The 47,352-nt window shown below is 67.8% G+C and carries 50 protein-coding genes; 25 read left to right on the top strand and 25 right to left on the bottom strand.

From position 1 onward, the window contains the following. On the bottom strand, positions 1–785 hold a 785-nt coding region (locus AC3WJI_RS14895; protein WP_492758062.1), incomplete at its 3' end, for an ATP-binding cassette domain-containing protein. 54 nt (positions 786–839) lie between these two features. Here AC3WJI_RS14895 and AC3WJI_RS14890 point away from each other — a divergent pair. After that, a complete protein-coding gene (locus AC3WJI_RS14890; RefSeq protein ID WP_492758061.1) occupies positions 840–1,631 on the top strand; it encodes an SDR family oxidoreductase in 792 nt (263 codons plus the stop codon). Between the two features lie 183 nt (positions 1,632–1,814). Here AC3WJI_RS14890 and AC3WJI_RS14885 read toward each other — a convergent pair whose 3' ends face one another. Then, positions 1,815–2,120 (bottom strand): 4a-hydroxytetrahydrobiopterin dehydratase, encoded by a 306-nt coding sequence (locus tag AC3WJI_RS14885; protein WP_492758066.1) that lies wholly within the window; start codon positions 2,118–2,120, stop codon positions 1,815–1,817. Between the two features lie 29 nt (positions 2,121–2,149). Between AC3WJI_RS14885 and AC3WJI_RS14880 the strand changes: the two genes are divergently transcribed. The 3 genes from AC3WJI_RS14880 to AC3WJI_RS14870 all read left to right on the top strand — a co-directional run bounded on the left by AC3WJI_RS14880 (position 2,150) and on the right by AC3WJI_RS14870 (position 3,973). Next, positions 2,150–2,554, top strand: a complete 405-nt coding sequence (locus AC3WJI_RS14880; RefSeq protein ID WP_492758060.1) for a metallopeptidase family protein — start codon at positions 2,150–2,152, stop codon at positions 2,552–2,554. Next, a complete protein-coding gene (ccmA, locus tag AC3WJI_RS14875; protein WP_492758059.1) occupies positions 2,551–3,120 on the top strand; it encodes a heme ABC exporter ATP-binding protein CcmA in 570 nt (189 codons plus the stop codon). The genes AC3WJI_RS14880 and ccmA overlap by 4 nt, the downstream gene beginning before the upstream one ends. 208 nt (positions 3,121–3,328) lie before the next feature. Beyond that, positions 3,329–3,973: a heme exporter protein CcmB gene (locus AC3WJI_RS14870; protein WP_492758058.1), complete on the top strand. Its 645-nt coding sequence runs from the start codon at positions 3,329–3,331 to the stop codon at positions 3,971–3,973. 9 nt (positions 3,974–3,982) lie between these two features. Here AC3WJI_RS14870 and AC3WJI_RS14865 read toward each other — a convergent pair whose 3' ends face one another. The 8 genes from AC3WJI_RS14865 to AC3WJI_RS14830 all read right to left on the bottom strand — a co-directional run bounded on the left by AC3WJI_RS14865 (position 3,983) and on the right by AC3WJI_RS14830 (position 10,118). Next, entirely contained in the window at positions 3,983–4,279 is a 297-nt protein-coding gene (locus AC3WJI_RS14865; RefSeq protein ID WP_492758057.1) for a hypothetical protein, read from the bottom strand. Next, entirely contained in the window at positions 4,279–5,148 is an 870-nt protein-coding gene (locus tag AC3WJI_RS14860) for a class I SAM-dependent rRNA methyltransferase (RefSeq protein WP_492758056.1), read from the bottom strand. Before AC3WJI_RS14860 ends, AC3WJI_RS14865 begins: the two co-directional genes overlap by 1 nt. A gap of 151 nt (positions 5,149–5,299) precedes the next feature. Continuing rightward, positions 5,300–6,691: a threonine synthase gene (gene thrC, locus AC3WJI_RS14855; protein ID WP_492758055.1), complete on the bottom strand. Its 1,392-nt coding sequence runs from the start codon at positions 6,689–6,691 to the stop codon at positions 5,300–5,302. A 251-nt stretch (positions 6,692–6,942) separates the two neighbouring features. Then, the gene (locus AC3WJI_RS14850; RefSeq protein ID WP_492758065.1) at positions 6,943–7,503 is read right to left on the bottom strand and encodes an SURF1 family protein; all 561 of its coding nucleotides are present in this window, start codon (positions 7,501–7,503) and stop codon (positions 6,943–6,945) included. Positions 7,504–7,624: 121 nt separating this feature from the next. After that, positions 7,625–8,509 (bottom strand): cytochrome c oxidase subunit 3, encoded by an 885-nt coding sequence (locus tag AC3WJI_RS14845; protein ID WP_492758054.1) that lies wholly within the window; start codon positions 8,507–8,509, stop codon positions 7,625–7,627. Between the two features lie 33 nt (positions 8,510–8,542). Next, positions 8,543–9,076 carry a cytochrome c oxidase assembly protein gene (locus AC3WJI_RS14840; protein ID WP_492758053.1) on the bottom strand — a complete coding sequence of 178 codons (534 nt, stop codon included), beginning with the start codon at positions 9,074–9,076 and terminating at the stop codon, positions 8,543–8,545. Then, positions 9,073–9,213, bottom strand: a complete 141-nt coding sequence (locus tag AC3WJI_RS14835) for a cytochrome c oxidase system small membrane protein (protein ID WP_492758052.1) — start codon at positions 9,211–9,213, stop codon at positions 9,073–9,075. Before AC3WJI_RS14835 ends, AC3WJI_RS14840 begins: the two co-directional genes overlap by 4 nt. Then, entirely contained in the window at positions 9,210–10,118 is a 909-nt protein-coding gene (locus tag AC3WJI_RS14830; RefSeq protein WP_492758051.1) for a heme o synthase, read from the bottom strand. The genes AC3WJI_RS14835 and AC3WJI_RS14830 overlap by 4 nt, the downstream gene beginning before the upstream one ends. Positions 10,119–10,255: 137 nt before the next feature. On the opposite strand from AC3WJI_RS14830, the gene AC3WJI_RS14825 reads away from it, so the two are divergent. After that, positions 10,256–11,089, top strand: a complete 834-nt coding sequence (locus AC3WJI_RS14825; RefSeq protein ID WP_492758050.1) for a CatB-related O-acetyltransferase — start codon at positions 10,256–10,258, stop codon at positions 11,087–11,089. A 16-nt stretch (positions 11,090–11,105) separates the two neighbouring features. Here the strand turns inward: AC3WJI_RS14825 and AC3WJI_RS14820 are convergent, their stop codons facing one another. From AC3WJI_RS14820 to coxB, 3 genes are all read right to left on the bottom strand, one after another. Beyond that, a complete protein-coding gene (locus AC3WJI_RS14820; RefSeq protein WP_492758049.1) occupies positions 11,106–11,393 on the bottom strand; it encodes a hypothetical protein in 288 nt (95 codons plus the stop codon). A gap of 136 nt (positions 11,394–11,529) precedes the next feature. Beyond that, positions 11,530–13,209, bottom strand: a complete 1,680-nt coding sequence (gene ctaD / locus AC3WJI_RS14815) for a cytochrome c oxidase subunit I (protein ID WP_492758048.1) — start codon at positions 13,207–13,209, stop codon at positions 11,530–11,532. 4 nt (positions 13,210–13,213) lie between these two features. Continuing rightward, on the bottom strand, positions 13,214–14,374 hold the full coding sequence (gene coxB / locus AC3WJI_RS14810; protein ID WP_492758047.1) for a cytochrome c oxidase subunit II: 1,161 nt from the start codon (positions 14,372–14,374) through the stop codon (positions 13,214–13,216). 167 nt (positions 14,375–14,541) lie between these two features. Between coxB and pyrE the strand changes: the two genes are divergently transcribed. From pyrE to AC3WJI_RS14770, 8 genes are all read left to right on the top strand, one after another. Continuing rightward, on the top strand, positions 14,542–15,126 hold the full coding sequence (gene pyrE, locus AC3WJI_RS14805; protein WP_492758046.1) for an orotate phosphoribosyltransferase: 585 nt from the start codon (positions 14,542–14,544) through the stop codon (positions 15,124–15,126). Beyond that, the gene (locus AC3WJI_RS14800) at positions 15,123–15,851 is read left to right on the top strand and encodes a pyridoxine 5'-phosphate synthase (protein WP_492758045.1); all 729 of its coding nucleotides are present in this window, start codon (positions 15,123–15,125) and stop codon (positions 15,849–15,851) included. Before pyrE ends, AC3WJI_RS14800 begins: the two co-directional genes overlap by 4 nt. Then, on the top strand, positions 15,848–16,144 hold the full coding sequence (locus AC3WJI_RS14795; protein ID WP_492758044.1) for a hypothetical protein: 297 nt from the start codon (positions 15,848–15,850) through the stop codon (positions 16,142–16,144). Before AC3WJI_RS14800 ends, AC3WJI_RS14795 begins: the two co-directional genes overlap by 4 nt. Continuing rightward, complete coding sequence (gene acpS, locus AC3WJI_RS14790; RefSeq protein WP_492758043.1) at positions 16,141–16,554, top strand: holo-ACP synthase; 414 nt, start codon at positions 16,141–16,143, stop codon at positions 16,552–16,554. Before AC3WJI_RS14795 ends, acpS begins: the two co-directional genes overlap by 4 nt. Positions 16,555–16,559: 5 nt before the next feature. Continuing rightward, on the top strand, positions 16,560–17,435 hold the full coding sequence (gene lepB / locus AC3WJI_RS14785; RefSeq protein WP_492758064.1) for a signal peptidase I: 876 nt from the start codon (positions 16,560–16,562) through the stop codon (positions 17,433–17,435). Beyond that, a complete protein-coding gene (locus tag AC3WJI_RS14780) occupies positions 17,432–18,601 on the top strand; it encodes an AI-2E family transporter (protein ID WP_492758042.1) in 1,170 nt (389 codons plus the stop codon). Before lepB ends, AC3WJI_RS14780 begins: the two co-directional genes overlap by 4 nt. Positions 18,602–18,618: 17 nt before the next feature. Then, positions 18,619–19,239 (top strand): maleylacetoacetate isomerase, encoded by a 621-nt coding sequence (gene maiA / locus AC3WJI_RS14775; RefSeq protein ID WP_492758041.1) that lies wholly within the window; start codon positions 18,619–18,621, stop codon positions 19,237–19,239. 146 nt (positions 19,240–19,385) lie between these two features. Further along, entirely contained in the window at positions 19,386–21,407 is a 2,022-nt protein-coding gene (locus tag AC3WJI_RS14770) for a TonB-dependent receptor (protein WP_492758040.1), read from the top strand. A gap of 174 nt (positions 21,408–21,581) precedes the next feature. Here the strand turns inward: AC3WJI_RS14770 and AC3WJI_RS14765 are convergent, their stop codons facing one another. Further along, a complete protein-coding gene (locus tag AC3WJI_RS14765) occupies positions 21,582–22,667 on the bottom strand; it encodes a glycosyltransferase (protein ID WP_492758039.1) in 1,086 nt (361 codons plus the stop codon). A 190-nt stretch (positions 22,668–22,857) separates the two neighbouring features. On the opposite strand from AC3WJI_RS14765, the gene AC3WJI_RS14760 reads away from it, so the two are divergent. From AC3WJI_RS14760 to AC3WJI_RS14750, 3 genes are read left to right on the top strand one after another with little or no spacing between them, the layout of a single operon-like run. Further along, the gene (locus tag AC3WJI_RS14760) at positions 22,858–23,784 is read left to right on the top strand and encodes a hypothetical protein (RefSeq protein WP_492758038.1); all 927 of its coding nucleotides are present in this window, start codon (positions 22,858–22,860) and stop codon (positions 23,782–23,784) included. Continuing rightward, positions 23,781–24,293: a DUF2141 domain-containing protein gene (locus tag AC3WJI_RS14755; RefSeq protein WP_492758037.1), complete on the top strand. Its 513-nt coding sequence runs from the start codon at positions 23,781–23,783 to the stop codon at positions 24,291–24,293. The genes AC3WJI_RS14760 and AC3WJI_RS14755 overlap by 4 nt, the downstream gene beginning before the upstream one ends. Positions 24,294–24,304: 11 nt before the next feature. Beyond that, entirely contained in the window at positions 24,305–25,507 is a 1,203-nt protein-coding gene (locus tag AC3WJI_RS14750) for a glycosyltransferase (RefSeq protein WP_492758036.1), read from the top strand. Here the strand turns inward: AC3WJI_RS14750 and AC3WJI_RS14745 are convergent. Both AC3WJI_RS14745 and pepN read right to left on the bottom strand, forming a co-directional pair. Next, complete coding sequence (locus AC3WJI_RS14745; RefSeq protein WP_492758035.1) at positions 25,441–26,994, bottom strand: glycosyltransferase family protein; 1,554 nt, start codon at positions 26,992–26,994, stop codon at positions 25,441–25,443. The genes AC3WJI_RS14750 and AC3WJI_RS14745 overlap by 67 nt on opposite strands. A gap of 315 nt (positions 26,995–27,309) precedes the next feature. Next, positions 27,310–29,898: an aminopeptidase N gene (pepN, locus tag AC3WJI_RS14740; protein WP_492758063.1), complete on the bottom strand. Its 2,589-nt coding sequence runs from the start codon at positions 29,896–29,898 to the stop codon at positions 27,310–27,312. 110 nt (positions 29,899–30,008) lie between these two features. Between pepN and AC3WJI_RS14735 the strand changes: the two genes are divergently transcribed. The 3 genes from AC3WJI_RS14735 to AC3WJI_RS14725 all read left to right on the top strand — a co-directional run bounded on the left by AC3WJI_RS14735 (position 30,009) and on the right by AC3WJI_RS14725 (position 34,034). Continuing rightward, positions 30,009–31,676 carry a M28 family metallopeptidase gene (locus tag AC3WJI_RS14735; protein ID WP_492758034.1) on the top strand — a complete coding sequence of 556 codons (1,668 nt, stop codon included), beginning with the start codon at positions 30,009–30,011 and terminating at the stop codon, positions 31,674–31,676. Continuing rightward, positions 31,673–33,250: a M20/M25/M40 family metallo-hydrolase gene (locus AC3WJI_RS14730; protein WP_492758033.1), complete on the top strand. Its 1,578-nt coding sequence runs from the start codon at positions 31,673–31,675 to the stop codon at positions 33,248–33,250. Before AC3WJI_RS14735 ends, AC3WJI_RS14730 begins: the two co-directional genes overlap by 4 nt. A gap of 187 nt (positions 33,251–33,437) precedes the next feature. After that, the gene (locus tag AC3WJI_RS14725) at positions 33,438–34,034 is read left to right on the top strand and encodes a GNAT family N-acetyltransferase (RefSeq protein ID WP_492758032.1); all 597 of its coding nucleotides are present in this window, start codon (positions 33,438–33,440) and stop codon (positions 34,032–34,034) included. Here the strand turns inward: AC3WJI_RS14725 and AC3WJI_RS14720 are convergent. Beyond that, positions 34,001–34,735: a hypothetical protein gene (locus AC3WJI_RS14720; RefSeq protein ID WP_492758031.1), complete on the bottom strand. Its 735-nt coding sequence runs from the start codon at positions 34,733–34,735 to the stop codon at positions 34,001–34,003. The two genes, AC3WJI_RS14725 and AC3WJI_RS14720, sit on opposite strands and share 34 nt — an antisense overlap. After that, entirely contained in the window at positions 34,732–35,568 is an 837-nt protein-coding gene (locus AC3WJI_RS14715) for a DUF7847 domain-containing protein (RefSeq protein ID WP_492758030.1), read from the bottom strand. Before AC3WJI_RS14715 ends, AC3WJI_RS14720 begins: the two co-directional genes overlap by 4 nt. Before the next feature lie 99 nt (positions 35,569–35,667). Here AC3WJI_RS14715 and lipB point away from each other — a divergent pair, with 99 nt between their 5' ends. From lipB to AC3WJI_RS14700, 3 genes are all read left to right on the top strand, one after another. Further along, positions 35,668–36,312 carry a lipoyl(octanoyl) transferase LipB gene (gene lipB / locus AC3WJI_RS14710; RefSeq protein WP_492758029.1) on the top strand — a complete coding sequence of 215 codons (645 nt, stop codon included), beginning with the start codon at positions 35,668–35,670 and terminating at the stop codon, positions 36,310–36,312. Positions 36,313–36,420: 108 nt separating this feature from the next. Next, on the top strand, positions 36,421–36,690 hold the full coding sequence (locus AC3WJI_RS14705; RefSeq protein WP_492758028.1) for a hypothetical protein: 270 nt from the start codon (positions 36,421–36,423) through the stop codon (positions 36,688–36,690). A gap of 158 nt (positions 36,691–36,848) precedes the next feature. Next, complete coding sequence (locus tag AC3WJI_RS14700) at positions 36,849–37,532, top strand: hypothetical protein (RefSeq protein WP_492758027.1); 684 nt, start codon at positions 36,849–36,851, stop codon at positions 37,530–37,532. 149 nt (positions 37,533–37,681) lie between these two features. Here the strand turns inward: AC3WJI_RS14700 and queE are convergent, their stop codons facing one another. The 6 genes from queE to AC3WJI_RS14670 all read right to left on the bottom strand — a co-directional run bounded on the left by queE (position 37,682) and on the right by AC3WJI_RS14670 (position 42,844). After that, positions 37,682–38,314, bottom strand: coding sequence for a 7-carboxy-7-deazaguanine synthase (queE, locus tag AC3WJI_RS14695; protein ID WP_492758026.1), 633 nt, complete (start codon positions 38,312–38,314; stop codon positions 37,682–37,684). Next, positions 38,311–38,994, bottom strand: coding sequence for a 7-cyano-7-deazaguanine synthase QueC (queC, locus tag AC3WJI_RS14690; protein ID WP_492758025.1), 684 nt, complete (start codon positions 38,992–38,994; stop codon positions 38,311–38,313). The genes queE and queC overlap by 4 nt, the downstream gene beginning before the upstream one ends. Before the next feature lie 144 nt (positions 38,995–39,138). Then, positions 39,139–39,543: a DUF3617 domain-containing protein gene (locus AC3WJI_RS14685; RefSeq protein WP_492758024.1), complete on the bottom strand. Its 405-nt coding sequence runs from the start codon at positions 39,541–39,543 to the stop codon at positions 39,139–39,141. Positions 39,544–39,627: 84 nt separating this feature from the next. After that, positions 39,628–40,554, bottom strand: a complete 927-nt coding sequence (locus AC3WJI_RS14680; protein ID WP_492758023.1) for an Hsp33 family molecular chaperone HslO — start codon at positions 40,552–40,554, stop codon at positions 39,628–39,630. A gap of 145 nt (positions 40,555–40,699) precedes the next feature. Next, positions 40,700–41,617, bottom strand: a complete 918-nt coding sequence (gene argF / locus AC3WJI_RS14675; protein ID WP_492758022.1) for an ornithine carbamoyltransferase — start codon at positions 41,615–41,617, stop codon at positions 40,700–40,702. Between the two features lie 30 nt (positions 41,618–41,647). Then, on the bottom strand, positions 41,648–42,844 hold the full coding sequence (locus tag AC3WJI_RS14670; protein WP_492758021.1) for an aspartate aminotransferase family protein: 1,197 nt from the start codon (positions 42,842–42,844) through the stop codon (positions 41,648–41,650). 291 nt (positions 42,845–43,135) lie between these two features. Here AC3WJI_RS14670 and AC3WJI_RS14665 point away from each other — a divergent pair, with 291 nt between their 5' ends. Next, positions 43,136–45,094 carry a PAS domain-containing sensor histidine kinase gene (locus AC3WJI_RS14665; protein WP_492758020.1) on the top strand — a complete coding sequence of 653 codons (1,959 nt, stop codon included), beginning with the start codon at positions 43,136–43,138 and terminating at the stop codon, positions 45,092–45,094. On the opposite strand, the gene AC3WJI_RS14660 is transcribed toward AC3WJI_RS14665, so the two are convergent. Beyond that, positions 45,084–45,923: an ABC transporter permease gene (locus tag AC3WJI_RS14660; protein ID WP_492758019.1), complete on the bottom strand. Its 840-nt coding sequence runs from the start codon at positions 45,921–45,923 to the stop codon at positions 45,084–45,086. The two genes, AC3WJI_RS14665 and AC3WJI_RS14660, sit on opposite strands and share 11 nt — an antisense overlap. Positions 45,924–45,975: 52 nt before the next feature. Between AC3WJI_RS14660 and AC3WJI_RS14655 the strand changes: the two genes are divergently transcribed. Together AC3WJI_RS14655 and AC3WJI_RS14650 are read left to right on the top strand one after the other, a co-directional pair. Further along, positions 45,976–46,647 (top strand): GcrA family cell cycle regulator, encoded by a 672-nt coding sequence (locus AC3WJI_RS14655; RefSeq protein ID WP_492758018.1) that lies wholly within the window; start codon positions 45,976–45,978, stop codon positions 46,645–46,647. 54 nt (positions 46,648–46,701) lie between these two features. Next, positions 46,702–46,923 (top strand): hypothetical protein, encoded by a 222-nt coding sequence (locus tag AC3WJI_RS14650; RefSeq protein WP_492758017.1) that lies wholly within the window; start codon positions 46,702–46,704, stop codon positions 46,921–46,923. The last annotated feature ends 429 nt before the right edge of the window (positions 46,924–47,352 follow it).

The raw sequence follows: 47,352 nt of genomic DNA, 5'->3' as shown, positions 1-47,352 counted from the left end.
GTGCCGGGGAGGATCGAAGGGTCCTCCAACTCCGCCAGCCGCCGCGCCTGTTCGCGCGGAACCGCGATCAGCGCATCCGCCTCCGCCCCCGCCTCCCCCGCCAGCAATGCGCGCGGCGTGGCGTCGGCGACGATCCGCCCTGCCGCCATCACCAGCACCCGGTCGGCGAGCAGCAGCGCCTCGGCCATGTCGTGGGTGACGAGGATCGTGGTGAGCTCCATCCGATCGTGCAGCGCGCGGATCGCCTTGCCGAGCCCGTCGCGGGTCACCGGATCGAGCGCGCCGAACGGCTCGTCCATCAGCAGCACGCCCGGCGCGCAGGCGAATGCGCGCGCCACCCCGACGCGCTGGCGCTGCCCGCCCGACAGCGCATCGGGCATCCGCACCGCCAGCGCCGGATCGAGCTCGACCAAAGCGAGCAATTCGGCCACCCGGTCGCGCGTCTCGCGCTCTCCGGCGAGCCGCAGCCCGATCGCGACATTCTCGCCGACGTTCAGGTGCGGGAACAGCCCGATATTCTGGAAGACATAGCCGATCCGCCGGCGCAGCAGATGCGGCGGCTCGGCGGCCACCGGCGCGCCGCCGATCAGGACCTCGCCGCTGCTCGGCTCGACCAGCCGATTGACCATCTTGAGCAAGGTCGACTTGCCCGACCCGGAGGCGCCGACCAGCGCGACGAAGCTGCCTGCCGTGACCTCCAGTGACACCGCGTCGACGGCCGCCGGGCTGCCCGCATAGACCTTACTGACATTTTTGAAGGTAACGCTGCAGCTTTGCTCTGGCATCGCCGGCTTTTGTGCGGGATGACGGGGCAAAGGTCAAAACAACAGAGGGGCAGGATGGCAGGCGAACCAGCGATCTTCATCACCGGGGGCGCGTCGGGGATCGGCCAGGCGGTCGCCAAGCTGTTCGCCGCGCGCGGCTGGCGGGTCGGCCTCGCCGACGTCAATGCTGCCGGGCTCGCGGCGACGCAGGCGATGCTGCCGCCAGGGATGGCGACGACGCATGTCATGGACGTGCGCGACCGCGACCAGTGGCGCGCCGCGCTCGCTGCCTTCGCCGAAAGCAGCGGCGGGCGGCTCGACGTGCTGTTCAACAATGCCGGGATCGCGGTCGGCGGGCAGCTGGCGGGAGCGAGCGACGACGAGATCGACCGGATCGTCGGCGTCAATCTCGTCGGCGTGATCAACGGCGCGCGCGCGGGCTATCCCTTCCTCAAGGCGACCCCGGGTTCGGCTTTGGTCAATACCGCGTCCGCCGCGGCGATCTACGGGTCGAGCGGGCTGGCGCTTTATGCCGCGGTCAAGTTCGGCGTGCGCGGGCTATCCGAGGCGCTCGACGCCGAATGGTCGCCCGATGGGATCAAGGTGCGGGTGGTGATGCCGAGCTTCATCGACACGCCTTTGCTCGATTCGAACATCTCGGGCACCAATTACACCGCGCGCGATTCGGTGCGCGCCGCGGGGCTCGAATTCACGCCGCTCGACCAGGCCGCAGAGGCGATCTGGGACGGCATTCAGCGCGACAAGGTCCATGTCATCATCGGCAAGACCGCGCGGCGCCTCGCCTTCGCGGCGCGGTGGATGCCGGGCGCGCTGCGCAAGCAGATGCGCCGCGGGGCTCGGCGGTAGCATGGTCAACCTTGCGCCCCTCCCTTCAAGGGAGGGGTTGGGGGTGGGTGCGCGCGTCTGCGCGCCCAAAGAGAATCCTCGCCAAGTATCTGAGCGTCGAGCAGGGCATCGAGCCCTGCCCGCCGCTACCCACCCCTGGCCCCTCCCTTGAAACGGAGGGGTAAAGCGGAATGTTGATCGGCGCTAAAGCAGCGCGTCGATCGCCTGCGCCATCGCGATGTCGCGCTGCGACAGGCCGCCGGCATCATGCGTCGTGAGCAGGATGTCGACGCGGTTCCACACGTTCGACCATTCGGGGTGGTGATCGGCCTTTTCGGCGAGCAGCGCGACCCGCGCCATGAAGCCGAACGCCTGGTTGAAGTCGGTGAAGGTCAGCCGCCGCATGATCGCGTCGCGGGCCTCGTCATACCCCCAATCGGGAATCGCGGCGAGCGACTCGCGCCGGTGTCCCTCGGTCAATCGCGCCACCATGATCGCCTCCTTGCCCAGCCTTCGCGCTACCGCCTATGGGTTCGGCGATGCGCGGACAAGCACCTTCCCACGCGCCGGACGCGGCAACGATCGAGGCGCTCGCCCGCGCGGCGCTGGCGCGCATCCCCGAGCCGTTCGCTACGCACCTCGCCGACGTCGTGCTGATCGTCGAGGAATTCGCTGACGACGAGACGCTGGACGCACTCGGGATCGAGGATCCGTTCGACCTCACCGGCCTCTATCACGGCCGCCCGATCGGCGAGAAATCGTCGTTCGATTCGGGCGCGCTGCCCGATCGCATCCACCTATACCGCCGCGCGATCCTCGACGAATGGTGTGCCACCGGCGTGACGCTGCCGGATTTGGTCAGTCACATCGTCGTGCACGAGGTAGGGCATCATTTCGGCTTGTCCGACGACGACATGCACGCGCTGGAAGACGCCGCCGGGTGAGCGCGGGCCTGGCTTTCGCCGACGTGGCAGGCGTGCGGGGCGGGCGGGCGCTGTTCGAAGGGCTGAGTTTCGCGCTCGGCCCCGGCGACGCGGCATTGGTGACCGGGCCCAACGGCACCGGCAAATCGAGCCTGATCCGCATCGCGGCGGGGCTGCTTCCGGCTGCGGCGGGGCGGGTCAGCGGCGAGGGCGCACGCGCGCTGCTCGCCGAGAGCGCTGCGCTCGATCCCGAACTGTGCGTCGCCGCGGCGCTTCGTTTCTGGGCGAAGCTAGACGGACGCGCCGCGGCGGTCGACGCGGCGCTGGCCGCGGTGAACCTCGACGCCCTCGCACAGGTCCCCGTCCGACTGCTGTCGACCGGCCAGAGGCGCCGCGCCGGGCTGGCGCGCGTGGTGGCGAGCGGCGCGCCGGTTTGGCTGCTCGACGAGCCGGCCAATGGGCTCGACGGAGATTCGGTGCGCATGCTGGAGACGCTGGTCGCCGATCACCGGCGCAGCGGCGGGATTGCGCTGGTGGCGACGCATCTTCCGATCGCGCTGCCCGGTGCGCTGGAGATAAAGTTGTGAAGGTGCGGCTCGTCCCGATCCTCCCCCGGAGGGGGAGGGGGACCGCGAAGCGGTGGAGGGGTAGTCTCCCCAAGCAATCCGCTAGCCTGCGGCGCCTACCCCTCCACCAAGCTGCGCTTGGTCCCCAGTGGGAGGCCGAACATGCCCCGCATGTTCGAGGATCGTCCGGGGGACGATCCGACCTCGCACTCCCTCCGGGGGAGGATTTGTGAGCCCCTTCCTCGCCATCGTGTGGCGCGAGCTGCGGCGCGCGTGGAGCACCGGCGGGCTGCTGATGCCGATCGCCTTCTTCCTGCTCGTCGCAATCCTGTTTCCCTTCGCTATCGGCCCCGACGGCAAGTTGCTCGCACGCGTCGGCGGCGGCGTGATCTGGGCGGCCGCCTTGCTCGCGGCGTTGCTTCCGGTCGAGCGGCTGGTGACGCCCGATGCCGAGAGCGGCGTGCTCGACCAGTTCGCTGCGCGCGGGCTCTCCGACAGCGCCGTGGCGGCGGCAAAGATGGTCGGCCACTGGCTGGGCTTCGCGCCGGCATTGCTCACCGCGACGGTGGTCGCTGCAGCATTGCTGCACTTGCCCGGCGCCGCGTTGCTGCCGTTGCTCGCCGGACTCGCGATCGGCACCCCCGGACTCGCCGCGCTCGGCGTGGCTACCGCCGCGCTCGTCGCCGGGTTGCGCGGTGCCGGTGCGCTGGCGGGTCTGGTGATGCTGCCTTTTGCGGTGCCGCTGCTGATCTTCGGCGCGGGCGCGACCGGGGATCAGCCGGGCGCGTTCAAGCTGCTCGGCGCAGTCAGTCTGTTGCTGGTCGCGGGCTGCCCGTTCGTAGCCGGGGCGGCGATCCGGATGGGGCGGAGCTGAAGCGGCCGCTCACGCCTCGGGCGGCAGCTCGTCGCCGAACACCACCACTGCCGAGCCCTCCGCCAGCGCCGTCTCGGTCGCCGCGCGCAGCACGGGATCGTCATTCGCCGCGGGGTCGGCGACCTCCATCCCCTTTTCCAGTCGCACCATCATCCAGCCGGTGCCGAGCGCGACGCCCGCGGCCCTGCGCTGGGCGGTTTCGAAATCCTCGGCCGCGACATAGATCAGCATCGCGTGCCGCGCGCCCGGCCGGCGCCCTTCGACGTCGTCCGCGACCGCCGTCGCCAGGAACACCGAGAGCGCCATCAGCGGCTCCAGCGCGCGAAGATCGCGGTCGGCAACTCGAGCCCGCGCGCCTCCTCGCGCACGGTCAGCTCGCCCGCCTCGACCTTGCCGCCGAGATCGCCGAACGACTGGCGGACCAGCTCGCCGATCGCCAGCGCCGACATGCGCACCGCGTAGACGGTGAGGAACAGGAAGCGCGAATCCGCGTCGAGCAGTTTCCGGGTATCGGCGATCAGCCCGGGCAGCCCCTCTTCGAGCTTCCACACTTCGCCGTTGGGCCCGCGCCCCCATTTGGGCGGATCTAGGATGATCCCGTCATAGCGCCGCCCCCGCCGGACCTCGCGCGCGACGAACTTGCCGGCATCGTCGATCATCCAGCGGATCGGCAGGTCGGCCATCCCCGACAGCACGGCATTGGCCTTGCCCTCGGCGACCGACTTCTTCGACGCGTCGACATGCGTCATCCGCGCGCCCTTGGCCGCCAGCGCGAGCGTGCCGACGCCGGTATAGCCGAACAGGTTCATCACCTCGGGGGCGGGCAGGTCAGCGGTCTGCGCGCGCATCCAGCTCCATACCGGCGCCATGTCGGGGAAGAAACCGAGATGGCGGAACGGCGTCGTCTGCGCGGTGAAGGTGACTTCGTTCCATTGGAGCGGCCAGCCCTCGCGCGGAGTCGGCGTGGTGAAATGCCAGCGGCCGCCACCCTCGTCGTCGGGCGCGGGGAGGAATTCGCCATGCGCTTCCCAATTGTCGGACGCGGGCGCCCACATCGCCTGCGGTTCGGGGCGGATGAAGCGGTAGCGGCCATAGCGCTCGAGCTTGCGGCCATAGCCGGAGTCGATCAGCCCGTAATCGGCCCAAGGCTCGCCGGTGAGAGTGATGAGGTCCATGCGACGTCCATAGAAGCACATGCGCGTTTCTCAATCCTCCCCCGGAGGGAGACCGCGAAGCGGTGGAGGGGTAGTCTCCACGGGCGACATCGCTTGAGGAGACTACCCCTCCGTCAGCCTGCGGCTGCCACCTCCCCCTCCGGGGGAGGCGCTAGGCCTTGGGCGTCGCGCGCTCGGCGATATAGGCGGTGACCGCCTCGAAGGTCGCCGGCAGCACGTCGTAGCGCTCCTGCCGCTCGTGGAGGTCGCCGACGCGCGCGGGCACCGATGGCCGCAACCCGGTCGCCCGCTCAACTGCCTCGGCGAACTTGGCCGGATGCGCCGTCGCGAGCGTCACCACCGGCACCTCGGCCGGAAGCCCGGCACGGCGCGCCGCGGCCAAGCCGATCGCGCTGTGCGGGTCGAGCACCTGCCCGGCTTCGGCAAAGCCCCAGCGCATCGCCTCGTTCATCGCATCGGCGTCGATCCGGTCGCTGGCGAAGAGCGCTGCCGCGCCGTCGCGCTGGGCGTTGGTGAGCTGCATCGCGCGTGCCGCCTCGAACCCGCGCATCTGCTCGCCTATGGGTGCGCCGGCGAGGTCGGCGAGCAGGCGCTCGAAATTGGAGCTGACCTGGATGTCCATCGACGGCGCCGCGGTCGGCGTGACCGTGCCGGTCGAATAGTCGCCCGACGAGAGCGCGCGGTGGAGGATGTCGTTGACGTTGGTCGCGACGACCAGCTTGGCCACCGGCAACCCCATCTTGGCGGCGACATAGCCGGCGAACACGTCGCCGAAATTGCCGGTCGGCACCGAGAAGGCGACCGGCCGGTCGGGCGCGCCGAGCCGGACTGCGGCGTAGAAATAATAGACCACCTGCGCCATCAGCCGCGCCCAGTTGATCGAATTGACCGCGGTCACCTGGAAGCGGCCGGCAAAGTCGGCATGGTTGAACATCGCCTTCACCAGCGCCTGGGCGTCGTCAAAGCTGCCCTCGATCGCGATGTTATGCACGTTGGGGGCGAGCACCGTCGTCATCTGGCGGCGCTGGACCTCGGACACGCGGCCCTTGGGGTGGAGCATGAAGATGTCGACGCCGACCCGTCCGGCGACCGCATCGATCGCGGCGCTGCCGGTGTCGCCCGAGGTCGCGCCGACGATGGTGAGGTGGGTCGATCCGCCGGTCAGGAACTTCTCGAACAGCAGTCCCAACAGCTGAAGCGCGACATCCTTGAACGCAAGCGTCGGGCCGTGGAACAGCTCGAGCAGCCAATGCTGGTGGTCGAGCTGCACGAGCGGCGTCACCGCGGCATGGCTGAAGCGGCCGTATGCGCGGGTGCACAGGTCGCGCAGCTCGTCTTCGGACAGGTCCGGCCCGACGAACGGCAGCATTACCCGCACCGCGGTCTCGACATAGGACAGGCCGGCGAGCGCCGCGATCTCGTCGCGGGTGAAGCTCGGCCACGCCTCGGGAACGTAGAGCCCGCCGTCGCTCGCCAGTCCGGCAAGCGTGACGTCGCGAAAGCCGAGCAGGGGCGCGGCGCCTCGGGTGCTTTGGTAGCGCATGGGCGGGGGTTAGCGGCGTGTCGACGGGGTCACAAGATAGGTGATGTTTAGCGTGCTTCGGTGAACCACGGCGGGCGTCTCCTCTTCCTCTCCCATTGGGAGAGGTAGCGAAGCTTGGCAGCTTGCTGCCTAGCGGAGCTAGGTGAGGGTGTTTGCACTATCGATAGGGCGATCCCCTCACCCAGCTCCGACTAGGGCCCGCTGAAGAAGCGGACCCAAGTCTGCGCAACCCTCTCCCGACGGGAGAGGGGTCAGGCGGCCGCCTTCCGCCCTCGCCAGCGCAGCGCCAGCAAGTAGATCACGCTCGCCACCGCCGCGAACAGGAACCATTGCACGCCGTACGCCAGATGGTTGTTCGGCACCGAGGACAGGTCGGGCGCGGCATTCGGCGCGAGCCCCGGCGCGGGGGTATCGGCGATCAGCATCAGCCGCTTGGGGCTACGATCGAACAGCGAGGCCAGCATCGAGCGGCCGTCGGGCGCGTGGCCGATCCGGCCGCGTACCTCACCGCCCTTCCACACCGGCTTGGCCATCGGGTCGCGCGTGGTGCCGAGCTGGACCAGCATCCCCGGCCCCTCGGCGCCGCCGGTGCGGCATTCGACGATGAAGCGGAAGCCGGCGCTGCCCGCGCCGGCGAGCCTGCTCGACACCGGCTGAACGCAATAGCCGTGCGCCTTGCGGAACAGCAGCCGGTCGTCGGGCAGGCGCGGAAAGGCGATCTCCGGCAGCGACGGATTGGCGGCGAGCTGCGCGAGCATCGCTTCCTTCTGCGGCCGGCGGATCATCAGCTGCCACAGCCCGAGCCCGATCATCGCCGCCACCGCGAGGCCGACGATCGCGGTCGGGATCAGCGGGAAGCGGCGCCTCGAAACGACGAAGGGAGGCAGCGCGGTGCTGCCTCCCTCGATTTGCGTGTCGCGCGTGTCGGCCAAATCAGCCGGCGTGGACGGGTGCGCCCCAGCCGCCCCAGACATAGATCGACGCGAACAGGAACAGCCACACCACGTCGACGAAGTGCCAGTACCAGGCCGCCGCCTCAAAGCCGAAATGCTGGCGCGGGGTGAAGTGGCCCTTATAGACGCGCACCAGGTTGACGATCAGGAAGATCGTGCCGACCAGCACGTGGAAGCCGTGGAAGCCGGTCGCCATGAAGAAGGCGCCGCCATAGCTGCTGCCGCCTTCGCTCGCGCCCTTGAACGGGAACGGCGCGTGCATGTACTCATAGGCCTGCACGCAGCTGAAGATCAGGCCGAGGATGATCGTCAGCCACAGCCCCTTCTTGACGCCGTCATCCTCGCCGACGCCGAGCAGGCCCCACAGCCCCTTGAGCGCGCCGCCGCGCTGGTTGTGGAGCAAGGCGTGGTGCGCCCAGGTCACGGTGCAGCCCGAGCAGAGCAGGATCAAAGTGTTGAGCAGCGGGAATTCCCAAGCGTTCAGCACTTCCATGCCCTTGGGCGGCCATTGCCCGCCGACCGCGTCGACGGTCGAGGGGAAGAGCGCGAAGTCGAACCACGCCCAGAACCAGCCGACGAAGAACATCACTTCGGAAGCGATGAACAGGATCATGCCGTAGCGCAGGTGGAGCTGGACGATCGGCGTGTGATCGCCGGCATGCGCCTCGCGGATCACGTCCGACCACCAGCCGAAGAAGGTGATCAGAATGCCCGCAACGCCCGCGAAGAAGACGAGGTTCGCCGAGGGCATGCTGTGCATCCACATGATGCCGCCCGAGGCGAGCACCAAAGCCGCCATCGAGCCGAAGAGCGGCCAGATGCTCGGGGGAAGGATGTGATATTGGTGGTTCTTGGCACCCGCCATCGGCTCGTCCCTGTTTATCGCTTTGGGGCGTCTCTAGCTTGCAGTCTTGCCGGAATCTACCGGGTAAAATGTGTAGGACAAGGTGATCTCGCGGATGTCGCGCGCGTCGGGGTCCTGCTGGATCGCCGGATCGACGTAGAAGATCACCGGCATGCGGACCTCCTCGCCCGGCTGCAGCGTCTGCTGGGTGAAGCAGAAGCACTGGATCTTGGTGAAATATTTGCCGGCGGCGGCAGGGGTGACGTTGAACGTCGCCGATCCGGTTATCGGCTTGTCCGACAGGTTCTTCGCCTTGAAGAAGGCCATGTCGCGGCCGCCGACGTCGATCGTGTCGGCGCGCTGCTCGGGCACGAAGCGCCAGGGCAGCTTCGGGCTGACATTGCTGTCGAATGCGACGGTGATCTTGTCGCCGGTGGTGCCCGGCGCGCGCAGCCCGCGCTGGGTGGTGCCGTTGAGACCGGTCGCCTCGCAGAAGATCCGGTAGAGCGGCACGCTCGCAAAGCCGACGCCGGTCATCGTGCAGACGCCGAGCCCCGCGAACAATGCCGTGCGCAGGTTGCGGTTCATCCCGAATGCCCGATCTGGATCTTCACGATCGAGATCGCGAAGACGAGCACGACGAACACCGCCAGCAGCACTCCCATGACGCGCGCGCGTGAACGCTGACGGGCGCGGATCAGCTGGGTTTGGTCCAGGTCGGTCATGCAAGCCACCTATCGGCGACGAGCGCGCCGAACATCAGGAACAGATAGAAGATCGAATATTTGAACAGCCGCTTCTCGGGGGCCATCGCGTCGCCGGGCACCGAGCGGCGCAGCGCGACCTGCGCGACCAAAGCGAGGAACACCGCGTCGAGCACCACTGCCGACCAGCCATAGACCGCGCCGGCCAGCCCCAGCGGCCAGGGCGCGATCGCCGCGGCGACCATCGGCAGGGTGTAGAGCCCGATCTGGAGCCGGGTCGAACGCTCCCCCGCCACCACCGGCAGCATCGGCACCCCGGCATTGGCGTAATCGGTCTTCACGAACAAAGCGAGCGCCCAGAAATGCGGCGGCGTCCACAGGAAGATCAAGGCGAACAAAAGTGCCGGCAGCAAGGCGACGTCGCCGGTCGCCGCCGCCCAGCCGATCAGCGGCGGGAAGGCGCCCGCGGCCCCGCCGATGACGATGTTCTGCGGGGTGCGGCGCTTGAGCCAGATCGTGTAGACGAAGACGTAGAACAGGATCGACGCCGCGAGGATGATCGTCGCCGCGAGGTTGATCGCGAAATACATCAGCGCCAGGCTGAACCCGGCCAGCCCGACCCCGAAATGCAGCGCCGACTGGCGGTCCATCCGCCCGGCGGGGAGCGGGCGCTTCTGCGTCCGCTTCATCTTGGCGTCGAGATCGGCCTCGTACCATTGATTGAGCGCCCCCGCAGCGCCCGCGCCCAATGCGATGCACAGGATCGCCGTGAAGCCCAGCACCGGATGGATCGGCACCGGCGCAGCGAGCATCCCGCACAGCCCGGTGAACACGACGAGCGTCATCACCCGCGGCTTGGTCAGCGCAAGGAAATCGCGCCAGTCGGCAGGGAGATCGGTACCGGCTAGGGTGGGTGCGGACGACATGATCGTTTGCGCTATAGGCCCGACTCCTGGGCGCGGAAAGAGCGCGGTGCGGCGGATGGCCAGTAAGCCTGTCCGAAGCTAAGAGAAAGTCATGCCTCGCCCGGCTTCGGGCCATATCGAGAAGGATCGCCCGGAACATGCACGATTCGCGCAGGATTCTCGATCGCTTCTCGGTGCTGATCGATCCCGAGGTGACGATCGGCTTTCCCCATCCCGACGTGCCGCCGCAGGAGTTGCACGTCGAGCCGCCGATCCTGCTGCGCCAAGGCGTCTACGACATCGAGTTCATCGGCGCCTTCACCTTTCTCGGTGGCCAGCGCACGTCGATGCGCCACATCTGGATGATCGGCCGCTTCTGCTCGATTGCCTATAATGTGATGACGGGCGTCGAAGAGCATCCCACCGATTTTCTGTCGCCCAGCCCGATCTTCCAGGGTGCGTTTCCGTGGCGGCAGATGGAGGCGTTTCGCGAGCGCAACAGCGAGGTGCTGAGCAGGTCGTCCGAGAAATGGTGGTCGCGGCGCGATAACGGCTTTCCCAAGATCCGAATCGGCAGCGATGTATGGATCGGCGAAGGCGCGCTGATCCGCCGCGGCGTGACGATCGGGGACGGGGCGGTGATCGCCGCCCGCTCGGTGGTGACTCGCGACGTACCGCCTTATGCGATCGTCGGCGGCAGCCCAGCGCGGATCATCCGCTATCGCTTCGAGCCGGCCGTGGTGGAGGCGCTCCTCACGCTGCAATGGTGGCAATATGGCGTCAGCGCACTCGACGGCGTCGACATGTCGAACATTCATCAGGCGATCGATCAGATCGACCGCAACATCGCCTCGGGAGACGCGCAGCCTTACCAGACTCCGATCGTCCGACTCGATCATCGGCAGGATGCCACCTTGTGGACGCCGGATGCCGCTGCCGGCCGATTGGTCCCGGTCGATCCCGCGCCCTGGCTCGACGACGAGTCGCGCTGACTTCTAAGGCCGGTACTCAGCCCAGCCGGGTGCGGTTGGCCTTCACCTTGCGGCGGTAGTGGCGGAGCACTTTCCGCGTGCCGGCGAGCGGATCGCCGCCGAGCTTGCCGGTGACCAGAGCCGCCTGAAGCTCGATCGCGGCCTGCATCTTTTCGGAAACCATCAGCCGCGCCTCTTCGGCGGCATCGAACCCGCCGGTAGCCATCTTCACCGTGCGCAGCCCGATCACCGCCGAGGCTTCCATGCCGAGTGCCCAGGCGTCGAGCCCCGCGCTGGCCCAGCCGCCATATGCCCATTTGTACATCGCCGTCCTTCACGCTCGCCCGCCGGCTCCGACGTCCGGACTCAACGAACCATCTTCGCCTGCGGGCCCGCGCTTGCCAAATGAAAACGCCCCGGAGTTTCCCCCGGGGCGCTTGCGGTTGCCTTTCGGCAGCGGCTTAGTGGTGCGAACCGCCGTCGATCACCGGCAAGGTCTCGAACTGGTGGAAGGGCGGCGGGCTGGACAGCGTCCATTCGAGCGTCGTCGCGCCTTCGCCCCACGGATTGTCGCCCGCCTTGCGGCCCGCGATCAGCGAGTAGACGATGTTGACGAAGAAGATGCCGACGCCGGCGGCCATGATCATATAGCCGTAGGTCGCGACCTGGTTCCAATGCGCATAGGCGTCGGGATAGTCCGGATAGCGCCGCGGCATGCCCTGGAGCCCCAGGAAGTGCATCGGGAAGAACATTACGTTCACGCCGATGAAGAACACCCAGAAGTGCAGCTGGCCGAGCAGTTCGCTGTACATCCGGCCCGAGATCTTCGGGAACCAGTAATAGAAGCCGGCGAACAGCGAGAACACCGCGCCGAGCGACAGCACATAGTGGAAGTGCGCCACCACGTAATAGGTGTCCTGCATGTAATCGTCGACGCCGCCATTGGCGAGCACGACGCCGGTCACGCCGCCGACGGTGAACATGAAGATGAAGCCGATCGACCAGACCATCGGAGTCTTGAAGGTCAGGCTGCCGCCCCACATCGTCGCGATCCACGAGAAGATCTTCACGCCGGTGGGCACCGCGATCACCATCGTCGCCGCGGTGAAGTACATCTTCACGGTCACCGAAAGCCCGGTGGTGAACATGTGGTGCGCCCAAACGACGAAGCCGACCAAGCCGATCGCGACCATGGCATAGGCCATGCCGAGATAGCCGAACACCGGCTTGCGGCTGAAAGTCGCGATGATCTGGCTGACGATGCCGAAGCCCGGCAGGATCATGATGTACACTTCGGGATGCCCGAAGAACCAGAACAGATGCTGGTAGAGGATCGGATCGCCGCCGTACGCCGGATCGTAGAATGCCGTGCCGAAATTGCGGTCGGTCAGCAGCATGGTGATCGCAGCAGCGAGCACCGGCAGCGCCAGCAGCAGCAGGAACGCAGTGATCAGCACCGACCAGACGAACAGCGGCATCTTGTGCAGGGTCATGCCCGGCGCGCGCATGTTGAAGATCGTGGTGATGAAGTTGATCGCGCCGAGGATCGAGCTCGCGCCCGCCAGATGGAGCGACAGGATCGCCATGTCGACCGAGGGTCCGGGCTCGCCATAGGTCGAGAGCGGCGCATAGACCGTCCAGCCGGTGCCCGCGCCCACGCCGACGAACGGCGAGGCGAGCAGCAGCGTGAAGGCCGGGATGAGCAGCCAGAAGCTGATATTGTTCATCCGCGGGAACGCCATGTCCGGCGCCCCGATCATGATCGGCACGAACCAGTTGCCGAAGCCGCCGATCATCGCCGGCATGACCATGAAGAACACCATGATCAGGCCGTGCGCGGTGATCAGCACGTTCCAGAAGTGGAGTGCGTCGTCGAGGCTGTGCCCGCCGCCGTGCAGCATGTTCAGCCAGGTCGGCAGATACTGGATGCCCGGGTGCATCAGCTCGGCGCGCATCAGGCCCGAGATCCCGCCGCCGATGATGCCGGCGGCGATCGCGAAGATCAGGTAGAGCGTGCCGATGTCCTTGTGGTTCGTCGACATGAACCAGCGCTGGAAGAAGCTGGGCTTGTGATCGGCGTCGTGATGGTCGTGCGCATGGGCGTGGCCGTGGTCATGCGCCTGGAGAGCGGTGTCGGTCATGGTCTCAGTTGCCCGTCTGTCCGAGGCCCGCCGGATTCTGCGTCGCGGGCTTGTTGGTAACCGTGGCCGGCACGGTCGCGTTCTCGACCGGTCCGGCTTCTGCGGCGTTGCTGGTCTCGGCCGAGGCATCGTTGCCCGCGGCGGTGGTCGACTGCGGCTCGGCATTGGCGCCGGGCATCTTGCCGCCCTTGGACGCGACCCACTGCGCGAACACTGCCGGGCTCACTGCCTCGACCGCGATCGGCATGTACGCATGGCGCGCGCCGCACAGTTCCGAGCACTGGCCGAAATAGAGGCCGGGCTTCTCGATGATGAAGCTGGTCTCGTTGAGGCGGCCGGGAACCGCGTCGAGCTTGATCCAGAAGGCGGGGACCGCCCAGCTGTGGATCACGTCCTGTGCAGTGGTGACGAGGCGGATCGGCACGCCATAGGGCAGCACGACGCGGGTGTCAGTCGCGAGCAGGCGCGGGCCGTCCTGGTCGGTGCGGTAGCGCTGGCCGGGTGCGACTTCGGTCTGCTCCTTGAGCAGATTGGCGGTCAGCTTGATGTCGCCGTGATCGGGATATTCGTAACTCCAGAACCACTGGTTGCCGATCGCCTTCAAGGTCACGGCATTGTCGGGCGCGGGCTTGAACTGCGCGGCGAGCAGCCGGATCGAAGGCACGGCGATCGCGATCAGGATCAGCACCGGGGCGAGCGTCCAGACGATCTCGATCGCGGTGTTGTGGCTGGTGCGCGACGGCGTCGGGTTGGCGGCGCGGCGATAGCGGATGATCACCCAGATCAGCAGCGCGAGCACGAACAGCGAGATGATCGTGATCAGCGGCACGAGGATCGTATTGTGGAACCAATGCGCCTCGCGGCCATTGGGCGTCACCTGGTCCTGCAGCCCGTAGATCGCGTCCCGCGGCTGGCCGATCGTCTTGGACGGGCCGAGCAGCGGCTTGCCCGACGCGTCGAGCGTCGGATCGGCTACCGCCGCCGGGGTCGGTGCGGCTGCCGTGGCCGGAGCGCCGGCAGGGGCGCCCGTGGTGCCGGCGTCCTGCTGAGTCGTGGCGGCGGCTGCCGGCGCGGCGGCGGGCGCTGCGCTATTCTGCGCGTAGACCGGCGCCCCCAGCGCCAGTCCCGCAGCCAGGACAATCGAAGTCAATCCAAGCATGCGCATCGTTTGTTTTCACCCTGTTGGCGTGGCTGCGCCGTCGGCAAGAAAGGAAAAGGAACAGTCAGCGCGTATACGCGGCTCAAGGCCATTCTCAACCCTTTTTGATGGCCGTTGCGGACGCTGGGTGGCGTCCCTAAGAGTGCGCGCAGGTGCAGCATGGAGTGGGCGCGTTGACCCGAGACGAAGTTCTGGAAGAGTTTCGCGCGGCGGACGCATTGCTCGAGGGCCATTTCATCCTCTCGTCTGGGCTGCGCAGCGCGCGCTACCTCCAATGCGCCCGCGTGCTGATGGACCCCAAGCGCGGCGCCCGGCTCGCCGAAGCGCTCGCCGCGCAGATCCCCGCCGAGCTGCGCGAGCAGATCAGCGCGGTGGTCTCGCCGGCGATGGGCGGGGTGATCGCCGGGCATGAAATGGCGCGCGCCCTGGGCGTCGAGGCGATGTTCGTCGAGCGCCCGACCGGCAGCTTCGAGCTGCGCCGCGGCTTCCGCCTCGAACCCGGCCAGAGGGTGCTGATGATGGAAGATGTCGTCACGACCGGGCTGTCCTCGCGCGAGGCGATCAAGGCGATCGAGGAAGCGGGCGGCGAAGTGATCGCGATGGCGTCGCTGGTCGATCGCTCGGGCGGCGCTGCGGCGTTCGAAGTCCCCTTCTTCGCCTTGCTCGAACTCGATGTGCCCACCTACGCGCCCGAGGCATTGCCGCCCGAGCTCGCCGCGATCCCCGCGATCAAGCCGGGGAGCCGCGCCGAAGCATGACCGGCAAGCTGCGCCTGGGCCTCAACATCGATCACGTGGCGACGGTGCGCAACGCGCGCGGCTCGGGCTATCCCGATCCGGTGCGCGCCGCCTTGCTCGCCGCCGAGGCGGGCGCTGACGGGATCACCGCGCATCTGCGCGAAGACCGCCGCCACATCACCGACGACGACATCGCCCGCCTCTCGGCCGAGCTGACCATCCCGCTCAACTTGGAAATGGCGGCGACCGAGGAAATGCTCGCGATCGCGCTCCGCCACCGCCCGCACGCAGTGTGCATCGTTCCCGAGAAGCGCGAGGAGCGTACCACCGAGGGCGGACTCGACGCCGCGGGGCAGTACGAGCATCTCGCACCGATGGTGGCGAAGCTGCGCGACAACGGCAGCCGGGTGTCGCTGTTCATCGAGCCCGACGAGCGCCAGATCGACGCCGCGCTGCGGCTGCGCGCGCCGGTGGTCGAGCTCCACACCGGGCGCTATTGCGAGCTCGCCGAGGACGCGCGGGCCGACGAGCTGCGCCGCATCGCCGACGCCGCCGCGCTCGCCGCCAAGGCCGGGCTCGAGCCGCATGCCGGGCACGGGCTGACGTTCGACAATGTCGTGCCGATCGCCGCCATCCCGCAGGTGATGGAATTGAACATCGGCCACTTCCTGATCGGCGAGGCGATCTTCGACGGGTTGGCGCCGGTGGTGCAGCGGATGCGCGCACTGATGGATTCGGCGCGTTGACGCTGCGCGGCGTCACCTTTTTCATCGTGGCGGCGATCAGCGCCTATCTCTGTGCGCGCGCAGCCATGATACCGATCGGGATCCTGCTGGGCAAAGTGCCGAACGCCGACACGGCCAGGATCGTCGAAACGGCCATGCGACGCTCGCTGCCGATTCTGGCGCCCGGCGCGCTTCTGTGGATCGGCGCCCTCGTCCTGCGTTCGCGCCGCGGCTATGGCTGGCTGCCGCTCGCATTGGTGGTCGCCGCGCCTTGTGCCAGCGTCGCGGTGCTGTTGCTGCTGGGGCCGGCATGATCCTCGGCCTGGGATCCGACCTGTGCAACATCGAGCGGATCCAGTCCTCGCTCGACCGCTTCGGCAGCCGCTTCGAGGCGCGCGCCTTCACCGAGACCGAGCTCAGAAAGGCCGCGCGGCGCCCGCACAATTATGCCGCCACGCTCGCCAAGCGCTTCGCCGCCAAGGAAGCTTATTCCAAGGCGGTCGGAACCGGGTTCAAGAACGGCGTGTTCCTCAAGGATATCGGTGTCGTCAATGCGCCTTCGGGGGCGCCGACGCTGGCGCTGACCGGGGGAGCGAAGGCGCGGCTTGACGCGCTCACGCCCGACGGCCACGTCGCGAAGGTGCATCTCACGCTGACCGACGATCATCCCTGGGCCTTTGCCATGGTGATGATCGAGGCGATCGCGGTCGGGAAGGACGAGTGATGGCCATGGCCGCGGATGAGTTGGCGTTGACGCACGAACAGGATTTCGAAGAGCGGGACAAGGACGCGCGGCGCGGCACCGACTGGTGGGCCGAGCTGCGCGGCATCTTCTGGCTGATCCTCGCGGTGCTCGGCTTCCACAGCCTCGTCGCCAAGCCCTTCTACATCCCCTCCGAATCGATGATGCCGGGGCTGCTGGTCGGCGACCGGCTGGTCGTCACCAAATATCCCTATGGCTACAGCTTCGTCACGCCGACCTTTCACTTGCTGCCGTTCATTCCCGGCCGTCTGTTCGGCAGCCTGCCCAAGCGCGGGGACGTGGTGATCGTCACCCCGCCGGGCACCGAGACCGACTATATCAAGCGCGTCATCGGGCTGCCCGGCGACACCATCGCGGTGCGCGACGGCGTGGTCTGGCTCAACGGCAAGCCGATCCCGCGCCGCGCCGCGGGGACGCGCGACATCCCGGTCGACGCCAACACCCGCTGCGACCCCGATCATTATCGCGACAGCCTCGTCCGCCTGGCCGACGGCAAGGCGGTCTGCCGGCTGCCGATCTTCCGCGAGACTTTGCCCGAGGGCCGGTCCTACGACACGGTCGACCTCGGCTGGAGCCCCGGCGACAATTATCCCGAGACCAAGGTGCCCGCAGGCCGCGTCTTCCTGATGGGCGACAATCGCGACAATTCGGCCGACAGCCGTTTCACCGTCGCCCAGAATGGGCTCGGCGGCCCGGTGCCGTGGGAGAATATCGGCGGACGCGCCGAATTCCTCACTTTCTCGCTCGACGGCAGCGCGAGCTGGAACCCGCTGAGCTGGCCCGCCTCCTTCCGTCCCGGCCGCGCCGGCACGTCGCTCCACCCGACCCAGGAGACCCGATGACCGCCGATTCCCCGCAGAGCGAAGGCGTCGCCGTCGTCCACCAGCCCGGCCCCAACGAGCTGCGCGACCCGATCGTCCGCGCCGAGCTGAAGCGCGCCTCGGTCTGGTTCGGGCTCGCGATCGGCACGGCGCTGGTCGTGCTGCTGATCCAGCCGCTGCTGATCATCTTCGGCGGGCTCGTCTTCGCCTCGATGCTCGACGGCGGCGTGCGGCTGCTCGGCCGCGTCCTGCCGATCCCGCGCGGGCTTCGGCTGCTGCTCGTCGTATTGTTCGTCATCGCCTTCATCGGCGGGGTCTTCTATCTGACCGGCGTCCAGATCGCGCTCCAGGCCGAGCAATTGCGCACCACGCTCGAGATCCAGGGCAACCGCGTCGTCTCGTGGATCTCCAGCCTCGGGCTGATGCCCGGCCGCGCCGACCTGACCGGCATGGCGCAGCAGGCGCTCGGCTCGATCGGCCGGCTGACCTCGGCGGTCGGGTCGGTGCTCGGCGCCGGTGCGAGCCTGCTGATGGTGATGTCGATCGGGCTGTTCGTCGCGATGGACCCGCGCATCTACGAGCGCGGGCTGCAATGGATGGTGCCGATCGAGGCGCGCGACGATTTCTCGGTGACGATCGCGCGGATGGCGCGGATGCTGCGCGTGCTGCTCGCCGGCCGGCTGCTCGGCATGGTGTTCGAAGGCATGTTGACCTTCATCCTGTTGTGGATCGCCGGGGTGCCGATGGCGCTTTTGCTCGGCATCATCACCGGCATCCTCGCCTTCATCCCCAATATCGGCGCATTCGTCAGCGGCGTGCTGATGGTCTCGGTCGGGTTCAGCGCCGGGCAGGACCAGGGCCTGTGGGCGATCGCGATCTATTTCGGAGTGCAGACCTTCGACGGCTATGTGCTGATCCCGCTGGTCGCCAAGCGCACCGTGGACCTGCCGCCCGCGCTGACCCTGTCGGCGCAGATCCTCGCCAGCACCCTGTTCGGGGTGATGGGGCTGGCGCTCGCCGATCCGATCGTCGCGATGATCAAGGTCGCGCTCGAAAGCGAGGCCGAGCGCGCGGCCAAGGCGCGCAACAATGAATCGCGCGGCTTCCACTGGCGCATCCGCCACCGCGATACCGTCGCGGGCACGGCGACGATCGCGGAACCGCCGGGGCAGCTCCCCGTTACCTGAGCCAAGGGGGAAGGGCCATGCTGCTCCACGATTATTTCCGCTCGTCCGCGGCGTTCCGCGTCCGCATCGCGCTCAACCTGAAGGGCGTCGAGTACGAACGCCGCGACGTGATGCTGCTGGAGAACCAGCAGCGTTCCCCGGAGCACCTCGCGCTGAACCCGCAGGGCTTCGTCCCCGCGCTCGAAGTCGACGGCAAGGTGCTCACCCAGAGCCTCGCGATCATCGATTGGCTCGACGCGCGCTATTCCGAGCCGCGGCTGATCCCCGCCGACCCCGATGCCCGCGCTGCCGCGCTCGCCCGTGCGCTGGTGATCGCCGCCGACACGCACCCGCTCAACAATCTGCGCGTGCTGCGCCGGCTCAAGGCGATGGGCGTCGACGACGAGGCACGCGACGATTGGACGCGGCACTGGATCGCCGAGGGGTTCGCGGCCCTGGAGGCAATGGCGGGCGACGGCCCGTTCCTCGGCGGCGCGGCGCCGAACGTCGCCGACGTGTTCCTGGTGCCGCAGATGTTCAACGCGCGCCGCTTCGGCACCCCGCTCGATGCGTATCCGAAGCTGGTCGCCGCCGACGCCGCCGCGCAGGCGATCGAAGCCTTCGCCGCCGCCCACCCGGATCGCGTGGCGCCAAAGTGACAGAAATTAGCTTCACCCCGGCCGAAGGGCCGGGGTCCACCGGGCGGCTATGGATGCCCTTCGAGCACTTGATTTCTCGCCATCGGCACAGTGGACCCCGGCACTTCGGCCGGGGTGACAGACTTTGCTTGGCGATCGGTTCGCTATTGCTCCCGCTTCCCGCGCTCGCCCAGGCCGACCCGCCCGAGATCGTCATCACCGGCCGCGGGCTCGACGCACCCCCAGGCGAAGTCGCCTACGACGTCGTCACGATCGACCGTGAACGTCTGACCTCGACCGCGAGCAATCGCCTCGAGGACGTCCTGCGCGACGCCGCCGGGATCGCCCAGTTCCGCCGCGCGGATTCGCGCTCGGCGCACCCGACCAGCCAGGGCATCACTTTGCGCGGGCTCGGCGGCAATGCGTCGAGCCGCGCCTTGGTCGTGCTCGACGGGGTTCCGCAGACCGATCCGTTCGGCGGCTGGGTCGCCTTCCCCGCCTATCTGCCCGAGCGCCTCGCCGCGATCCGCGTCACCCGCGGCGGCGGCAGCGGCTATGCCGGGCCCGGCGCGCTCGCCGGGACGATCGACCTGATCAGCGGCGCGCCCGCCGATCTCGGCGCGTTCCAGCTGCGCACCGCTTATGGCAGCCGCGAGAGCGTCGACGCGACCGCTTTGGCCTCGGCGAACCTCGGCGGCGGGTTCGTCACGGTCGCCGGCCAATATGCCCGCGGCGACGGCTTCGTGCCGGTGGTGGCGGAGGATCGCGGCCCCGCCGACCGCCCCGCGCCCTACGAGCAGGCCAGCCTCGCGCTGCGCGGCGTCGCCGATATCGGCGGCGGTGCCGAGCTCCAGGCCAATCTGTCGGGCTTCACCGATCGGCGCGACCGCGGCGTCGACTTCACCCGCATCACCAGCGACGGCGCCGATGCCAGCATCCGGCTGGTCAAGCGCGGCGGATGGGGGTGGTCGGCGCTCGCCTATCTGCAGACGCGCCAGTTCGCGAGCGGCTTCGCCAGCGTCGACGATGCGCGCACCACTGCGACGGCGACGCTCGATCAATACAACGTCCCCGCCACCGGAATCGGCGGACGCATCGAGATCGCCCCGCCCGTCGGCGGCGGGGTCTCGCTGCGGCTGGGCAGCGATGTTCGCCGCGTCTCCGGGCGCACCCAGGAACTCTATACCTTCGTTGCCGGCGCCCCTACGCGTCGCCGCGTCGCAGGCGGCGAGAGCACGACCTTCGGCGGGTTCGCCGACGCGAGCTACGAAGCCGGCCCACTGACGCTCAACGCCGGCGGCCGGCTCGACCGTTGGACGATCACCAACGGTTCGCTGGTCGAGCGTCCGCTCGCCGGCGGTGTAGCGCTCACCGATCTCGCCTTTGCCGATCGCAGCGGCACCGAAGCGACCGGACGGGTCGGGGCGGCGCTCGCGGCAGGCGCGCTGACCTTCCGCGCGGCGGGCTATCGCGGCTGGCGGCTGCCGACGCTCAACGAGCTCTACCGTCCGTTCCGCGTCGGTGCCGACGCCACCGCGGCCAATGCCGCGCTCGATCCCGAGCGGCTGACCGGCGCCGAGATCGGGTTCGACTGGCGCCCGGTCCCGGCGCTGACCTTGCGCACCACTGGCTATTGGAATCGCCTGGACGACGCGATCGCCAATGTGACGATCGCCAACGGTCCCGGCACCTTTCCCGGGGTCGGCTTCGTCTCGGCGGCAGGCGTGTACCGCGTGCGGCAGAATCTCGATTCGGTCGAGGCGCGCGGAGTCGAATTCGACGGCCGGTTCGAAGCCGGCGCGGTCAGCCTTTCGGCATCTTATGCCTTCGCCGATTCGCGCGTCCACGCATCGGGCGCCGCCGCCGCGCTGGACGGGCTTCGTCCCGCCCAGACCGCAATGCACCAGGCTTCGGCTACGCTTGCCTGGCACCGCGACGATCGGGGCGCTTCGCTCACCGCGCGCTATGCCTCGCCGCAATTCGAGGACGACCAGAACAGCCGCGAACTCGCCGACGCGCTCACCTTCGACGCGGTCGCGGCACTGCCGCTGACCGGCAATCTGATCGCCGAGGCACGCGCCGAGAACCTAGCCGACGCCCGCGTCGAAGCCGGGATCAGCGGCCCGGGGGTGATCGAGCGCGCCACCCCGCGCACGCTCTGGCTCGGGCTGCGTTACCGCATCCGCTAGCGGGGACCGGATCGACTGGCTCTGTTCCCCGGGGAAGGCCGGGGCCCAGTCTCGGCAGGGTCGCGAAAGCGTGACCACCCCGCAACCGCTCGCAACTGGACCCCGGCCTTCGCCGGGGAACAGCATGATCGACTGCAGCGCCGGCCGTGCTGCTGCGAAAGCCGGAGCAAGAGTCTATTCGGATACCAGCCGGTCGAACAGCGCCAGATAGTCCGCGATCGGATCGCCCGTGGTGATCACCGGCACCGGCCGCGCGCGTCCGGGCGTGAGCCAATGGTTCAGTGCCGCCACTAGCGCGGCGGCATCCTCGCGCGCCACCACTGTGCCCAGTTCGGGCGACGCCACGATCTCGCGCACCGCGACGCTCGATTCGGTCGATACCACCGGCGTCCCCACCGACAGCGCCTCGCGCAGCACCCCCGGTACGCCCTCATAATCCGACGTCAGCACCGCGACCGCCGCCCCCGCCAGCGCAGGCAGTGGATCGCCGGCATGTCCCGGCATCGACACCCGCGCGCCCAGTCCCGATGCCGCCACCTGCGCCTCGAGCTGCCCACGCATGCTGCCCTCGCCGAGGATCAGCAGCCGCACTTCCCGATCGTCGAGCCGCGCCAGCGCGTCGATCAGCCGATCCCAGCGCTTCTGTGGCTCGAGCCGTCCGACGCCGACGATGTAGCGCCCCTCCGGCAGCGCCACCGGTGTGGCGTCAGGCCTTGGCAAAGCCGGCGGATTGGCAATCACGCTCACGCGCGAGGGCGAAATGCCCATCTCGGCAATCGCCTCCGCCGCCATCGCCGGCGTCATCGCGACGACATGGTCGAGGAAGCGCGGATGGAGCTGCAGCCAGCGGCGATAGCCCCAGGCCTCGACACCCTTCTGCTCCGGACGGACCAGCGCATTGGACACCTTGGCGACGATCGGCGGCGCGCCGCGGCCGAGCCGCAGCCGGGTCACCGCCGCGACGCCGCTATAATGATTGCCCGGGCAGAAGATCAGGTCGGGCGCCACTCGCCGGACATGGCCGGCGAGCCCGAACAGCGCCGAATAGCGCGCGTCGCCGAGCGTGATCCGCGCGACGCCGTCCGGGATCTCCGCGGCGAGCGGCCCTTCGTCGCTGCCGATCACCAGCGTCACGCGTCGCCCCGCGCGCAGCCAGCCCTCGGCCATCCGCAGCAAGGCGCGCTCGACGCCGCCGCCGCGCATCGTCTGGGCGTAGCTGAGGATGTGCCGGGCGGTTTCGGAAGGGGTGCGGTGCGACATATGGCTTGCGGTTTGCCATGCTTACGCCCAAATCGACCCCGCAATAAACCGCATTCTGCTGGCAGTCGGCCATCTCCGCACGGACGCGCACAATCGGGGGGCGAGGCAAGACGCGGAAACAAAGCGAAATTTGTTTGACGTTTCTGCAGCGGAACATGATCCAGTGAACGAACCAGCAGTGGAGGCTTCGGTGAACACCAGCGCTGTCGAAGCTCCGTTGGCGAGCGCGCCCGATCTGGCCGGGCTCGAGCCCGTCGAGAAGATCAAGCGCCGCTGGCCGATGCTGCTCGGCGGCGCGCTGACCCTGCTGATGATCGCCGCGCTGGCGCACGAACTGTTCGACACCGGGCTCGCCGGGCTGTCGCGCCGGCTGCCGGGCAGCCCATTCTTCTATATCGCGCTGTTGCTTTACTATCTCGGCCCGCCGACCTTCGACTACATCATCTTCAAGCGGCTATGGGACATCCCGCTCGCCGGGATGGCCGCGCTCCACAAGAAGCGCATCTCGAACGAAGTGCTGGTCGGCTATTCGGGCGAGGCCTATTTCTACGCCTGGGCGCGCCAGCGTACCCAGATGGTCGCGGCGCCCTTCGGCGCGGTCAAGGACGTGACGATCCTGTCGGCGATCGCCGGCAACGCGGTCACCCTGGCGATGATCGTGCTCGCCGCGCCGTTCGGCATGGGGCTGCTGACGCATGTTCAGCAGAATTGGGTGTGGGGGTCGATCGGCATCATCGTCGCCACCTCGCTGCCCTTCATGATCTTCTCGCGGCGCGTCTTCTCGCAGCCGCGCGGCACTTTGTGGTGGATCTTCGGAATCCACTGCGTGCGCATCCTGACCGGCTCGTTCCTGATCGCGATCGCCTGGCATTTCGCGCTGCCGCAGGTCTCGGTCGGCTTCTGGCTGCTGATGGCGGCGGGGCGCCTGCTCGTCTGGCGCCTGCCGCTCGTCCCCAACAAGGAAGTCGCCTTTGCGACGATCGCCGGCGTGGTGATCGGGCAGGGCGATTCGCTCTCCGAACTGATGGCGCTGATCGCGGCGCTGACCCTGCTCGCCCATGTCGCGCTGATCGCGGGCTTCAGCGCGCACGCCCTGATCACGAGGAACAAGCAATGATTCGCCCCGCCTTTCTCTCCCTCGCGCTCGCCGCGTTGGCGCTGCCCGGTGCGGCGCGCGCGCAGGATCCGATCGACGGGTCGTGCGCGCGCGGCGCCGGCCCAAAGCTCTACGTCAACGTCACCGGACTCAAGGACCGGACAGGTCGTCTCAAGCTCGAACTCTATCCGGGCAACGAGGAGGATTTCCTCAAGGACGATCGCACGATCAAGGCCGAGGGCAAGCAGATGCGCCGCGTGTGGTCGCCGATGCCCGGGTCGGGCCCGGTCACCCTGTGCATCCGTGCGCCGAGCGCCGGCCAATGGGCATTGCTGTTCACGCACGACCGCGACGGGAAGAACAAGTTCAACTTCTGGCAGGACGGCGCCGGCTTCCCGAGCAACCAGCGGCTCGGCCGCAGCCGCCCGAAGGTCCGCCAGGCCTTGGTCAACATCCCCGCGAACGGCGGCCAGATCACCGTGCGCGCGCAATATCTCAAGGGGCTCGGCGGCTTCGGCCCCCTGGACTGAGGAAGACGGCCATGCGCATCGTCGACGTCAACGAATTCTATTCGCCGACCGGCGGCGGCGTGCGCACCTATATCGATCGCAAGATCGGGATCATGGCCGATCTCGGCCATGAACTCACCGTGATCGCGCCTGCGCTCGAGGACGGGGTCGAAGATCGTCCGGGCGGCGGCCGCATCCTCTGGGTCAAGTCGCCGGCGCTGCTGCTCGACAAGAATTACTGCATCTTCGTCAAGGACGAGCCGGTCTGGGCGCTGCTCGACCAGCTCCAGCCCGACATCGTCGAGTGCAGCTCGCCCTGGCTCCCGGCCTGGACCGTCGCCAATTGGCAGGGGCCCTCGCTCAAGGTGTTCTTCGCGCATGGCGACCAGATGGGCGCCTATCCGCAGCGCTGGCTCGACAATATCGCCAGCCCGATCCAGGTCGAGCGCGCCTTCGCCTGGTACACGCGCTACATGAACCGCTTCCTCGGCCATTACGACGCGTTCGTCACCAATGGCCCGGCGCTTGCCAAGCGCTTCCGCCGCCGCGGCATGAAGGTCGACGCGTCGATGCCGCTCGGGATCGAGCGCAGCTGGTTCTCGCCCGACCTGCGCGACGAGAAGCTCCGCGTGGCGCTGCTCGAGCAATGCGGGCTGCCGCCCGAGGGCCATCTGCTGCTCGGCCTCGGCCGCCACCACAAGGAGAAGCGCTGGCCGCTGGTGATCGACGCGGTCGAGGCGGCGGCGACCGACCTCCCCGTCGGGCTGATCCTGATCGGCGACGGGCCGCAGCGCCACCAGCTCGAGAACCGCATCGCCGGCAGCCCGCACATCCGCATCTTCCGCCCGGTCTATGACCGCGTCCGCCTGTCGCGGATCATGGCGAGCTGCGACGCGCTGGTCCACGGTTCGGACGCCGAGCCATTCGGGCTCGTCGCCTCGGAAGCGCTCGCCTCGGGCCTGCCGCTGATCGGCCCCGACGAAGGCGGGTTCGCCGAGATCGCCGATCCGCTGTTCGCCGAAACCTATGCCGCGCGCGACGCACTGTCGGCGGCCGATGCGATCCGCCGGATGTTCGCCCGCGAGCCCGCGATCCTGCGCGCCGCCGCGCGCGTCGCCGCGGGCAAGGTGCGCAGCGACCGCGACCATACGGTCGAACTGATGGCCTATTACGAAGGGCTTCTCGCGGCGAGGCGCGCCGGCACGACGCCCGCGGTGCTGCCCGGCGCGGCATAGACGTCCAGCAGCGTCTTGCCGAGCGGGTAGCGCCCGCGCAGCGCGTACTTCCCGTGATGCAGCCGGTCGGTCACCAGCCGGCGTGATTCGGCGCGCTCGCCCGAGAAAGCTGGCCCCATCACCACGACTTCCGGCCGCCGGTCGAAGATCCGCCCGATCTCGGTCAGCTGGTCGACGCCGATCGCGCCGTTCTCGCGCTCGCGCGACAAGTGGCTCGGATAGACCCACGGACTGAGCGCGCAGCGCCCGCTATGCGCATAGAGGCTCGAATTGCCCGAATAGACATAGAGGCAGCCCGGGCCGTGCCCGATCGCCTCGGCGAGCGTCTCGAGCTGCTGCGCGTCGCCGCGATGCCATTTCGCGCTCCACACGGTGATCTCGCCACCCAGCCCGGCGACGAGCAGCAGCAGCGGCGTCACGATCCGCCGGCCGTGCGCAGTGCCGCCGAGAGTGCCGGCGCAGCACAGGCACGCCGGCAGCATCACCGGCAGCGCATAATGGTTGAACCAGGTGCCGAACACCATCAGCCCGAACAGCGAGGCGATCAGCCAGCCGAAATAGAGCGCCCGGATCGGGTGCTCGCTCGGATCGCGCACCGGCACGTGGCGCGAAAGCCCGGCAACGACCAGCAATGGCGCGAGGATCAGCGCCACCTTGAGGAACGCGCCGAGCAGCACCAGCGGCGGATCGCTGTTGCGATCGAGGATCGAGCCGAGATTGGCGTAGAACCACGCATAGCCATGCCCGAGCCCGGCATAGATGCCCCAGGCGAGGAAGGTCGGCACCATGGCGACAGCAACGAGTTCGACGCCGAACCACCCAATCCGCACCTTGGCGCGCCCGAGCCGATGCTCGCGCCACAACAGCCACAGCCCGAGGAAAAGCCCCTCGAACAGCACCGAATATTTGACCTGCAGCGCGACGCCGATCAGCGCCATCGCACCGATCGCGCGCGCCCGGCGCAGCTTCCCGCACGCCGCCGAGGCGCCGCACGGCACCGCCAGCACCATCGCCGCAGCGGTGATCAGATTGTAAAAGACCGGCGCCTGTCCGCTCTGCCCGTCGCCGAAGCCGAGCATGAACAGATAGAGCAGCCCGGCGACCAGCCCGCCTCTGCCCCAGCCGCCGCGCTCGGCGAGCAGGGCGATCAACAAGGCGGTGAGGACGACGCTGGCCAGCGCCATGACCTGGTAGACCCACAGCCCGACCACCGGGCCGAACGCCGCTGCGGGCAGATAGATCAGGAACAGCCCGATCGGCTTGCGGTCCCAGATGTCGACATAAGGCAGCGCGCCGTCGAGCATCCGCTGCGCGGTGAGGAAATAGAATTCCTCGTCGACATGCACCACCGGATTGCCGAACGCGATCGCGCGCACCGCGATCGCGGCAAGCAACAGCACCAGCCACGGCGGCACTACGGCGCCAGCGGCATTCAGCGAAGGCAGAAACGACGCGCGCGGCGCGGCGACGGCACCGTCCTGCGCCATCAGGTTCGAATGCCCTGCTCGGATGCCAAAGCCCGCGGGTGCATGGATTTTGCCTTGTTTGCGACCGATTTTGCGGACGCTTACCGAAGGCGGCGCGCGCTGTCACGCACGTGGGGCTACGGAGCCCGGCATTTGCGATGAGAGCTTCTAAAGCCCCTCCCCTTCAGGGGAGGGGTTGGGGTGGGGCCCGACCGCGAGCGATGGTCTCGATGAGACATCCCCCCAACCCCGCGTCAGCTCAACAGCGCCCCCGCGCTGTTTAGCCCATGCCGGGGCATGGGCGACCTGCCGCGCCTGAAGGGGAGGGGCTCCTACTCAATCCAGCGACTTGGTCGCCTGCTCGAACATGTCCTTGCTCAGCCCCGGCGTCGCAACGATCCGCTCGAGCTCGGCGCGCATCTTGGCGGCGCGGCCCTCGTCGAAGCGCTTCCAGCGGCCGAGCGGCGGGATCAGCTTGGCCGCGGTCTGCGGGTTCAATTTGTCGAGCGCGATCAGCTGGTCCGCGACGAAGCGATAGCCGCGTCCCGACACGTCGTGGAAGGCGCGCTGGTTGACGCTGAACGCCCCGATCAGCGAGCGCGCGCGATTGGGGTTGGACAAAGTGAAGTCCGGATGCGCGACCAGCCGCTCGACCGCCTCGGCGGTGTCCTCGCGGGTCGACAGCGCCTGCGCCTGGAACCATTTGTCGAGCACCAGGCCGTTCCCCTGATAGCGCCGGTAGAAGACGTCGAGCGCCTGTTCGCGCAGCGGCGACGCCCCGTTGACCAAAGTGGTGAGCCCGCCCTGCCGGTCGGTCATGTTGTCGGCCTGGCTGAACTGGTCGAAGGCGAGCTGGTCGGCATCGGCGGCACCGCTCGCCGCGATATAGCCGAGCGACACCGTCTTGAGCCGGCGTGCGCCCTTGGCCGAAGGCGAATATTCGAAGCGGTTGGCGAGGCTGCCTTCGTACGCCGCGCGCCATTCGGTCGCGAGCGTCTTGCCGAGATCCTGGCGCAGCGCCTCGCGCGCGCGGAAGATCGCCTCCGGATCGACCACCGCCATCTGGTCGCCGATGAAGCTGTCCGACGGCAGCAGCACTGCCTCGGCAATGAAGGCGCGGTCGAGCGCCGCGTCGGTCAGCGTGTTGCGTACCGCCTCGATAACCGGCGCGTGATCGGCGCCGCCATTGGTCACCGACGCGACCAAAGTATCGAGCATCAATTGCTGCATCGCCTCGTAGCGCGCGAACGGATCGTCGTCGTGCGCCGAGAGGAAGGCGAGGTCCTTGGCGGTGCGGTTGGTTTCGACCACCACCGGCGCCGAGAAGCCGCGATTGATCGACAGCACCGGCGTCTCGGAGAGGTTCTCGAATACGATTTCTTGCGAATCGTCCTTGAGCAGGATCAACTGCTCCTCGCACATCGGCCGCCCGGTGAAGCCGCCGAACAGCTTGAGCTTCAAGGGCAGCACCATCGGCTCCTTGACCGGCTGGCCCGGCGTCGGCGGGACGAGCTGGCGCAGGCTCAGCCGCGCGCGGCCGCCTTCCTGCGCGAGCGTTGCCGAGACGCGCGGCGTGCCCGCCTGGCTGTACCAGCGGCGGAACTGGGTCAGGTCGACGCCGCCCGCCTGCTCCATGCACTGGACGAAATCCTCGCAGGTCGCGGCGGTGCCGTCGAAGCGGTCGAAATAGAGGTCGGTCGCCGTGCGGAATTTGTCGGGGCCGAGGATCGTCGCCATCATCCGGATGACTTCGGCGCCCTTGTTGTAGATCGTAGCGGTGTAGAAGTTCGAGATCTCGATATATTCGTCGGGACGCACCGGATGCGCGAGCGGCCCTGAATCCTCGGGGAATTGCGAGGCGCGCAGGCCGCGGACGTCCTCGATCCTTTTGACCGCGGCGCTGCCCTGGTCGGCCGAGAAGCTCTGGTCGCGGAAGACCGTGAAGCCTTCCTTGAGGCTCAGCTGGAACCAGTCGCGGCAGGTGACGCGGTTGCCCGACCAATTGTGGAAATATTCGTGGGCGACCACGGCGGCGATCGCGTCGTAATCGTAATCGGTCGCGGTGTCGGGATCGGCCAGGATGTAGCGGCTGTTGAAGACGTTGAGGCCCTTATTCTCCATCGCGCCGAAGTTGAAATCGTCGACCGCGACGATGTTGAACACGTCGAGATCGTACTCGCGGCCATAGACCTTCTCGTCCCACGCCATGCTCAGCTTGAGCGCATGCAGCGCATGGTCGGTCTTGGGCAGGTCGGGTTCGCGCACCCAGATGCCGAGCTGGACTTCGCGCCCCGACATCGTCGTGAAGGTCCCGCGATTGGCGACGAGATCGCCCGCGACGATCGCGAAGAGATAGCTCGGCTTGGGGAAGGGGTCGTGCCATTCGGCCCAATGCCGCCCACCCTCGAGATCGCCCTGCGCGATCGGATCGCCATTCGCCAGCAGCACCGGGAAGCGCGTCTTGTCCGCGGTCAGCCTGACCTTGTAGCGGCTGAGCACGTCGGGGCGGTCGGGGAAGAAGGTGATCCGCCGGAAGCCCTCGGCCTCGCACTGCGTGCACAGCATGCCGCCCGAGGCATAGAGCCCCTGGAGCTGGGTGTTGCGCTCCGGCGCGATCTCCACCTCGGTCTCGATCACATGTGCCGCGCCGCGCAACTCGATCACCAGATCGTTGCCGTCCCTGTGCCAATTGCGAGTCTCGTAGCCATCGATGCGTACCGCCGCCGGGGTCAGGCCGTCGCCGTTCAGCACGAGCATGCGGTCATGCGTGCCGTTGCGTTCGACCCACAGGGTGGCGGTCACCCGCGTGTTCGCCGGGTCGAGATCGAAGTCGAGCGCGATCTCGGGAACGCGCCAATCGGGTTCGCGGTAAGCGTCGCGGCGCGTCACGTTGGGCGCCTGGGTTGCGGTCTGAGCGTCTGCCATCATGTCCCGGATATAGGATCGGCCGCCAGGGCCGCTACAACAAACTGTCCGCTTGCCTATCGGTTGCGCGCTGCTACCGGTAAGTCGTTCCAGACTCTTGAGGACTTTCCATGTTTCGACTGATTGCGCCGCTCGGCCTGATCGCGCTCGCCCCCGCGGCGGCCGCTCAGGAGGCTCCGGCGCCCACGCCTGCGCAGAAGAATGCGATCGTCAACGCGGCGCTTCCCGCCGATCAAGCCGCGCTCAAGAGCCATGTGATGTTCCTCGCCTCGGACGCAGTCGCGGGCCGCGAGGCGGGGAGCCGGGAGTTCGACATCGCCGCGCAATATGTCGCGTCGCAATTCTACGCCGCGGGCCTGCGGCCGGCGGGCGACGAAGGTGGCTACCTCCAGAAGGTCCCGCTGCTCAGCTACAAGGCGGCCGACAAGGGCGGGATGACGCTGACTCGCAAACGCGGCGCGCCGGTCGCGCTGGCTTTTGGCGAGGAGTATCTCCCCGCTGCAAACCCGGCCCAGCGCGAATTCACCCTCACCGCGCCGGTGGTGTTCGTCGGCTACGGGATCGAGGGTCTCGGTCGCCACGATTACAAGGGCGTCGACGTGAAGGGTAAGATCGTCGCCTTTTTCGGCGGCTCGCCCAGCGCCTTTCCCGAAGAGGAGCGCGCGCATTTCTCGAGCGCGGCGACCAAGGCCGAGATCGCGATGAAGAAGGGCGCGGTCGGCTATATCACGCTCGAATCGCCGCTGAAGGGCCGCGGCGCTTATCCCTTCGCCGCGATGCGTGGGTCGTGGGACCGTGCCCGCGTCACCTGGGCCGAGGCGGATGGCCGCGGCCATGTCGCCGCATCGGGCACGCCCTCGCTCGGCACGCTGAGCCTCGCCGCCGCGGCGAAGCTGTTCGAGGGCGCCAAAACCCCCTGGGCCAAGGTCGCCAAGGCGGCCGAGGCCGACGGCGCGACCTTCAAGGCGATCCAGCTGCCCGCGACGCTCAGCGTCACGCTCAACACCGCGACGACGCCGATGACGAGCTACAATGTCGCCGGCATGCTCAAGGGCAGCGACCCCACGCTCGCCGAGCAGGTCGTCGTCCTTTCGGGCCATCTCGATCATCTCGGCACCGGCAAGGCGGATGCGAGCGGCGACACGATCTACAACGGCGCGCTCGACGACGCGGTCGGCATTGCCTCGCTGATCGAGGAGGCCAAGCGTTTCAAGACCGCCGCCACCCCGCCGCGCCGCTCGATCCTGTTCCTCGCGGTCACCGCCGAGGAGAAGGGGCTGATCGGCTCGGATTATTTCGCGCACAACCCGACCGTCCCGATCCAGTCGATCGTCGCCGACGTCAATCTCGACATGCCGATCATCACCTACAAGTTCCAGGACGTGGTGGTGTACGGCGCGCAGCATTCGTCGCTCGGCCCGATCGTCGCCAAGGCGGGCGCGGCGATCGGCGTGACCCTGTCGGAGGATCCGCTGCCCGGCGAAGGCATCTTCGTCCGCTCGGACCATTATCGCTTCGTCCAGCAGGGCGTGCCCTCGGTATTCCTGTGGCCCGGTGCCGGCGGCCCCGGCCGCGCCGCGATCGACGACTTCATGAAGAACCACTACCACCAGCCGTCGGACGCGATCGGCCAGGTGCCGATCGACTGGGAATCGGGCGTGCGCTTCGTCGACGTCAATTACCGCATCGCCCGAGAGATCGCCGATGGCGACCAGCGTCCCTTGTGGAACAAGGGCGACTTCTTCGGCCTGCTTTACAACGGACCGGGGGCGAAGTGAGGCTGATCAAGCACCTGCTCTGCGCGCTGCCGCTGCTGGCGGCGCTGCCCGCCGCCGCGCAGGATCTCACTCCCGCCGAGGCCGCGCTCAAGGCGCATGTCGCCTTCCTGGCGTCGGACGCGATGCGCGGCCGCGACACCGGCTCGCCCGAGCTCGCGGTGGCCGAGCAATATGTCGCCGCGCAGATGCTCGCGATCGGGCTCAAGCCCGGCGGGCCCAACGGGGCGTGGCTCCAGCCGGTGCCATTGCTCGCCTACAAGTCGGCCGATCATGGCAGCCTGATGCTCAAGCGCGGCGCCACCGAGACCGTGCTCGAATGGGGCAAGGACTTCATCCCGCGCGCCGCCCCGATGACGCCGAAGCTCGCGCTGTCGGCCCCGGTGGTCTTCGCCGGCTATGGCAGCGAGGCCGAGTATAAGGGCCTCAAGACGAAGGGCGCGATCGTCGCGGTCCTGCGCGACGCGCCGCATTCGGAGGCGAGCGACGTCCGCGCGCATCTCGGCACGCCGATCGAGCAATCACGCACCGCCGCGGCGCACGGCGCGGTCGGGCTGATCCTGATCGAGGGCAATGCCCGCCACGCAATCTACCCCTTCGCCGCCACCGTCCCGCACGCCCAGAGCGAGTCGATGACCTGGCAGGGCTCGCCCGATGGCGGCGCGGCGCCTGCCTTCGCCTATTTGGGCTTCGACGGCGCCGCCAAATTGTTCGCCGGATCCAGGATCAAGTGGGACGAGGTGCTCGCCGCCGACAAGGCCGACAGGAAGCTGCCGCGCGGCGCGCTCGACGTCACCGCCACGGCGACCGCCAACACTTCGTTGCGCACGCTCACCAGCAACAATGTCGCCGGCCTGCTCGAGGGCACCGACAAAAAGGCCGAGACAGTCGTCCTCTCGGCGCATCTCGACCATGTCGGGGTCGGCGAGCCCGACGCCAAAGGCGACACCATCTACAACGGCGCGATGGACAATGCCGTCGGCACCGCGTCGATGCTCGAAGTCGCCAAGGCATTCACGGCATCGGGCAAGCGCCCGCGCCGCTCGATCCTGTTCGTCGCGGTAACCGCCGAGGAGCAGGGTCTGGTCGGCTCGGACTATTTCGCCGCGCACCCGACCGTGCCCAGGGGCAGCATCGTCGCCAACGTCAATCTCGACATGCCGGTGCTCACCTACAAGTTCGAGGACCTGGTGGTGTACGGCGCCGATCGCACCAGCATCGGCCCGACGGTGGCGGCGGTGGCACAGGCCGAGGGGCTGACGCTGACCCCCGATCCCGCGCCCGAGCAAGCGAGCTTCGTCCGATCGGACCATTACAGCTTCGTCCGCGCCGGCATCCCTGCAGTGTCGCTCGAACCCGGCCCCAAGGGCCCCGGCAAGGCGGCGATCGATGATTTCAACGAGAAGCATTACCACCAGCCCTCGGACGAGGTCGGCCTGATCGACTTCGGCCAGGGGGTCCGCTTCGTGAAGCTCAACTACGCCATCGCCCGCGCGCTCGCCGATTCCGACCAGCGGCCGGTGTGGAACAAGGGCGATTTCTTCGGCACGCTCTATGGGGGCCCCGGCGCCAGGTGAAAAGCAGCCGCGCCTTTCTCTTCAAACTCCCCTCCCTGAAAGGGAGGGGCTGGGGGTGGGTGCGAGCGAGGCGAGCCCAACGAGATGCGCGGAACGAAGAAAAGATCGGGCATCGAGCCCGCTCTTTTCTACCCACCCCTAACCCCTCCCGCAAGCGGAAGGGGAATTTTGGTGCGCGAGGGACGGCATGGGCCTGACCCCCGTCGCCAACGACCAGATCGCCACGATCGTCACCTCGCTCGAGATGCGCGCCAAGCCGCCGCTCCGCCCAGCCCCGCCCTCGCCGCTCCGCCTCGTCCACTGGCCCGCCCCCGCCAGCGACCGGTACAAAACGCTGTTCCGCCGCGTCGGCGAGCCCTGGCTATGGTTCTCGCGGCTGGTGATGCCCGACGACGCGCTCCGCCGCATCCTCGAGGACGACGGAATCGAAGTCTATGCCGTCATCGACCGCGCCGGGATCGAGCTCGGCATGCTCGAGCTCGATTTCCGCGTCGCGGCGACGTGCGAGCTCTCTTATGTCGGCCTCGTCCCCGAACTCACCGGCAAGGGCAACGGCAATTGGCTGATGGCGCAGGCGCTGGCGCTGGCCTGGCGCAAGGGCGTCGAGCGCGTCTGGGTGCATACCTGCACGCTCGATCACCCCTCGGCGCTGGGCTTTTATCGCCGCCACGGCTTCGTGCCGTACAAGCGGACGGTCGAAACCTTCGCCGATCCCCGCATCGCCGGCATTCTCGCCGCCGACGCCGCGCCTCACATCCCCTGTCTGGGCTCGCTCCGCCGATAGGCCGCGACGCGCAGCACCCCGAGCGCCGACCAGGCGACCCCGCCGATCAGCGCCGCGACGACATAGCCGGTCACCACGCCCACCCTTTCGTCGCCGACCGCCGCGGCCAGCCCGGCGAGCAGGCCGGTCGACACGACGATGAGCAGCATCGCGGCGACGAATACCATGCCCGCCGCTGCGAGCAGCACCACCCAGCCGAACCCCGCGCTGCGCCGCCAGCCCTGGCGGAACGCCTCGATCACCCCGCGTTCGGGCGCCGCGGCATAGGCCGGGCCCGCAAGCCAGGTCCGCGCGAAGGCGAACAGCCCGGGCAGCAGGAACAGCGACGAGCCCAGGCTGAACAATATCGACGCGACGATGTCGATCACCAGGAAGGGCACGAAGCGCCGCAGGGTGAGCAGCAGCACTTCGCCCAGCGTGCGCCCGCCGCCCTGGAAATAGAGGTTGAGCACCGCGAAGGTGCCGAAATCGATCGCGAGGTTGGCGAGCAGGATCGGCAGCAGATTGGCGACGTAGAACGCCATCACCGCCTCTCGCAATTTCTCCGGCGGGACTTCGGCGAAGCCGCTATTGGCGAGGAGCAGCACGGTGCCGAGCATCGGCACGACGAAGAACATGCCGGCGATCGGGAGGAGCAGTTCGCGCTCGCGCCGCCAGAGCGCGCGGGCATCGGCGAGCACGCCGGCAAGGCCGAGGGTCATGCCGCGGCTTCGCCGTGACGATATCCCGCCTGCGCGGTCAGCGCGAGGTAGAGCTTCGCAGTGAATGCCGGCGGGATCACCATGAACGCCGCCTGCACCGCCGCGACGACGATCGAGGTCATCACCGTCGCCAGCGACACGCCTTGGCCGTCATTGCCGGCGACCAATGTGAATATGGTACCGAACACGGTCTTCGCCGCCAGTCCGGCCACCCAGCTTACCAGCGCAAAGAGCGCTATCACGCCGACGATGCGCAAAGCTGCGCCCCGCGTCAGCGACCAGGACTGGCCGAGCGCGCTCAGCACGCGGTCCTCGCGCACCACCACCGGGGTCGCGACGATCAGCCGCGCCGCCACCCACAGGCCGAGGGCGACCAACACGAGCACATACACTGCGATCACGCCGGCCATCTGCATGCTGAGCGCCGTCGGATTGCCGCCGGCGGCGAGCACGTCCAGGTCATAACCGTTCGCCAGGAGGATCAGCGGGATCGGCAACACGAGTACGAAGGCCACTGCAAAGAGGACGAGCGACACGAGCAGCGCCGGCAGAAAGCGCCGCGTTGCGATGTTCGCGGCGCTGCGCTCCGACGCGATGTCGAGCGCCATCGCGGTGATCGCCAGCGATCCCCAGATCGAAATCAGCGCGAAGACGATCTGCAGGCCGGCAAGCAACGCCGTGAAACTCGCGCTCGCGCCGGCCTTGGCAGCTTCGAAATTGCCTTCGATCGAAGCCGGCACGAAGAAGGCGAGCAAGGCGATCGGCAGGATGGCGGCGATATTGTCGCTCAGGAATTCGGCCGTCCGATCCCAGACGGTTCCCATCTTCACCATAGCCAGCCCTGTTCTCCGTCGCCCCTGCCCCGTGTTAGCCGCGCGGCCGCGCGTTGCCAATGCTTGCGCAAATCCGCGCGGCGGCCCAAATCGGCGCCGATGACTTCCGATATCGAATGGCGCGTCGAACCCGAGCGGATCGACTATGCCCAGGCCCTGGCGGAGATGGAGGCGCGCGCCGCCGCCGTCACCCGCGGCGAGGCGCGCGAGCTGGTCTGGCTGCTCGAGCATCCCCCGGTCTACACCGCGGGCACCAGCGCCACGGACGCCGCCGAGCTGCTCGACCCGCGCTTCCCGGTCCACAAGACCGGCCGCGGCGGGCGCTATACCTATCACGGACCCGGCCAGCGGATCGGCTATGTCGTGCTCGACCTGCGCGCACGCCGCCGCGACGTGCGCTGCTACGTCCATGCGCTCGAGGGCTGGGTGATCGCCGCGCTCGGCGACTGCGGAATCGAGGCGTTCCGTGCCCCCGGCCGGATCGGCATCTGGACCCTCGACGCCGCCGGGCGCGAGGCCAAGATCGGCGCGATCGGCGTGCGCATCCGCCAATGGGTCACGCTGCACGGCTTCGCGGTCAACCTCTCCCCCGATCTCAGCCACTTCGCCGGGATCGTGCCGTGCGGGATAGCCGAATTCCCCGTCACCAGCGCCGCCGCGCTCGGCAAATCGATCGCCGCCGAGCGCTTCGATTCGGCGCTCGCCGCCACATTTTCGCCGTTTTTGAACGCTCTGGACGTTTGAAGGGCAAATCGAGTCTTGAGAGCCTGCCACAAACCGACTAATGTCCAGTCCGGTTTGGGTATTAACGGCGTATCCGCTGTCCAAATCCACTATCTAGGGAGCTTTTACATGCGTGCAGTCCTTTCCAAGATCGTTGCAGGTTCGATGATCGCCGGCGCGGCCCTTCTGGCCTCGGCGTGCACCAGCAACGAATCGTCGACCAACGTCACCAACACCACCGAAGTCGTGCCGACCGAGAACGTCACCACGACCGACACGATGGTCACCAACATCGACGCGGCTGCTCCGATGGACAACATGGGCGCTGCTGACGCCAACAGCAGCTCGGTGACCACCACCACCGAGAACACCACCACCACGACCGGCAACGCGATGTAATCATCGCGCGTCAGCGTGTTTGAAGGGGCCGTCCGGGCGACCGGGCGGCCCTTTTGCGTGAGGGATCCGGGGCGCGCGCGGGCCTGCGCGAAAAAAGGGCTTGGGCGCGGACTCAAAACTCCTTAACCACGCGTGGGACAAGCCAAAAAGAGGGCCTGATGCTCGTTCCGCGTATCGTATCCACCGTGGCCCTGGCCACCTGCCTGTTCGCCGCCGCCCCTGCCTCGGCGCAGTTCTTCCTCAAATCGAGGGACTTTTCGGGCGCGCGCGTGACCGGCGCCGAGCCGGGCATGACCGGCCCTGCTCTGCCTGATGCCTCGCCTGCCGAGCTGCGCGCCGCCTTGGTGTGGAACCTGCGCGCCGCGCTCAACGTCGCCGCGCTGCAATGCCAGTTCGAGCCGACCTTGCTGACGCTCGGCAATTACAATGCGATCCTCAAGGATCACGAAGTAGAACTGCGTGAATCATACGGTACGCTCGAGAAATATTTTATACGCGTGAACAAGATCAAGAAGGTCGGCCAAACCGAACTCGATAAGTTCGGCACCCGCGTCTATTCGGGCTTTTCGACTGTCTCGGGCCAGCTTTCTTTTTGCCAGACAGCCGCCACAATCGGCCATGATGCGCTATTCATTCGCCGCGGCGCGTTCGGCGACCTCGCCCAGGACCGGATGCGCGAGCTTCGCGCGAGCCTGTCGCCCTGGGGCGAGCAGTTCCGCCGCACGGTCAATTACCAGAACCTCGCCTACGAGACGGTCCCGCCGTTCGGCAACAACAAATGCTGGCGCAAGGGCAGCTACCAGGCGAAGAAATGCGGCGCGCTCCGCGTAGCCGCGCGGTAACCTTCTATCCCTCTCCCATCGGGAGAGGGAGGGAGCCGACGAAGTCGGCGGAAGGGTGAGGGCAGACGTATATCGCTGACCTGCCCTCACCCTTCCCACGCGCTATGCGCGCGGGCCCCTTCCCTCTCCCGATGGGAGAGGGAGCATGTTCACCGCAACCCCAGCAGCTTGTGCGTCTGCAGCGACAGCCGCCAGCGCGGCCGCTCCATCGCCAGTGCCACCGCCGCGCGGACATTGGCCTCGCCGCGCGCATCGTCCATCGGCTGGACGAGGAAATGCGCGAAGTCCCAGCCTTCGATCGCATCGAGGTCGATTCCCGCCTGCGGCCAGACCAGCTTCAATTCGTCGCCCGAGCGCTGGACCACGTCGCTGCCCGCCTTGGGGCTGATGCACACCCAGTCGATCCCGGGATGCGCCGCGAGGGTGCCGTTGCTCTCGATCGCGATGCGGAAGCCGCAGGCATGCAGCGCGTCGATCAGCGCGTCGTCGACCTGCAGCATCGGCTCGCCCCCGGTGAGCACCACGAAGCGCCGCGCGGTATCGGCGCCCCAATGCCCGGCAACCGCCTCGGCCAGCGCCTCGGCATCGGCGAACTTGCCCCCGCCCAACCCGTCCGTCCCGACGAAATCGGTATCGCAGAAGCTGCACACCGCCGCGGCGCGATCCTGCTCGCGCCCGGACCATAGATTGCACCCAGCGAAGCGCACGAACACCGCACGCGACCCGGCATTCACGCCCTCGCCCTGGAGCGTGAGGAACATTTCCTTCACCGCATAGGTCATGGCTGGGTCGCGTAGCCCGTCGGATCGGGAACGCCCGCTTCCTCGAACCCCTTCGACCGCAGCCGGCAGCTGTCGCACAATCCGCAATGCAGCCCGCCCGGCGCCGGATCGTAGCACGACCAGCTCATCCCCAGATCGAGCCCCAGCCGTACGCCTTCGCGGACGATATCCGCCTTGGTCATGTCCTGCAGCGGCGCACGGATTCGGAACGGCGCGCCTTCGACCCCCGCCTTGGTCGCGACCTCGGCAAGCTTCTCGAACTCCGCGATGAACTCCGGCCGGCAATCGGGATAGCCCGAATAATCGAGCGCATTGACCCCGATATAGAGGTCGCGCGCGCCCGCCGCCTCGGCCCAGCCGAGCGCGAGGCTGAGGAAGATCGTGTTGCGCGCGGGCACATAGGTCACCGGAATGTCGTCCCCGACGCCCTGCTTGGGCACGTCGATGTCGGCGGTGAGCGCCGATCCACCGAACGCGCGCAGGTCGAGCGGCAGCACGACATGGCGCTCGGCGCCCAGCGCCGCCGCGATCCGGCGCGCCGCGGCGAGCTCGACCTGGTGCCGCTGGTTGTAATCGATCGAGAGCGCGAGCAGGCGGTGCCCGTCCTCGCGCGCACGCGCGGCGGCGATCATCGAATCCAGTCCGCCCGAAACCAGGACGATTGCAACGCTGTCGGTCATGTCCCGCCGCTAGCCCTTTTCACGCTGCAACGCAAAATGGGCCGCGATGAAGCGGCCCAGTTGAAATTTGCCAGAGAGGAGATGCTCCAGGAAGGAGCGATCTCCCGTGTAAACGAGCAGGGTTAACGATTCGTGAGCGCCGCCTCAGCTGCACGCCCCGACCCGCCGCCCCTCGAACTGCTCGGAGAAGGGCGCGCCGTTCGCGACGCCCTGCGTCTCGAGGTTGATCACCCGCGGCGTATCGACCGAGATCGTCGTGCGGCCATGGCCGTGGCTCGGGCAGGTGTAGCGGATCGTCGCCGAACGCTGGGTATTTTCCATCACGAAATGCTCGCACTGCGTGTTGCCGTGCATGATCTGGATCAGCGTCGTCGGATTGCTGAGGCACAGCTGCCGCACTTTCCCCTCGCCGTCGCGAAGCTGCCATTGGCCATGCTCGAGGCCGCCCAGCGCATTCGGCGCGGCACTGCGCTGCGCCGGCGCGCCCGCGGCGCCGAACAGGAGCAACGCGCCGAGCATCGTCGGGCGCATCAAACGCATAAGCACCATAACCACTCCCCGCACCGGGCACATCCGGCGCCCCAAACCTACCCTGCGCCCGGTTCGCCGGAGATATGGAAAGCGCGTCTCGCTTTACAACGGCTGTGAAACAAAATCGCTGAGCTTGAGCGGGAATTTGCTCGAGCAGAACGCGCAGTCGACGCTGATCACCCCGTTCTCGTCGGCCATCGCGGCGCGCTCCTCTGCCGGGAACTTGGCGAGGACCTGGCTGATATAGGCGGTATCGCAGCGGCAGCCGCGCGTCAGGTCGGTGCCGTTCGACAGCAGCACTTCGGGCTCTTCGTTGAACAGCCGCCAGACGAGGTTCTCGAGCGGGATCCCGGCGTCCGCCAGCTCGTCGGCGCCCATTGTCGAGGCGAGCGCCTCGACATGCTGCCATTCGGGATGATCGAGCCGCACGTGCAGCCGCTCGCGGCCCACTTCGCCCTCGGGCAGATGCTGGAGGAAGATGCCGCCGGCAATCATCTTGCCCTGCGCGTCGCGGTGGGTGCCCAGCCGGATCAGGCTCGGGATCTGCTCGGACTGGAGGAAATACTGCTCCGCCGCCGCGCCGATCGAGCGCGCGTCAAGCGGCACGATCCCCTGATAGCGCTCCTTGGTCACCGCCTGGTCGAAGGTCACTGCGAGATAGCCCTTGGCGCACAGCGCGTTGAGCGTCGGGTTCTTGCCCAGCTGCGACAGCCGCTCGGCGTCGAACTGGACATAGCCGCGCAGCTCGCCGTCCTTATAGTCGCACACCAGCAGGTTGACGATCGCCCCCGGCGCCTGCGCCTGCAGCGTCATCTGGCCCTGCGCATCCTTGAGCGTCGCGCCGAGCAAAGCGGTGAGAGTCAGCGCCTCGGCGAGCAGCTTCTCGATCGGTGCCGGATAGGCATGCGCCGACAGAATCCGGTCGAGCACCGGCCCGAGCCGCGCGACACGGCCGCGCGCATGGCGCCCGGGAATGGTGAAGCCGACGACGCGGTCGAGGTCGGTGGTGGGGGCGGTGTTGAAAGTCATAACATTCCCGTTCGGGCTGAGCTTGTCGAAGCCCCGTCCTTCTTCCTCCACCATCGCGAAAGAAGAACGGCGCTTCGACAAGCTCAGCGCGAACGGGGTTTCTGGGGTCGTGGCTCAGATAAGAAGCGAGGTCGCCCGCTTCAACTCAGCCCAATTGCCCGAAGCACCACCGCAAGACCGACTTCTGCGCGTGCAGCCGGTTCTCGGCCTCGGGCCAGATCAGCGATTGCAGTCCGTCGATCACCGCGTCGACCACTTCCTCGCCGCGATGCGCGGGCAGGCAGTGGAGGAACTTCGCGTCGGGCTTGGCCGCGGCCATCAGCGCCTCGTCCACCTGGAACGGCATCATCGCCGCGAGCTTGGTCTCGGCATGCGCCTGCCCCATCGAGATCCAGGTATCGGTGACGATGATGTCGGCGCCCTCGACCGCTTCCCTCGCGCTGCCGACGACGCGCGCCCGGCCGCGCCCGCGCGCGACGTCCTCGTCGCTCGGCTGGAAGCCCTGCGGGCACGCCGCGACCGTGTCGAAGTCCATCAGCCCGCCGGCCTCCATGATCGAGGCGAGGACATTGTTGCCGTCGCCGAGCCAGGCGACCTTGAGCCCGGGCAGCGTCTTGCCGCTTTCGAGGATGGTCAGCAGATCTGCCATGATCTGGCACGGATGCGAGGCGTCGGTGAGCCCGTTGATCACCGGCACGCTGGCGTAGCGCGCCATGTCGACCACCTTCTGGTGATCGTCGGTGCGGATCATGATCGCGTCGACATAGCCCGAGAGCACGCGGGCGGTATCGGCGATGCTCTCGCCGCGCCCGAGTTGCATGGAGCCAGCGTCCATCACGATGCTGGTCCCGCCCAATTGGCGGATCGCCATGTCGAACGAGACGCGGGTGCGCGTCGAGTTCTTCTCGAAGATCATCGCGAGCGTGTGCCCGGCGAGCGGCGCGTCGGCGTCGGCCTTGCCCTTGGGCCAGCCGGCGCGCGCGGCCTTCCGCGCCACGGCGTCGTCGAGCATCGCCTGCAACCCCGCGGTGCCGGCATCGGACAGATCGAGAAAGTGGCGCATTAGATCCTCCCCGTACCGGGGAGGATCATTTTAGTCATCGCTCGGCGGCGCGAAGCTGCGTGCGCCTTCGCTCAGCCGCTCGACGCATTCGGCAATATGGCTCTCGTCGATGATCAGCGGCGGCAGCACGCGGAACACATTCTCGCCCGCCGCCACCGTCAGCAGCCCGTGATTGTCGCGCAGATGCGCCACGAAATTGCGGCTCACCGCCGGCTCCTTCATCTTGATGCCGAGCATCAGCCCCTTGCCGCGAATCTCCTCGAACAGATGATCATGGTTCGGGATCATCTGCTCGAACGCCTGGCGCAGCCGCTCGCCCATCTGCGTGACATGCTCGAAGAAGCCGGGCTCGAGCATCACGTCGAGGATCGCCTGCCCCGCCGCCATGCCGAGCGGGTTGCCGCCATAGGTCGAGCCGTGCGTGCCGATCACCATGCCCTTGGCCGCTTCTTCGGTCGCCAGACACGCGCCGAGCGGGAAGCCGCCGCCGATGCCCTTGGCCGCGGTCAAAATATCGGGGGTGATGCCGTAATGCTCATACGCCCACATCTTGCCGGTCCGGCCATAGCCGCACTGGATCTCGTCGAGGATGAGCAGCAGGCCATGTTCGTCGCAGGCCTTGCGCAGGCCCTGGATGAATTCGGGCGTCCCCGCGGTCATCCCGCCCTCGCCCTGCACCGTCTCGACCAGGAAGCCCGCGGTCTCGTCGTCGATCTTGGCGAGCGCACCTTCGAGATCGTTGAACTTCGCATAGTCGAAGCCCGGCAGCAGCGGCTCGAAGCCGTCGCGCATCTTGGGCTGGTCGGTCGCCGAGATCGCCCCGATCGAACGGCCGTGAAAGGCATTCTTGAAGGTGATCAGCTTGTGGCGCTGGGGGTTGCCGTTGACGTAATGATAGCGCCGCGCGGTCTTGATCGCGCACTCGATCGCCTCGACGCCGGAATTGGTGAAGAACACCGTGTCGGCGAAGCTGTTGTCGACGATCCGCTGCGCCAGCGCCTCGCCCTGCGGGCTGCCATAGAGGTTGCTGACGTGCATCAGCGTCGCGGCTTGTTCCTGGATTGCCTTGGTCAGATGCGGGTGGCCATGGCCCAGCGCGTTGACTGCGATCCCCGCGGCGAAGTCGAGATATTGCTCGCCCTGCTCGCCATAGAGGTACACGCCCTCGCCTCGCACCGGCCGCACGCCGCACCGCGGGTAAACGGGCATCAGCGGGGTGATCGGCATGGGAACGGTACCTCCTTCGGGGAAAGCTGGGTCGAGCTCCAGAAACGCAAAAGGGCGGCCAACCGGACCGCCCGGAGCGGGTGTTTAGAAGCAGCGCCACAGGTGCGTCAATATTCGTTTCGGAGCAGGCCATGCCCGAGGCCCATGGTCGCTTGGCAGGAGTCGCTTGCGAAACGGCGGAACTCCTGCATAGTTACACAGGTTTTCACCACGCCGCTTCCCCGGCCTGTGCCTTTCCCCTGGCCCGAATAACGGAAAGACATGCACGACGTGGCAGGAGAGAGAGGGCGCGTGCGCGGGACATCGGGATCAAGGCTGGCCTTCGCACTGGCGGCGCTGTCGGGTCTGCTGCCCGCGATCATCCTGCTCGGCTATGTGGTCGATAATGCGACGCTTCGCGGGCTCGGCAATCCCGCCATTGCGTTCCAACCATTGCTGAGCTTCGTCTTTCTGCTGATCGTCGCGGGCACGCTCGTCCTGTTCGCCGGGCACCGGGTCGCCGCGCGGGTCCTTCTGCTACTTCCGGCGGCGGCGGCGTTGCTGGTGCTCGCGCATTATGTGATCGGCGATTTCGGGGTCGGCAGGCTGTTGTTCGGCGCGCAGGTCGTCGCGCTCCACGTCCGCAACGGCGGGGTGCCGCAGCTCGGCGCGCTGTCGCTGTTCACGATGCAGGTGGTCACCATTTTCCTGCTCAGTTCGCCGCACGGCGACCGCCGCCGCTGGGCTGCCCCCCTGGCGAGCGCGACACTTGCCGCGACACTCCTCCTAGTAGCCTTCACCCTCACCCATCAGATCCCGCTCGGGACGCGCTTCGTCGGCCCCTCCGCGGTCTCGGGCGTCCCCGCCTTGTTGCTGGCGCTCGCGATCATCGTGCAGAGCCGCTTCGCCGATCCGGTCCGGCCCTTCCCTGACTCGCCCTGGTACACGCTTCAGCAACTCACCCCGGCGATCATCGTGTTGACGGTGCTGCCGACGCTGATCCTCGTCGCCTTGCGCGAGGCAGGAACGTTCGACGACAGCGAGCTCTATTATTTCATCGCCGACGCCAACCTCCTGGTTGTCGTAGTCCTGCTCGTCCACGTCACCATCCGCGCGACCGAGCAGAACAAGCGCATGGCGGCGCACCAGGCCGAGCTCGATTCGATCCTGACCGCAGTGCCCGACGCATTGATCGTGACGGGGCATGACCGCGTGATCCGTACCTTCAGCGCCGCCGCCCGCCACCTCTGGCGCGCCTCGGAGTCGGAGGTGTGCGGCACCCGCGTCGAAACACTGTTCGCGCGCAAGGGCGCCGATTTCGACACGCTGTTCGCCGCGGATCCCGGCATCGGCAGGTCCGATAGCGGCGTCATCACCACGACCGCCCTGCGCCGCGACGGCAGCGAATTTCCCGCCGAGCTCCGCGTCGGCGTCGCGCGCCAGGACGGCGAAGTCGTCCATGCCGCCTTCGTCCGCGATCTGTCCGACCGTTTCTCGCTCGAGGACCAGGTCGCCGATCTCGGCGTGCAGCTAATGGAGCTGTCGCACCAGAATGCGCTGGGCGAGCTCGCCGGCGACATCGCCCACGAGATCAATCAGCCGCTCGCCGCCGCGTCGAACTATGCCTCGGCCGCCGCCATGGCGCTGGAGGCGCAGCAGGATCACGCCCGCGTCGCCGAATTCCTCAAGGAAATCTCGACGCACGTCCTGCGTGCCGGCGACATCATCCGCAAGCTCCGCAGCTTCCTGTCGCACCGCGAAGTCGATCTCGGACGCGAGGCGCTCCGCGACGTGGTCAGCGACGCGGTCAACCTGCTCCTCGTAGGGTCGCGCCGGCTGCACGCGCTCCATGTCGAAATCCCCGACGCATTGCCTGAGGTCTATATCGATCGGGTCCAGATCCAGCAGGTATTGGTCAACATCGTCCGCAACGCCTTCGAGGCATGCGAGGGGCTCGCCTGCGAGCCGCTGATCGCGATCGGTGCGCGCGAGACCGGTGACATGGTCGCGGTCGAGATCGCCGACAACGGCCCCGGCCTCCCCGAGGGCTTCGCCGAACGCCTCGGCGAACGCTTCGCCTCGAGCAAGGGGATCGCCGGCCTCGGCATCGGCCTCAACATCTCGAAGCGCATCGTCGAGGCGCATGGCGGCGCGCTGACCGCGACCGACCGTCCCGGCGGCGGCGCGTCGTTCTGCTTCACGATCCCGACGGCGGCGGCGTTCGAGCCGGCAGCGCGCGCCGAGCGAAAGGCTCCCGCGCCTAGTTCTTGAGCTTCCAGCCCTTGCGCAGCAGCGTGTAGCAGGCGAGACCCAGCACCGCGTCGAGCGCGAGGATCACGCCGCTGCCGACCAGGATCGGCGAATCGGCGACTCCGAGAAAGCCGTAGCGGAAACCCGAGATGATGTAGAAGAACGGGTTCAGATGGCTGATCGTCTGGAACAGCGGCGACAGCCGGTCGACCGAATAGAAGGTCCCCGAGAGCAGCGACAGCGGCGCCACGACGAAATTGGTCACCGCCGCGGCATGATCGAACTTCTCGGCCCAGATCGACGTCATCACCCCGAGCAGCGACAGGAACAACGCGCCGAGAAAGCCGAACCACAACACCGCCCACAGATGCTGGGGCAGGATATTGCCGCCCAGCCACAACAGCATCGCCAGCCATACCGCGCCGCCGACGCAGAACGCCCGCGTCACCGCGCCGCCGCACAGCCCGGCAAGCAGTTCGCCGGTCGACAGCGGCGGCATCAGATAGTCGACGATCGTCCCCTGGATCTTGCCGACGAGCAGCGAGAAGCTCGAATTGGCGAACGCGTTCTGGAGCATCGCCATCACGATCAGACCCGGCGCGATGAAGTTGGCGAAGTGCACCGCGTGCCCCTGCAGCGTCACCATCCGCCCGCCGCCGCCCAGCGCCACCGTGAAAATCACCAGGAACAACAGGGTCGTCACCGCCGGCGCCCACACCGTCTGGAGCTGGACCTTGAAGAAACGGCGCACCTCCTTGATATAGAGCGTACGCAATCCTCCCCAGTTCACGTTGCGAATCACCGGAACGCCGGGCTCGGGGAGGGTTTGACCGGTTTCGTGGCTGCTCATCGCGTGTTCGCGTAAACGCTGCCTGCGCCGCCCGCAAGTTGAAGGAAGAGAAGTGAGCTGGACCGAAGAGCGTATCGATACGCTGAAGAAGATGTGGGACAGCGGAATGACCGCCACCCAGATCGCCGAGGAGCTCGGCGGCGTGTCGCGCAACGCCGTGATCGGCAAGGCGCACCGGCTGGGCCTCCAGTCGCGCCCTTCGCCGGTCAAGCCCAACGAGCCCAAGGCCGAGGCCGCCGCGGCGCCCGCGCCCAAGCCCGCCGCGCAACCCGCTGCACCCGCGCCTGCGCCGCAGGCCCCCGTCCAGGCCGCGCCGCGCGCTGCCGCACCGGCGCCCGCCGCTTCGCCTTCGGCTGACGCGCCTGCCGAACCGCGCGAGCCCAGCGCCCCGGTGCTCCGCTCGGTCGGCCCGGGCGGCTTCGTCCGCCAGAATCCGGGCGAGCAGGCGCCGCCGATCGCCCCTGCGCCGCCCCGCCGCCTCGTCCCCGCCAAGCCGAGCGACGCGATCGCGGGCAAGACCAGCCTGCTCGATCTCAACGACCGCATCTGCAAATGGCCGCTCGGCCATCCGGGCGAGCCCGACTTCCATTTCTGCGGCGACAAGGTGAATCCGGGCTTCCCGTACTGCGTCGCCCATTGCGGCCATGCCTATCAGGCGCAGCTTCCCCGCCGCGACCGCCGTCCTCCGCCCCCGCTCCCCTTCGGCGGCCCGCGCGTCCGCTGATGCGGCAGGTGTCGTTCATCGACTCGCTACGCTTTAGGGCGTAGTATAAGAAACATGAGCGACACCGCGGAACTCACTTATGAGCTTCTCAAGCGGCTTCACGCTGAGTTCGCAGACTTTCGTCGCGATCAGGCGTCGATGAAGATGCGATTGTCGTCTGTCGAGCAGCATCAGGCAACCATTGCCGTCGATATCGCGCGCATCAACGCGGAGCTTGATGCGATCCGGGGAGACGTTTCGCTTATAAAGCGCCGGCTCGATTTGGCGGAGGCCTGACTACGCCTTCAGGCGCGGACGACGCGCGCCTGGTCTCGACACGAGGTCAATGCGTCGTCCTGCGTCACATGGCCGAATGGATCGATGCGCTCGCGCAAGCGATCCGGCGGCAGTGTGCATCCTCGAGAACATCCTTAGCGAGGCGCGCGGGTATCCGACCGCTCGGCAGGGGGGCTTTCGGGCGGCCCGCTCCAGCGGTTGCTCGACGCCCTTGTCGGCGCGTCGACTGAAGCCGTCATCTGGATCGGCCTGCGCGTAACCTTCTAAGCCCCTCCCCTTCAGAGCATCGGGTCGGCCATGCCCCGCATGGCCTGATCAGCGCGGGGCGCTGATCACCCGATGCTGGGTTGGGGCGGGGCCTGTCCGCGGGCTACGGTCTCGATGAGACATCCCCCAAACCCCGCGTCAGCTCAACAGCGCCCCCGCGCT

The organism is Sphingomonas sp. FW306-1B-B10E (genome assembly GCF_058782005.1).
Note: the sequence above shows the minus strand (reverse complement) of the source record. Positions and strands in the feature narration are given on the sequence as shown.

What these genes read in the sequence shown, in the direction of transcription:
- acpS (WP_492758043.1), top strand. Translation starts at nt 16,141, where the DNA reads ATGATCCTCGGCCTGGGATCCGACCTGTGCAACATCGAGCGGATCCAG.
- queC (WP_492758025.1), bottom strand. Translation starts at nt 38,994, where the DNA reads ATGACCGACAGCGTTGCAATCGTCCTGGTTTCGGGCGGACTGGATTCG.
- AC3WJI_RS14705 (WP_492758028.1), top strand. Translation starts at nt 36,421, where the DNA reads ATGCGTGCAGTCCTTTCCAAGATCGTTGCAGGTTCGATGATCGCCGGC.
- AC3WJI_RS14745 (WP_492758035.1), bottom strand. Translation starts at nt 26,994, where the DNA reads ATGGCGCAGGACGGTGCCGTCGCCGCGCCGCGCGCGTCGTTTCTGCCT.
- AC3WJI_RS14850 (WP_492758065.1), bottom strand. Translation starts at nt 7,503, where the DNA reads ATGATCGGGCTCGGGCTGTGGCAGCTGATGATCCGCCGGCCGCAGAAG.
- thrC (WP_492758055.1), bottom strand. Translation starts at nt 6,691, where the DNA reads ATGCGCTACCAAAGCACCCGAGGCGCCGCGCCCCTGCTCGGCTTTCGC.
- lepB (WP_492758064.1), top strand. Translation starts at nt 16,560, where the DNA reads ATGGCCGCGGATGAGTTGGCGTTGACGCACGAACAGGATTTCGAAGAG.
- ctaD (WP_492758048.1), bottom strand. Translation starts at nt 13,209, where the DNA reads ATGACCGACACCGCTCTCCAGGCGCATGACCACGGCCACGCCCATGCG.
- pepN (WP_492758063.1), bottom strand. Translation starts at nt 29,898, where the DNA reads ATGGCAGACGCTCAGACCGCAACCCAGGCGCCCAACGTGACGCGCCGC.
- lipB (WP_492758029.1), top strand. Translation starts at nt 35,668, where the DNA reads ATGACTTCCGATATCGAATGGCGCGTCGAACCCGAGCGGATCGACTAT.
- AC3WJI_RS14725 (WP_492758032.1), top strand. Translation starts at nt 33,438, where the DNA reads ATGGGCCTGACCCCCGTCGCCAACGACCAGATCGCCACGATCGTCACC.
- AC3WJI_RS14715 (WP_492758030.1), bottom strand. Translation starts at nt 35,568, where the DNA reads ATGGTGAAGATGGGAACCGTCTGGGATCGGACGGCCGAATTCCTGAGC.
- AC3WJI_RS14700 (WP_492758027.1), top strand. Translation starts at nt 36,849, where the DNA reads ATGCTCGTTCCGCGTATCGTATCCACCGTGGCCCTGGCCACCTGCCTG.
- AC3WJI_RS14755 (WP_492758037.1), top strand. Translation starts at nt 23,781, where the DNA reads ATGATTCGCCCCGCCTTTCTCTCCCTCGCGCTCGCCGCGTTGGCGCTG.
- AC3WJI_RS14685 (WP_492758024.1), bottom strand. Translation starts at nt 39,543, where the DNA reads ATGGTGCTTATGCGTTTGATGCGCCCGACGATGCTCGGCGCGTTGCTC.
- AC3WJI_RS14880 (WP_492758060.1), top strand. Translation starts at nt 2,150, where the DNA reads ATGCGCGGACAAGCACCTTCCCACGCGCCGGACGCGGCAACGATCGAG.
- AC3WJI_RS14865 (WP_492758057.1), bottom strand. Translation starts at nt 4,279, where the DNA reads ATGGCGCTCTCGGTGTTCCTGGCGACGGCGGTCGCGGACGACGTCGAA.
- AC3WJI_RS14860 (WP_492758056.1), bottom strand. Translation starts at nt 5,148, where the DNA reads ATGGACCTCATCACTCTCACCGGCGAGCCTTGGGCCGATTACGGGCTG.
- AC3WJI_RS14735 (WP_492758034.1), top strand. Translation starts at nt 30,009, where the DNA reads ATGTTTCGACTGATTGCGCCGCTCGGCCTGATCGCGCTCGCCCCCGCG.
- AC3WJI_RS14650 (WP_492758017.1), top strand. Translation starts at nt 46,702, where the DNA reads ATGAGCGACACCGCGGAACTCACTTATGAGCTTCTCAAGCGGCTTCAC.
- AC3WJI_RS14670 (WP_492758021.1), bottom strand. Translation starts at nt 42,844, where the DNA reads ATGCCGATCACCCCGCTGATGCCCGTTTACCCGCGGTGCGGCGTGCGG.
- AC3WJI_RS14825 (WP_492758050.1), top strand. Translation starts at nt 10,256, where the DNA reads ATGCACGATTCGCGCAGGATTCTCGATCGCTTCTCGGTGCTGATCGAT.
- AC3WJI_RS14680 (WP_492758023.1), bottom strand. Translation starts at nt 40,554, where the DNA reads ATGACTTTCAACACCGCCCCCACCACCGACCTCGACCGCGTCGTCGGC.
- AC3WJI_RS14840 (WP_492758053.1), bottom strand. Translation starts at nt 9,076, where the DNA reads ATGAACCGCAACCTGCGCACGGCATTGTTCGCGGGGCTCGGCGTCTGC.
- AC3WJI_RS14820 (WP_492758049.1), bottom strand. Translation starts at nt 11,393, where the DNA reads ATGTACAAATGGGCATATGGCGGCTGGGCCAGCGCGGGGCTCGACGCC.
- argF (WP_492758022.1), bottom strand. Translation starts at nt 41,617, where the DNA reads ATGCGCCACTTTCTCGATCTGTCCGATGCCGGCACCGCGGGGTTGCAG.
- maiA (WP_492758041.1), top strand. Translation starts at nt 18,619, where the DNA reads ATGCTGCTCCACGATTATTTCCGCTCGTCCGCGGCGTTCCGCGTCCGC.
- coxB (WP_492758047.1), bottom strand. Translation starts at nt 14,374, where the DNA reads ATGCGCATGCTTGGATTGACTTCGATTGTCCTGGCTGCGGGACTGGCG.
- AC3WJI_RS14660 (WP_492758019.1), bottom strand. Translation starts at nt 45,923, where the DNA reads ATGAGCAGCCACGAAACCGGTCAAACCCTCCCCGAGCCCGGCGTTCCG.
- AC3WJI_RS14765 (WP_492758039.1), bottom strand. Translation starts at nt 22,667, where the DNA reads ATGTCGCACCGCACCCCTTCCGAAACCGCCCGGCACATCCTCAGCTAC.
- AC3WJI_RS14890 (WP_492758061.1), top strand. Translation starts at nt 840, where the DNA reads ATGGCAGGCGAACCAGCGATCTTCATCACCGGGGGCGCGTCGGGGATC.
- AC3WJI_RS14830 (WP_492758051.1), bottom strand. Translation starts at nt 10,118, where the DNA reads ATGTCGTCCGCACCCACCCTAGCCGGTACCGATCTCCCTGCCGACTGG.
- AC3WJI_RS14835 (WP_492758052.1), bottom strand. Translation starts at nt 9,213, where the DNA reads ATGACCGACCTGGACCAAACCCAGCTGATCCGCGCCCGTCAGCGTTCA.
- queE (WP_492758026.1), bottom strand. Translation starts at nt 38,314, where the DNA reads ATGACCTATGCGGTGAAGGAAATGTTCCTCACGCTCCAGGGCGAGGGC.
- AC3WJI_RS14845 (WP_492758054.1), bottom strand. Translation starts at nt 8,509, where the DNA reads ATGGCGGGTGCCAAGAACCACCAATATCACATCCTTCCCCCGAGCATC.
- AC3WJI_RS14780 (WP_492758042.1), top strand. Translation starts at nt 17,432, where the DNA reads ATGACCGCCGATTCCCCGCAGAGCGAAGGCGTCGCCGTCGTCCACCAG.
- AC3WJI_RS14800 (WP_492758045.1), top strand. Translation starts at nt 15,123, where the DNA reads ATGACCGGCAAGCTGCGCCTGGGCCTCAACATCGATCACGTGGCGACG.
- AC3WJI_RS14750 (WP_492758036.1), top strand. Translation starts at nt 24,305, where the DNA reads ATGCGCATCGTCGACGTCAACGAATTCTATTCGCCGACCGGCGGCGGC.
- AC3WJI_RS14720 (WP_492758031.1), bottom strand. Translation starts at nt 34,735, where the DNA reads ATGACCCTCGGCCTTGCCGGCGTGCTCGCCGATGCCCGCGCGCTCTGG.